37 protein-coding genes and 1 pseudogene (1 of these 38 only partly in view) are annotated in these 45650 nt (G+C 72.7%); 12 read left to right on the top strand and 26 right to left on the bottom strand.

Translation table 11 applies throughout. The annotated features are described in order from the left end of the window. Positions 1–172: 172 nt before the first annotated feature. The 5 genes from AB0M08_RS11420 (at position 173) to AB0M08_RS11400 (ending at position 5754) form a co-directional block, all read left to right on the top strand. On the top strand, positions 173–1372 hold the full coding sequence (locus AB0M08_RS11420) for an aminopeptidase (protein ID WP_364491641.1): 1200 nt from the start codon (positions 173–175) through the stop codon (positions 1370–1372). Further along, a complete protein-coding gene (locus AB0M08_RS11415; protein WP_364491639.1) occupies positions 1360–2022 on the top strand; it encodes a class I SAM-dependent methyltransferase in 663 nt (220 codons plus the stop codon). The genes AB0M08_RS11420 and AB0M08_RS11415 overlap by 13 nt, the downstream gene beginning before the upstream one ends. A gap of 173 nt (positions 2023–2195) precedes the next feature. After that, entirely contained in the window at positions 2196–3728 is a 1533-nt protein-coding gene (locus tag AB0M08_RS11410) for a phospholipase D family protein (protein WP_364491637.1), read from the top strand. Between the two features lie 122 nt (positions 3729–3850). Further along, a complete protein-coding gene (locus AB0M08_RS11405; RefSeq protein ID WP_364491635.1) occupies positions 3851–5113 on the top strand; it encodes a histidine kinase in 1263 nt (420 codons plus the stop codon). Then, entirely contained in the window at positions 5101–5754 is a 654-nt protein-coding gene (locus AB0M08_RS11400) for a response regulator transcription factor (RefSeq protein ID WP_364491633.1), read from the top strand. Before AB0M08_RS11405 ends, AB0M08_RS11400 begins: the two co-directional genes overlap by 13 nt. Positions 5755–5845: 91 nt before the next feature. Here AB0M08_RS11400 and AB0M08_RS11395 read toward each other — a convergent pair whose 3' ends face one another. The 4 genes from AB0M08_RS11395 to allB are packed head-to-tail and all read right to left on the bottom strand — an operon-like array spanning position 5846 to position 10476. Then, positions 5846–7000 (bottom strand): methyltransferase domain-containing protein, encoded by a 1155-nt coding sequence (locus tag AB0M08_RS11395; protein ID WP_364491631.1) that lies wholly within the window; start codon positions 6998–7000, stop codon positions 5846–5848. A gap of 19 nt (positions 7001–7019) precedes the next feature. Then, a complete protein-coding gene (locus AB0M08_RS11390) occupies positions 7020–8183 on the bottom strand; it encodes a phosphotransferase (RefSeq protein ID WP_364491629.1) in 1164 nt (387 codons plus the stop codon). After that, entirely contained in the window at positions 8168–9154 is a 987-nt protein-coding gene (gene alc / locus AB0M08_RS11385) for an allantoicase (RefSeq protein ID WP_364491627.1), read from the bottom strand. Before alc ends, AB0M08_RS11390 begins: the two co-directional genes overlap by 16 nt. Further along, positions 9154–10476 carry an allantoinase AllB gene (gene allB / locus AB0M08_RS11380; protein ID WP_364491625.1) on the bottom strand — a complete coding sequence of 441 codons (1323 nt, stop codon included), beginning with the start codon at positions 10474–10476 and terminating at the stop codon, positions 9154–9156. Before allB ends, alc begins: the two co-directional genes overlap by 1 nt. 92 nt (positions 10477–10568) lie before the next feature. Here allB and AB0M08_RS11375 point away from each other — a divergent pair, with 92 nt between their 5' ends. Beyond that, positions 10569–10994 (top strand): glutaredoxin domain-containing protein, encoded by a 426-nt coding sequence (locus AB0M08_RS11375; protein WP_364491622.1) that lies wholly within the window; start codon positions 10569–10571, stop codon positions 10992–10994. A 141-nt stretch (positions 10995–11135) separates the two neighbouring features. Here AB0M08_RS11375 and AB0M08_RS11370 read toward each other — a convergent pair whose 3' ends face one another. The 7 genes and pseudogenes from AB0M08_RS11370 to uraD all read right to left on the bottom strand — a co-directional run bounded on the left by AB0M08_RS11370 (position 11136) and on the right by uraD (position 17685). Continuing rightward, on the bottom strand, positions 11136–11753 hold the full coding sequence (locus AB0M08_RS11370; RefSeq protein ID WP_364491621.1) for a hypothetical protein: 618 nt from the start codon (positions 11751–11753) through the stop codon (positions 11136–11138). A 113-nt stretch (positions 11754–11866) separates the two neighbouring features. Beyond that, positions 11867–13000 carry an aldolase/citrate lyase family protein gene (locus AB0M08_RS11365; protein ID WP_364491619.1) on the bottom strand — a complete coding sequence of 378 codons (1134 nt, stop codon included), beginning with the start codon at positions 12998–13000 and terminating at the stop codon, positions 11867–11869. A 12-nt stretch (positions 13001–13012) separates the two neighbouring features. Further along, positions 13013–14551: pseudogene (gene aceB, locus AB0M08_RS11360) on the bottom strand (malate synthase A); the annotation flags it as partial. A gap of 84 nt (positions 14552–14635) precedes the next feature. Next, positions 14636–15973, bottom strand: a complete 1338-nt coding sequence (locus AB0M08_RS11355; RefSeq protein WP_364491617.1) for an 8-oxoguanine deaminase — start codon at positions 15971–15973, stop codon at positions 14636–14638. Beyond that, positions 15970–16830, bottom strand: a complete 861-nt coding sequence (gene pucL, locus AB0M08_RS11350; RefSeq protein WP_364491615.1) for a factor-independent urate hydroxylase — start codon at positions 16828–16830, stop codon at positions 15970–15972. Before pucL ends, AB0M08_RS11355 begins: the two co-directional genes overlap by 4 nt. Positions 16831–16835: 5 nt before the next feature. Then, positions 16836–17198: a hydroxyisourate hydrolase gene (uraH, locus tag AB0M08_RS11345; RefSeq protein ID WP_364491613.1), complete on the bottom strand. Its 363-nt coding sequence runs from the start codon at positions 17196–17198 to the stop codon at positions 16836–16838. After that, on the bottom strand, positions 17188–17685 hold the full coding sequence (gene uraD, locus AB0M08_RS11340) for a 2-oxo-4-hydroxy-4-carboxy-5-ureidoimidazoline decarboxylase (RefSeq protein WP_364491657.1): 498 nt from the start codon (positions 17683–17685) through the stop codon (positions 17188–17190). The genes uraH and uraD overlap by 11 nt, the downstream gene beginning before the upstream one ends. A 172-nt stretch (positions 17686–17857) precedes the next feature. Here uraD and AB0M08_RS11335 point away from each other — a divergent pair, with 172 nt between their 5' ends. Then, positions 17858–20755, top strand: a complete 2898-nt coding sequence (locus tag AB0M08_RS11335) for an ATP-dependent helicase C-terminal domain-containing protein (protein ID WP_364491611.1) — start codon at positions 17858–17860, stop codon at positions 20753–20755. Positions 20756–20931: 176 nt separating this feature from the next. On the opposite strand, the gene AB0M08_RS11330 is transcribed toward AB0M08_RS11335, so the two are convergent. The 8 genes from AB0M08_RS11330 to glgX form a co-directional block, all read right to left on the bottom strand. After that, on the bottom strand, positions 20932–23427 hold the full coding sequence (locus AB0M08_RS11330) for an EAL domain-containing protein (protein ID WP_364491609.1): 2496 nt from the start codon (positions 23425–23427) through the stop codon (positions 20932–20934). A 49-nt stretch (positions 23428–23476) separates the two neighbouring features. Further along, positions 23477–24199 carry a protein phosphatase 2C domain-containing protein gene (locus AB0M08_RS11325; protein ID WP_364491606.1) on the bottom strand — a complete coding sequence of 241 codons (723 nt, stop codon included), beginning with the start codon at positions 24197–24199 and terminating at the stop codon, positions 23477–23479. An 81-nt stretch (positions 24200–24280) separates the two neighbouring features. After that, complete coding sequence (locus AB0M08_RS11320) at positions 24281–25312, bottom strand: hypothetical protein (RefSeq protein WP_364491604.1); 1032 nt, start codon at positions 25310–25312, stop codon at positions 24281–24283. Positions 25313–25397: 85 nt separating this feature from the next. Then, a complete protein-coding gene (locus tag AB0M08_RS11315; RefSeq protein WP_364491602.1) occupies positions 25398–26525 on the bottom strand; it encodes a transporter substrate-binding domain-containing protein in 1128 nt (375 codons plus the stop codon). A 45-nt stretch (positions 26526–26570) separates the two neighbouring features. Beyond that, on the bottom strand, positions 26571–26780 hold the full coding sequence (gene yidD, locus AB0M08_RS11310) for a membrane protein insertion efficiency factor YidD (protein ID WP_364491655.1): 210 nt from the start codon (positions 26778–26780) through the stop codon (positions 26571–26573). Next, complete coding sequence (treZ, locus tag AB0M08_RS11305) at positions 26780–28513, bottom strand: malto-oligosyltrehalose trehalohydrolase (RefSeq protein WP_364491600.1); 1734 nt, start codon at positions 28511–28513, stop codon at positions 26780–26782. Before treZ ends, yidD begins: the two co-directional genes overlap by 1 nt. Further along, positions 28510–30777, bottom strand: coding sequence for a malto-oligosyltrehalose synthase (treY, locus tag AB0M08_RS11300; RefSeq protein ID WP_364491598.1), 2268 nt, complete (start codon positions 30775–30777; stop codon positions 28510–28512). Before treY ends, treZ begins: the two co-directional genes overlap by 4 nt. Continuing rightward, a complete protein-coding gene (gene glgX, locus AB0M08_RS11295; RefSeq protein WP_364491596.1) occupies positions 30777–32888 on the bottom strand; it encodes a glycogen debranching protein GlgX in 2112 nt (703 codons plus the stop codon). The genes treY and glgX overlap by 1 nt, the downstream gene beginning before the upstream one ends. A gap of 206 nt (positions 32889–33094) precedes the next feature. On the opposite strand from glgX, the gene AB0M08_RS11290 reads away from it, so the two are divergent. Together AB0M08_RS11290 and AB0M08_RS11285 are read left to right on the top strand one after the other, a co-directional pair. Next, entirely contained in the window at positions 33095–34969 is a 1875-nt protein-coding gene (locus AB0M08_RS11290) for a glycogen debranching enzyme N-terminal domain-containing protein (RefSeq protein ID WP_364491594.1), read from the top strand. A gap of 11 nt (positions 34970–34980) precedes the next feature. Then, a complete protein-coding gene (locus AB0M08_RS11285; protein WP_364491653.1) occupies positions 34981–36198 on the top strand; it encodes a glycosyltransferase family 4 protein in 1218 nt (405 codons plus the stop codon). Here AB0M08_RS11285 and AB0M08_RS11280 read toward each other — a convergent pair. The 5 genes from AB0M08_RS11280 to AB0M08_RS11260 form a co-directional block, all read right to left on the bottom strand. Beyond that, positions 36159–37067: a ketopantoate reductase family protein gene (locus tag AB0M08_RS11280; RefSeq protein WP_364491592.1), complete on the bottom strand. Its 909-nt coding sequence runs from the start codon at positions 37065–37067 to the stop codon at positions 36159–36161. The two genes, AB0M08_RS11285 and AB0M08_RS11280, sit on opposite strands and share 40 nt — an antisense overlap. After that, positions 37064–37330: a UBP-type zinc finger domain-containing protein gene (locus AB0M08_RS11275; RefSeq protein WP_364491590.1), complete on the bottom strand. Its 267-nt coding sequence runs from the start codon at positions 37328–37330 to the stop codon at positions 37064–37066. The genes AB0M08_RS11280 and AB0M08_RS11275 overlap by 4 nt, the downstream gene beginning before the upstream one ends. Further along, positions 37327–38901 (bottom strand): Na+/H+ antiporter, encoded by a 1575-nt coding sequence (locus tag AB0M08_RS11270; RefSeq protein ID WP_364491588.1) that lies wholly within the window; start codon positions 38899–38901, stop codon positions 37327–37329. The genes AB0M08_RS11275 and AB0M08_RS11270 overlap by 4 nt, the downstream gene beginning before the upstream one ends. A 34-nt stretch (positions 38902–38935) precedes the next feature. Beyond that, positions 38936–39532 carry a fibronectin type III domain-containing protein gene (locus tag AB0M08_RS11265; RefSeq protein ID WP_364491586.1) on the bottom strand — a complete coding sequence of 199 codons (597 nt, stop codon included), beginning with the start codon at positions 39530–39532 and terminating at the stop codon, positions 38936–38938. Between the two features lie 74 nt (positions 39533–39606). Then, positions 39607–40284, bottom strand: a complete 678-nt coding sequence (locus AB0M08_RS11260; protein ID WP_364491584.1) for an EcsC family protein — start codon at positions 40282–40284, stop codon at positions 39607–39609. Between the two features lie 254 nt (positions 40285–40538). Here AB0M08_RS11260 and AB0M08_RS11255 point away from each other — a divergent pair, with 254 nt between their 5' ends. Further along, complete coding sequence (locus tag AB0M08_RS11255) at positions 40539–41444, top strand: PAC2 family protein (RefSeq protein ID WP_364491651.1); 906 nt, start codon at positions 40539–40541, stop codon at positions 41442–41444. A 91-nt stretch (positions 41445–41535) separates the two neighbouring features. On the opposite strand, the gene AB0M08_RS11250 is transcribed toward AB0M08_RS11255, so the two are convergent. Then, positions 41536–42288, bottom strand: coding sequence for an alpha/beta hydrolase family protein (locus AB0M08_RS11250; RefSeq protein ID WP_364491582.1), 753 nt, complete (start codon positions 42286–42288; stop codon positions 41536–41538). A gap of 190 nt (positions 42289–42478) precedes the next feature. Between AB0M08_RS11250 and AB0M08_RS11245 the strand changes: the two genes are divergently transcribed. Together AB0M08_RS11245 and AB0M08_RS11240 are read left to right on the top strand one after the other, a co-directional pair. Next, positions 42479–43084 (top strand): hypothetical protein, encoded by a 606-nt coding sequence (locus tag AB0M08_RS11245; protein ID WP_364491649.1) that lies wholly within the window; start codon positions 42479–42481, stop codon positions 43082–43084. A 253-nt stretch (positions 43085–43337) separates the two neighbouring features. Next, positions 43338–44255, top strand: a complete 918-nt coding sequence (locus tag AB0M08_RS11240) for an EamA family transporter (RefSeq protein ID WP_364491579.1) — start codon at positions 43338–43340, stop codon at positions 44253–44255. A gap of 7 nt (positions 44256–44262) precedes the next feature. Here AB0M08_RS11240 and AB0M08_RS11235 read toward each other — a convergent pair whose 3' ends face one another. Next, positions 44263–45650, bottom strand: the 3' portion of a protein-coding gene (locus AB0M08_RS11235; protein ID WP_364491577.1) for an ATP-binding protein. The gene runs 859 nt beyond the window's last position; 1388 of the gene's 2247 nt are visible here — the last part of the coding sequence; its start codon lies beyond the right edge, outside the window — the gene reads right to left on this strand; its stop codon occupies positions 44263–44265.

Genomic DNA, 45650 nt, shown 5'->3' with positions numbered 1-45650 from the left:
CCGGGGTGTGTGGAGCGGAGCGACACACCCCGGAGCACCAGCCAGGACCGGGGGCGCGTGACGGCTGGGAGTGGGCACGGGGGTCGCGGAGCCGTGTGGCGGCCGCTTTTTGAGCGCGGGGGGTGCGGCTTGGGGGCGTACGGGAGAAGGGGGTTGAGGTTAATCTGGCGGGATGGACAGGATCGGGCGGTTCGCGGACGTCGTGGTTCGGGCCGGGGTCAACATCCAACCCGGGCAAGGGGTCGTGCTGAACACCGACACGGCTCATCTGGAGATCGCGCGGGCGGTCGTCGAGGCGGCCTACGCGGCGGGCGCCGGCTGGGTGGAGCCGATCTGGACGGACGGGGCGATGCGGCGCTCGGCGGTCGACCACTCCGGGCTGGACGAGTTGCGGGCCAGCCGGCCGTGGGCACTGCAGCGGCTCAGGGAGTGGAGCGAGCAGCGGGTCGCGTTGATCACGCTGGTCGGCGACGCGGATCCGCACGTGCTGGACGGCGCCGATCCGGTGAAGGCGTCGGCGGTGCGGACCGAGGAGTCGAACCTGCGGCGGGGGGCCGTTCTCGGTGGCGGGCTGCGCTGGACCGCGGTCGGCGCCCCGAACGCGGGATGGGCCCGGCAGGTCTTCGGCGAACCGGATGTGGAACGGCTCTGGGACGCGGTCGGCACGGCGATGCGGCTGGACGAGCCGGACCCCGCGGAGGCCTGGCGGCGGCGTTCGGCGACGCTGGGTGAACGCGGTGCGGCGCTGGACGCGCTGGAACTGACCCAGGTGCGGTACGTCGGCGACGGCACCGACCTGACCGTCGGGCTGGTGCCGAACGCGCACTGGACCGGTGGCGGGATGATAGATCCGGACGGCCTGCCGTACATGCCGAACATCCCGACCGAGGAGGTCTTCACCAGCCCGGACCGGGAGACCGCCGAGGGCACGCTGCGGGTCACCAAGCCACTGGTGCTGAACGGGCGGCTGGTGGTCGGGCTGCGGCTGACCTTCGCGAAGGGACGGATCGTCGCGGTCAGCGCCGAGCAGGGCGCGGACATCGTCGAGGCGCAGCTGGAGACCGATCCGGGCGCGCGCTACCTGGGTGAGGTGTCCCTGGTGGACCGGGAGAGCCGGATCGCCAAGGCCGGGATCGTCTTCCACAACACGCTCTTCGACGAGAACGCGGGCTGTCACGTGGCATGGGGGCAGAGCTTCCCGTTCGCGGTGCGGGGCGGGCTCGGGATGAGCGCGGCGGAGCGGACGGCGCTGGGGCTGAACAGCTCGGCCGTGCACACCGACGTGGTGGTCGGCGGCGAGGGCATCACCGTCACCGGGACCGGGCCGAAGGGGACCGTCGACATCATCCGGGACGACGCGTGGGTGCTGTAGCGGCGTACGACGCGATCGCCGACTGGTACGAGTCCGACTTCCTCGCCCGTGACGCGAAGATCGGGATTCCGCAGGCGCTCACCTCGTTGCTGGGTCCCGGTACCGGCCGCTGCCTGGAGATCGGGTGCGGGACCGGGGTCCACGCCGCGCTCCTCGGCGGGCTCGGCTGGACGCCGATCGGTGTGGATCTGTCGGCGGGCATGCTGCGGCACGCCCGCGGGCGGCTTCCGGTCGCGCTCGGAGACGCGGCTTCCCTCCCGGTACGCGATGGTTCGCTGGATGCGGTCGTGGCGGTGATGGTGCACACCGATATGCCGCAGTATCCGGATGTTTTGCGCGAAGTGGCGCGCGTCCTCCGGCCCGGCGGGCGATTCGTTCACATCGGTGGGCATCCGGCGTTCTGTGGTGGCTTCGTGGATCGGAGCGCCGGCGACGCCGTGATCATCCGGCCCGGTTATCGCGACGGGCACTGGACGCGGGCGTCCTGGACCGACCGGGGTGTGCGGGACAAGGTGGGTGCGAGTCACTGGCCGCTGCCCGAGCTGCTGCACGCGTTCGTGGACGCCGGGCTGGTCCTCGAGAGGTTCGCCGAGGGTGGCGCGCCGACGCCGACCACGCTGTCGATCAGGACATCAAGAGCATCGCGGTAGTGCCGAGCAGCACCAGCACGAGCACCGCGATCAGCAGGCCCGTCTCGGCGGAGGTGTCGGCGGTCTCGGTGACGGCCAGCGGCTCACTGCTCATGGGGGTCCTCCGGGGGTTGAGCGAGGGGCGAGCGGGGGACTAACGGGTGAGGACGTCGTCGACCTCGGGAGGGTTGCCCTTGCCACCGCAGGACTGGCTGCTCACTGCCGCTGAACGCGGCAACCCGGACACCTGCATACCCACCTGGTGCACCGGAAACACGGCCGAACCGCTTATTCACGGAAAAACGTACTTCGACCGGCTGACCGTGGAGGTGGAGAAGCTCCGATCGGGTGACCACCTCTTCTTCACCGACTGGCGTGGCGACCCGGACGAGCGGGTCCGCGACGACGGGCCGACGATCGCCCGGCTCTTCGCGGACGCGGCCCGGCGCGGGGTGATCGTGAAGGGGCTGCTCTGGCGGTCGCATATGGACCGGCTGGCGTACAGCGAGCAGGAGAACCGGAACCTCGGCGACGAGATCCGGGCGGCGGGCGGCGAGGTGCTGCTCGACCAGCGGGTCCGGCGCGGCGGGTCGCACCATCAGAAGCTGGTCGTGCTCCGGCATCCGGACCGGCCCGGGGAGGACGTCGCGTTCGCCGGCGGGATCGACCTCTGCCACAGCCGGCGCGACGACGCCGGCCACCACGGCGATCCGCAGTCGGTCCGGATGGCCTCGGTGTACGGGCCGAACCCGCCCTGGCACGACGTCCAGGTGATGCTGCGCGGGCCGGTCGTGGGCGCGCTCGACCTCTCGTTCCGGGAACGGTGGAGCGATCCGGTCGCGCTCGACCAGCACGGGCCGGTCTCCACGCTGACCGACGAGCTGAAACACGCCGATCTGCACGCCGACCGGCTTCCCCCGCGACCGGGCGATCCGCCGGAGTGCGGGCCGCTGACCGTGCAGGTGCTCCGGACGTATCCGGCGATGCGGCCGCCGTACGGCTTCGCGAAGCGGGGTGAGCGGACCGTGGCGCGCGGCTACACCAAGGCGATCCAGCGGGCCCGGCGGCTGATCTACCTGGAGGACCAGTACCTCTGGTCGACCGAGGTGGCGCGGCTCTTCGCGGAGGCCCTGCGCGCCAACCCGGAGCTGCACCTGATCGCCGTCGTGCCGCGCCATCCGGACGTGGACGGGGCGTTCGCGCTGCCGCCGAACCAGGTCGGGCGGGAGAAGGCGCTCGAACTCTGCCGCACCGCGGCCGCCGACCGGGTACACGTCTTCGACCTGCAGAACGACGCGGGGACGCCGATCTACGTACACGCGAAGGTCTGCGTGATCGACGACGTCTGGTGCAGCATCGGCAGCGACAACTTCAACCGCCGCTCGTGGACCCACGACAGCGAGCTGAGCTGCGCGATCCTCGACGACACCCGGGACGGTCGCGCGCCCGCGGATCCGGCCGGCCTGGGTGACGGGGCACGCCGCTTCGCCCGCGAGCTGCGCCTCGCGCTGATGCGCGAGCATCTGGGGCGCGAGGTGGGTGACGACGCCGACCTGGTGGATCCGATCTCCTGCGTACGGGCCGTGGACGCCGGGTCGTCGCGCCTGATCCGGCACGAGACGCAACGGTTGCCGTGGTATCAGCGAGCCTGGGCGATACCCGCCTACCGGCTCGTCTACGACCCGGACGGCCGACCCTGGCGGGACCGCCGGGCGGGTACCTGGTGATCATGGTCCGTGAAACCATTCATTCGCACAGGTTCGGGCACCTCGAGGTATAGCTGGGTATACCTCGAGGAGTAGTGCTGGCGTCATCGGCCCGGAGGTGGGCGCGTGGCTACCGTGAGCGCATGTCCCACCACATCGGATCCGTGCTCCGTACGCGGCGCTACCCGCTCTCCTCCTGGCCGTGGCGCGCGCTGGCCTCGCTAGCGGTCACCGCGCTGATCTGCGTCCCGGCGGCCGGCCCGGTCTGGCTGCTGATCCTCCCGTGGCTGGTGACCGGCCGCGAGATCCTGCACGGGCGGGCGCCCCGGCCCGCGGTGGTCGTCGTCGCCCTCCTCGCCGTGGCGTTCTTCGTCGCGCTCGGCCTGGTGCTGGTCCGGCCGCTCACCACACTGGAGCGATGGCGGCTCCCGCTGATCGACCCGCGCCCGCTGCCCACCCGGCCGGCGGAGGACCTGACCTGGCGGGCGCTGCTCTACGCGGTGCTGCTCGGATTGCTCGGGCCGCCCCTCTTCACCGGGCTGGGGCTCGCGGCCTTCACCGTCGCGCTGATGATCAGCAGTCCGCTCGGCACCGCGTTCGGCGTCGAGTCCTGGCAGTTCGGGACGGTCACCATCCACGACGGGTGGCAGGCGCTGCCGATCTGCCTGGCCGGGATCGTCCTGCTCCCGGTGCTGCTCTACGTGTTCGGCGGGCTCGCGGCCGGGCAGGCGTGGGTCGTCCGGCGGCTGCTCGGCGGCGGGGACGGCCTGCGGGACCAGCTGACCGAGGTGTCCCGGTCCCGGGCCCGGCTGGCGGACGCGTTCGAGGCGGAGCGGCGGCGGATCGAGCGGGATCTGCACGACGGGGCGCAGCACCGGCTGACCAGCCTGACCCTGCACCTCGGGATGGCACAGCTGGACCTGCCGGAGGGTTCGCCGGCCGCGGAGCCGCTCGGGCTGGCCCACACGCAGGCCAAGGAGCTGATGGTGGTGCTGCGCGACCTGGTGCACGGGATCCGGCCGCAGTCGCTGACCGACCTCGGGTTGCCGGCGGCGCTGCGGGAACTGGCGGGCGGCTCGGCGGTGCCGGTCACCGTGGACACCGCGGTGATCACCGGGCGGCTGCCGGAGCGCGTCGAGACGACGGCCTACTTCGTGGCGGCCGAGGCCCTCGCCAACGTGGCCAAGCACGCTCGGGCCGCCTCGGTCCGGCTGCGATTGACGTACGGCGGGGAGCAACTCGCCCTGGAGGTCCTGGACGACGGGCGGGGCGGCGCCGACCCCGCGCGCGGCAGCGGGCTGACCGGGCTGGCCGACCGGGTGGCGGCGGTCGACGGACGGCTGCTGCTGGCGAGCCCGGAGGGCGGGCCGACCCTGCTGCGGGTGGAGCTGCCGTGCCCGCGGTGACGCGTGTCGTGCTCGCCGAGGACGGCGTCCTGCTGCGGGAGGGGATGGCGGGGCTGCTGGCGCGGTTCGGGTTCACCGTGGTGGCAGCGGTCGGCGACGCGGCGGAACTGCTCGCGGCGGTGGCCGCGCACGAGCCCGACCTGGTGGTCACCGACATCAAGATGCCGCCGGACTTCCGCGACGAGGGCCTGCGGGCGGCGGTCCGGCTGCGGCGGGAACGGCCCGGGCTGCCCGTCGTGGTGCTGAGCCAGTACGTGCAGGATCAGTATGCCGCCGACCTGATCGGCACCGGGGACGGCGTGGGCTACCTGCTGAAGGACCGGGTCGCCGACATCGCCGAGTTCGTGGCGGCACTGCGGACCGTGCTGGCGGGCGGCACGGTGGTCGACCCGGAGGTGGTCCGTCGGCTGCTGCACCGGCCCCGGGATCCGCTGGCCGGGCTCTCCGGGCGGGAACGCGAGGTGCTGGGGTTGATCGCGGAGGGGCGCTCGAACTCGGCGATCGCGGCCGGCCTGTTCATCAGCGAGCCGGCGGTGGGCAAGCACGTGGGGAACATCCTGGCCAAGCTGGGGCTCCCCCCGACCGACGACACGAACCGGCGGGTGCTCGCGGTGCTGACATATCTCAAGGCCGACCTCTGACTCCGCGCTGACCACACGCCGACGCCCCGGCACGGCCGACCGTGCACGCCCACGGCCCCCGTACCGGGGACTTCGCTGTTCAGTGCGGGGTTCAGGGGGTGAGCGTCCACGTGTGCGGGGTCCAGATCGGGGTGGCCGGGTCGCCGTCGAGAGCCAGCTCGATGGTCCAGTCGCGCATCGACGGGCGGGCGGCGGACTGCCAGCGCGTGATCAGGGAAGCGGCGTCGCCCAGCAGCGCGGGATCGGCGACCTGGACCGAGACGTCGTCCACCCGCCGCCCCTCGGCCCGGATCGAGCCGTCGGGCGACACGACCACGATGCCGACGGCCGCCCGGAATTCGGCGGCGCCGGGGTCAGCGGCGACAGGAGCGGGGACGGGGGCGGTGGGGGTGGGGGTGGGGGTGGGGGTGGGAGCGGGGGCGGGAGGGCGGAGGGCGAGCTGGTTCTCGGCGCGGGTGGCCGCGGGGCTCCAGACGCCCGCGGCGTACCAGAGGTCGCGGTAGGACGCGGAGTCCAGCGGTGGGGAGAACCGTGGTGGCGCCGCCTCCAGCAGGTCTGCCGGGGGCTTGAACGGGGCGGGGTGGCGGTGCAGGGCCGTCAGCGGGCCCGCGGCGCTCATGAAACCGGCGGGGCAGATCACCCGTGCCCGGCGGCCGTGGACCTTCAGGACCGGGTGGGTGCCGGCGTGCTCGACCGGGGCGATCACGAAGCCGTCCGGGGTCAGCCGGCCGAACCAGTGTGGGGAGAGGCCGGCCACGCCGACGGTCACCACCACGCGGTCGAAGGGGCCGGTGACCGCGTGGTATCCGTCGGCGCACTCCACGCGTACCTCGGGGAAACCGGCACGGCCGAGAGCCGCCCGTGCCCCGGCGGCCACGTCGGGCTGGACGTCGATGGTGGTCACCACCGCGCCGAGGGATGACATCAGGGCGGCGTGGTAGCCGGTGCCGGCGCCGATCTCCAGGACGCGCACGCCGGGGTGCAGGTCCAGGGCGCCGAGCATCACGGCCATCAGCGAGGGCTGGCTGGACGAGCTGGTGGCGGTCTCGCCGGACATCTTGGTGATCAGGGCGTCGTCGGCGTACACCTCGGTCAGGAAGTTCGGATCGGTGGGCGCGACCCGGGTGCCGTCGCGGCGCCGGAAGCCGTCCGGGACGAAGAGCTCGCGGCGCACGGTGGCGAAGGCGCGGGCCAGGCGGGGGCTGAGCGGGACGTCGCGGCGGATCCGAGCGAGATAGTCGTCCATGGATCACACGGTACGAAAATCAGACGGCGCCGGAGAGCCTCGCCGCCGTCTCCAGGCAGCCCGGCACGTCGGCGGAGTGGTACGGCCACTCCGCCGGCTCGATCTCGGCCAGGAACCCGGCGTACGTGACCGCCCCGCGCAGCGCCGCCACCGGGCGCAGCAGGTCGACGGCCCGCTCCGGCTCACATCCCGGCACCGCCGCGCGCCACCGCGCCGCCCACGCCGTCACGAGCGGGCCCGGATCGTCCAGGTCCTCGGTCAGCCGGAGCACGTCGAAGACCGGGCTGCCCACCCCGCCGTCACCCCAGTCGACGATGACCAGGCCGTCCGGGGCGGTACGCACGTTCCCCGGATGCAGGTCGCCGTGGATCAGGGTGTCCGGCAGTCCGCACTCCGCCGCCGCCGCGAGCCGGGCGGGCAGCCCGTCGATCAGTTCGGGCAGCCCGGGTATCCCGTCGAGGTAGGGTCCGGCCACGCAGGCGAACCGGCCCGCGTCCAGCCGGTGATCGGGCAGACCGGACGTGAGGAGCTCCGGGATCCGGCCCGCGAAGTACTCCTGCACCGGCGCGAACGCGTGCATCACGGCGGTGCACACGTCGAGCCCGGCGCCGTACCGGTCCTCCCCCGGCGCGTGGGCCAGCAGCATCCGCCCGTCCCCGCCCGCGGCCATCACGTAGGGCACCAGCCCCGGCGCCACCTCGTCGACGAGGCTCAGGACGGCCGGCTCGTGCGCGTAGAACGACGGCACCTGTTTGAGCCACGCGACCGGTGAGCGTTCCGGGCTGAGGAAGGCCCAGATGGCCGAGAGGTTCCACGTCCGCATCTGCAGCGGCGTCAGCCCGGTCAGCCCGAGCCGGTCGAGCGCCCCGGCCGCCCAGGCCAGCGAGGCCGCCGGGCCGCCCGGCACCGCCCACGGCGCCCGCCTCGGGTGGAGCGCCGGGTCGGCCCCGAGCGGGATCAGCCCGTCCGGGTGGGCGCGGGTCTCCGCCAGATAGGTGACGTGCCCGCCGGGCGGGTGCTCGCGGTCCGCGTGCAGCAGCCGCAGCACGTCGACCTCGATCCCGGCGCCCGCGACCACCTCGGCGACCTCCTGCCACCAGGGGCTGTCGACGGTGAACGACGGTAACGCGCCGAGCAGGGCACCGTCCGGGTCGGCCAGCACCAGGGTCACTGTTCGCGGCATTGCTCCATTCTCGCCCACAGCGCGTCCCGGTCGGCCCGACCGTGCAGACGGAGCCGGGCCATCCCGCCGTCCGGGAAGATGTCCAGCCGGACGTGGGTCACGTCGCCCGCCTTGGCCAGCGGGAACCGGTGCGGGGTGTCCGGGCGCAGCGCCGTCCGGGGCAGCAGCTCCACCTCCTCGCCGTCGGCGGTGAAACCGGTCAGGGCCGCCCAGCCGGGGGCGTTGCCCTTGAAGTGGCTGGTGTCCAGGTCGGCGAAGTGCAGCCTGGCGGGGGCGGCGAGCTTGACGATCGACCAGTCGTTGGCGTCGTCGCGGCGGCGGGAGGTCTCCCAGCCGTCGCCCATGTTCTGGGCAAGACCGGGCATCAGCATCCGGCCCGGGTGGCCGTAGAACATGTTGCTGCACTCGGTGACGGTCGCGCCGTACTCGGCGGCGGCCACGTTGAAGATCTTCGGGAGCAGGTCCGGGTCGGGGACCACCTCGCCGTGCACCCGCAGCCGGGCCACCCCGCCGTCCGGGAAGATGTTGAGCCGGACGTGGGTGAAGCGGCGCCGGTCGGCGACCGCGTACAGGTTGGCGGAGTCGCCCTTGAGCGGGGAGCGGGGCAGGATCTCCACCCAGTCGGCACCGGCCAGCTCGTCCGGGCCGGGGTAGCCGGGGAGCGCGACCGCCTCGACGGACGCGTACGGCGGGAAGTTGCCGGTGAAGAACGCGGTGTCGACGTCCACCCCGTGGATCACGCCGGGGGCGCCGAGCCGGATCACCGCCCAGTCGTGCCCGGCGGACCGGCGGCGGCGGGTCTCCCAGCCGTCGTACACCTGTCCCTTGTGGTCGAAGGTCTTCGGGGCGTGACCGGGCGCGGCCGGCAGGACCAGGTGGTCGGCCGCGGCGAAGAACTCGTCGTTGGCGTGGACCACGCCTGAGCCGAAGGCCCGTGACGCCAGGTCCGGCAGTGCGGTGAACTCCCCCATCAGGATCCCTCCCGAGACGACAGCGTCAGGAAACGGCCGGTCGGCGCGGTCCCGGTGACGGGCCGGCCGCGAAGCCAGGTGGTGCGGACGACGCCGGAGAGCTTCTTTCCGGCGTACGGCGTGACGGGGTTCTTGTGGTGCAGGGCATGCGCATCCACCACGAACTCCGCGGACGGGTCGAAAGCCACCAGGTCCGCGTCGGCCCCGACGGCGATCCGGCCCTTGTTCGCCAGGCCCACCAGGTCGGCGGGGCGGCGTGCCATCCAGCTCACCACGTCGGCGAGGGAGTGTCCACGCTCCGCCGCCGAGGTCCAGATCACCGGCAGGCCCAGTTGCACCGAGGCTATCCCGCCCCACGCTGCCGCGAAGTCGCCGGTGTCCTGCCGCTTCAGCTCCGGGGTGCACGGCGAGTGGTCGCTGACCACGCAGGTGATCAGGCCGTCGGCCAGGGCCGCCCAGAGGAGATCGGCGTTCACGGCGTCCCGGATCGGCGGGCAGCACTTGAACTCGGTCGCCCCGTCCGGGATCTCGTCCGCGTTCAGCGTGAGGTAGTGCGGGCAGGTCTCGGCGGTCACGCGTACCCCCTCCGCTCTCGCCGACGCGATGAGCGGAAGCGCGGACGCGGCCGAGAGGTGCAGGATGTGCACGCGCCGCCCCGCCTCGCGGGCGGTCGCGATCGCGGTGGCGACGGCCGCGTGCTCGGCGTCGGCCGGCCGGGAGGCGAGGAAGTCCCCGTAGGCGGCCGAGCTCGCCGCGTCGTGCAGGTGATCCGGGTCCTCGGCGTGCACCACGAAGAGCGCGTCCGCCTCGGCCATCGCCGCGCCCAGCTGCGCCGCGCCGACCGGCGGGAACTCCGGCACGCCCGAGTCGGCGAGGAACGCCTTGAAGCCGAAGACCCCGGCCCGGTGCAGGTCGGCGATCTCCCCCGCGTTGCCCGGGATCGCGCCGCCCCAGAACCCGACGTCGACGTGGCACTGACCGGCGGCCGCGGCCTGCTTGATCGCCAGCGCCTCGACGCTGACCGTGGGTGGCAGGCTGTTCAGCGGCATGTCGACGATCGTGGTGACGCCGCCGGCGGCCGCGGCCCGGGTGGCGCTCGCGAAGCCCTCCCACTCGGTCCGGCCCGGCTCGTTGACGTGCACGTGCGTGTCGACCAGGCCGGGGAGCAGCGCCACGTCGCCGAGGTCCACGTCCTCGGCGGCCGGCAGCTCCGCATCGTACGGAAGCAAGGAAGCGATCTTCCCGCCCTGGACCACGACCGACGCCGGCTGCTCACCGCCGGGCAGGACCGCCCGCCGGGACCGCACTACAAGATCCACCATCAGCCGACCCTACTCACGATTTGTTACGCGGTGCAGCCTTCCGCCTCGCGTGGGATATCGAACCTCGCAACACGGGAGTAACCTCCGGCCTCATGCAGCGACGGTGGCGGCTGGCGACGGTGGTCGCGGCCTGCGGTGTGGTGCTCGCCCTGGTCAAGATCTCGGCGGACGCCCCGGTCAGCGCCGCGATCTGGCTGGCAGTCTTCCTGATCTTCGCGCTGGTCTCGTCGCCGCTCCTCTTCCCCCGGCACGAGCGGGCCGCGGCCGCCGTCGCCGACGGCCGCCCGGTGGTCTACTGGCGTCCCGGTTGCCCGTTCTGTGTGCGCCTGCGGGCCCGCCTCGGCCCGGACGCCGCCCGTCTGCACTGGGTCGACATCTGGCAGGACCCGGAGGGCGCCGCCACGGTCCGCTCCATCACCGGCGGCGACGAGACGGTCCCGACGGTCGTCCTGGCCGGCAGGGGCTACGTGAACCCGGACCCGTCATGGCTCCGCGACCAGCTACAACCCACTTCCTAAGAGCTTCTCCGGTACGCGCTCCCCGCCGCCCCCGCGCTCAAAAGGCGGCCCCGTCACGGGGCCGCGAGCTCCGTGCCCACTCCCGGCCATAGCGCGCCCGCGGGTCCTGGCTGGTGTTCAGCCAGGACCCGCGGGCGGACGTCAGACCTCGTGGTGATCGCCGTCGACGATGCGGAACCGGACGTTGTGGCGGGTACGGCGGCGGAACTCGGCCCACTGCTCCTCGGTCCACTCCTCCGGGTCGCCCTCGCCGATCTCGTCGATGTCCGGCTGGATCTCCGCGTAGACGGCGAAGACCCGGTTGTCGACGACCTCGATCCGCCACCGGTCGGACGGCTCCTCGCCCTGCGCCTCGATCACGCCGTTGAGCACGTGGTCGAAGGTGAAGTAGCGGAAGTACTCGGGGTACTCACGGCCGGGCACCGGGGCGGCCAGCTCGGCGGCGACCCGCGCACCGGGCTGCAGGAAGGTGACCACGAGGTACTCGAACCAGGCCTCGGCGTCGTAGAACTTCTCCATGCCGTTCCAGCCGATCGCGGCACCGGCCACGTCGGACTCCCAGGAGACGTAGAGGCCGGGCACCCCGGCGGGCGGCTCGTGCGGATCGGTGACGTCGTCCATCCCGGCGTCCAGCGTGTACGGACCCCGGGCCCGCTCGACGTGCCGGATGTTCGCGTACCGATGCAGGTATTCGATCTCGTACCCGTTCAGCGGCGGGCTGATCGTGACCTGCCCGGTGAAGTCGGTCGTGTATCCCACAGCTCTCCTCCCCGTCTCCTCCCCGCCGGATCCCAGCAGGAAGATCATGATGACGGAGAGGATCGCCGCGAGATAGACCGGGCGGCCAAGTCTGCACCGGACCTCAGCAAGAATTAAGCCACCAGCGTCACCAGTTCGCCGCGCGGGAAACCCGCGTCGGTCAGCGCGCCGCAGTCCAGGCCGCGCAGCAGGTACCCGGCGAGCGCGCGGGCGGTGGCCGGCTCGTCGGCGATCCCGCTCTCCTGCCGGGCCAGGTACCGGTGCAGGCGATCGGCCGCCGCGTCCCGCCCGTCCCGGAAGAACTCGTAGGTGGCCGCGTACCGGGTGGGCAGTTGCGCGGGGTGCAGGTCCCAGCCCTGGTAGAAGCCGCGTTCCAGGGAGCGGCGGACCAGCCGGTGGTGCAGTCGCCACGCCTCGAGGATCGCGGGGCGCTCGCCGACCGGGAGGATGTTGGTCGAGCCGTCCGAGAGGCGTACCCCGGTCTGCGCGGCCGCCGCCTGCATGACCGCCTTGGCGTAGTCGGCGACCGGGTGCTCCATCGACTGGTACGCGGCGGCCACCCCGGCGGCGGCGCTGTAGTCGTACGTGCCGTAGTGCAGCCCGGTGCAGCGCCCGGCGGCCGCGGTGATCAGATTCGCCACCGCCGCGGTGCCGTCCGCGGCGAGGATCGCCGACGGCAGCTCGACCTGGATCTCGAAGGTCAGCCGGTCTCTGGAAAGACCGCCTTCCAGCTTCTCGCAGAGAGTGACCATCGCCTCGACCTGGGCCGGGCCGCTGACCTTGGGCAGGGTGATCGTGACGACGTCCTGATAGGAATCCAGGAACAGGTCGAGCGTGCGCATCGCGCGGCGGCGGGTCGCCGCCTCCAGGGACTTGATCCGCAGGCCGAGGAAGGGCGGGCGGGGGCCGTCGGCGAGGATCGCGGCCGCCCGGCGTACCGCGGCGTCCTCCTGCGCGTCGTCGCGGACGCCGTACCCGTCCTCGAAGTCGACCCGCAGGTCCTCGATCGGCTCGAGCTCCAGCTTGGCCCGGATCGCCGGGTCGTCCCAGGGGAAGTCGTTCTCGTCCATGGCGGCCAGGGCGATCGCGCCCCAGTCCCGGAACCCGTCGAGCCGGTCGGCGGGCACGTAGACGGTGTGCACCGGTTGCCGGCCGGCGCGCTCCCCCGGGTACCGGTCCCGGAGGAACGCGTCGTGCGCGGCGAGGCGCCCGTCGATCTCGGTGTAGTCATGATCGGACAGGCGCATGTGTCTCTGCTTTCAGTCGATCGAGTCGTACGCGGCGCTGGTCAGGAAGTCGGCGAAGTCGTCGGCGAGGGCCACCCGCTCGAAGAGCTTGCGGGCGTCGTCGAAGCGGCCACCCTCGCCCGCGGCCTCCTTGATCTTCACGAGTTCCTCGTCCTCGATCCGGGCGACCAGCTCGGCGGTGATCGGGGTGCCGTCCGGCAGCTTCACGCTGTTGTGGATCCACTGCCAGATCTGCGAGCGGGAGATCTCCGCGGTGGCGGCGTCCTCCATCAGGTTGTGGATCGCGACCGCGCCGTTCCCGCGCAGCCAGGCCTCCAGGTACTGCAGCGCCACGTTGACGTTGTTGCGCAGCCCGGCCTCGGTGACCTGGGCGTCCAGCGCGGCCACGTCGAGCAGGTCCCGGGCGTCGACCGCGACGTCCGGGCGCAGCTTGCCGAGCTGGTTCGGCCGGTCGCCGAGCACCCGGTCGAAGATCGCCTGGCAGACCGGAACCAGGTCGGGGTGGGCCACCCAGGAGCCGTCGAAGCCGTCGCCGGCCTCGCGCTCCTTGTCCTCGTTGACCTTGGCGAGCGCCACCTCGTTGACGGCCGGGTCGCGGCGGCTCGGGATGAAGGCGGCCATCCCGCCCATCGCGAACGCGCCCCGCCGGTGGCAGGTGGCGACCAGCAGCTCGGAGTAGGCCCGCATGAACGGCGCGGTCATCGTCACCGAGGCGCGGTCCGGCAGGATCATCCGCGGGTTGTCCCGGAAGTACTTGATGATGCTGAAGAGGTAGTCCCAGCGTCCCGCGTTCAGCCCGGAGATGTGCGGGCGGAGCGCGTAGAGGATCTCCTCCATCTCGAACGCCGCCGGGATGGTCTCGATCAGCACGGTGGCGCGGATGGTGCCGACCGGGATGTTCAGCGTCTCCTGCGCGTACGTGAAGACGTCGTTCCAGAGCGCAGCCTCTTTGTGCGACTCCATCTTCGGCAGGTAGAAGTACGGCCCGCTGCCGCGTTCGAGCAGCTCCTTGGCGTTGTGGAAGAGGTAGAGCCCGAAATCGACCAGCGCGCCGACGGCCGGCTCGCCGTCCACCGGCAGGTGCCGCTCGTCGAGGTGCCAGCCGCGGGGCCGCATCACGATCGTCGGGTACGGCCCGCCCTTCAGTTCGTACTTCTTGGACGACGTCTCCAGCGTGATCGTCCGGCGGATCGCGTCGTACAGGTTCCGCTGGCCGTCGACCACGTTCTGCCAGTGCGGGGTGTTCGCGTCCTCCAGGTCGGCGAGCCAGACCTTGGCGCCGGAGTTGAGCGCGTTGATGGTCATCTTGCGCTCGGTCGGGCCGGTGATCTCGACGCGCCGGTCCTGGAGGTCGGCGGGGGCGGGCGGCGCCGACCACTCGGCGGCCCGGATGTCGGCGGTCTCGGCGAGGAAGCCGAGGGTGGCCCCCGCGGCGATCTCGGCCCGCCGGGCGGCACGCGCCTGGAGGAGCTCGTTCCGGCGCGGCCGGAACCGCCGGTTCAGGTCGGCGACGAACGCCACGGCCTCATCGGACAGGATCTCGGTCATCGTTGACGGCTCCTCTCGGTGTGGTTACTCACCCGTAACGTAGCCGAGGTAGTGTCCGCCGTCACTGGGACCGCCGAGCCAGAATGATCACACCATCAGCTTCCGGTGCACCCGGCGCGCTTCCCGGGCGAGCGTCTCCTCGTCGGCGTTGACCAGCTCACCGCGCTCGACCACCGGGTCGCCGCCGACCAGCGCCAGCTCGACCGGCGCCGTCGGGCCGAAGACCAGCGCGGCCACCTTGTCGTCCACGCCGTCGTGACCGAGCCCGTCCAGCCGCCACATCACCAGGTCGGCGAGCTTGCCCACCTCGAGCGAGCCGATGTCGTCCTCCCGGCCGAGGCAGCGGGCGCCGCCCATGGTGCCGAGGCGCAGCGCCTCCAACGCGGTCATCGCCGTCGGGCCGCCGCGGAGCCGCGCGGTGTAGAGCGCCTGCCGCAGTTCGGCGCTGATCTGCGAGACCTCCTGCGAGGCGGCGCCGTCCACGCCCAGGCCGACCGGGACACCGGCGTCGACCAGCTCGCGGACCCGGGCCATGCCGGCGCCGAGCCGGGCGTTCGAGCTCGGGCAGTGCGCCACCCCGGTACGCGTCGCGCCGAGCCGGGCGATCTCCTTGTCGCTGAAGTGCACGCCGTGCGCCAGCCAGACGTCCTCGCCGAGCCAGCCGACCCGGTCCGCGTACTCGACCGGGGTGCAGCCGAACCGCTCCAGGCAGAACTGCTCCTCGTCGTCGGTCTCGGCGAGGTGGGTGTGCAGGCGGACACCCTTGCGCCGGGCGAGGACCGCGGCCTCCTCCATCAGCCGGGTGGTGACCGAGAAGGGCGAGCAGGGCGCGACCGCGATCCGCAGCATCGAGCCGGGCGACGGGTCGTGCCAGCGGTCGATCGCGGCCTCGGTCGCGGCGAGCGCCTCGTCGGTCTCCTCGACCACGTGGTCCGGCGGAAGGCCGCCGTCCTTGCGGCTCAGGTCCATCGAGCCCCGGGTCGGGTGGAACCGGAGCCCGATCCGCCGGGCCGCCTCGATCTCGGCCTCGAGGACGTCGCCGCCGTCGCGCGGGAAGACGTAGTGGTGGTCCATGCTGGTAGTACACCCGGAGAGCGCGAGCCACCCCAGGCCGGCGGCGGCTGCGGCGCCGGTGACGTCCGCGTCGAGCCGCCCCCAGATCGGGTAGAGCGTGGTCAGCCAGCCGAAGAGCGTCTCGTCGAGGGCGAGCCCGCGGGTGGCCCACTGGTAGAGGTGGTGATGGCTGTTGACGAGTCCCGGGGTGACCAGATGGCCCTTTCCATCAACCCTTTTACCGGACATCTCGGTTTTACCCGGACCAACCGCCGCGATCCGCCCGTCATCCCCGACAACGACGTGACCGTCGGTGTGGACCGTGTCGTTCGCGTCGACCGTCGCGACCGTGACGTTCTCGATGACGATCACAGGTACCACTCCGCGCTCGCCGCGGGCACGTCGTCCCGGGTCACGGTCCCCTCGATCAGCCCGTACGGCCGGTCCCCGGCGATGAAGACCTCGTTCTCGTTCGTCAGGTCGAAGGCCGAGAGGTCCACCAGGTAGTGGTGCTTGTTCGGCAGCGCCAGCCGCACCTCGGCGATCTCCGGCCGGGTGGTCAGCACCCGGGTGCCCATCGCCAGCAGCGTCTGCTGCAGCGAGTAGCTGTACGTGCCGGCGAACGCGCTCTTCAGACCGTCCAGCGCGCCCTCGAACGACGCACCCCAGTCGGCGTCGTCGCCGAGGTGCCGCCACTTCGCGTCCACCGCGGTGGCCAGGATCCGGTCGGTCGCCTCGGGCAGCGTGGTGTACCGGTCCTTGACGAACCCGTGGAACTCCGACGCCGTGGTGTTCAGCAGCACCAGCCCGCTGACGCCGGAGACCACCTGGGCCCCGTCGGCGGTCACGGTGACCACGGTGGTCCGGGTGAAGTCGCCCCTGCGCTGGAACGAGTGCGGCCCGAGGCGCTCCCAGGCCACCGACTCGATGGTCACCTTCGCCGACGACACCTGCCCCTGGGTGGTCACGAAGTGCCGCCCCAGCAGCAGCGCGAACGCCTCCGGCTCGCCGACCGGGTGCTCCTTGGCGAACGCGTACACGGTGTTCTTCATCGTGTCGGTGGGCAGCACGCCGGAGTTGTCGCCGGTCAGGTGGGTCGCGGTCAGGTCACCGGAGAGCGCGACGCTGACGTTGAAGTCCACCAGTCCATGCGTGTCGCCGTCCCGGTGCACGCGGACCAGCCGGGTCTCCGCCTTGCCGTACCGGTTCGGTCCGAGCACGATCGCCAAGAGTTTCAGCTCCCTCGATAGGTGGTGTAGCCGTACCGGCTGAGCAGCAGCGGCACGTGGTAATGACGTTCCGGGTCGTGGACGTGGAAGGCGACCGTGATCTCCGGGAAGAAGCAGTCCCGGCCGAGATACGGCTCCACGTAGAAGAAGAGCCGATACCCACCGGCCTGCCAGTCGTGCATCGGCACGCGGTACTTCAGCCGCCCGTCGCCGTCGGTCCGCCCCTCGGCGATGGTCTGCCAGCCGTCCGCGTCCCGGCGTTCCAGCCGCACGTAGACGTCCCGCGCCGGATCACCGGTGACGGTGTCCAGGATGTGCGTCGAGATCCGGGCGTGGAACTCGGGCGCCGTACCGTCGTCAGAGGGCATCGAGCACCCGCTCCAGTCGCAGCAACGCGATCTTCCGCAGCTCATCCTGCACGATCGCCCGCTCGGCCGTCTCGTCGTTCGCCAGCCGCCCGCGCGCCGCCTCCAGGATCTCCCCTTGGCTCCGCCCACTCGCGAAGATCAAGAACACATGCCCGAACCTTTCCTCGTACGCCCGATTCGCGTCGATCAGGGCGGCCTTGGTGAGCTCGTCCGCGCTCTGGGCCGCCGCCGACTGCTCGGCCCGCGACCACGCGGCCTCCCGCGACGCCCCGGCCGCCCGCTCCCCGATCCGCGGGTGCGCGCCGAGCCCGGCCAGCACATCCGCCCAGCTCAGCGCCCGCGCCGCCGCATCCGCGCCGGCCACGATCCCGGCCACGTCGGCGTAGGGCCGCCCGGCGATGATCGCCGCACCCCAGGCCGGCGCCGCCAGACAGGCCAGCAACTGTTCCGCCAGGTCCCCGTCCGGCAGCACGTTGAACGTTTCCACCGCGCTCAACGGTCACCCCCTCTTTCGTGTTGATCAGTCAAGCAGGCGGATCCCGCCCCGGGTATTACCGAACGGAAGAATTAACACGGCCACCCTGCCACGATCCTCACTTCGAAACATGCCCGGTCGTGCCCCGGGATCCGCCCCGGAGAGCGCGCGGCAGACTGGGGCCGTGCTGATCGACGCCGACGCCCTCCCCGATCTGCCGGTCCGCGAGCTGCTGCCGGAGGTGATCCGCACGCTCGCCGACGCCGGTGCCGCCGTCCTGGTCGCACCACCCGGCACCGGCAAGACCACCCTGGTCCCGCTGGCCCTGGCCGGTTTCCCCTGGCCCGGCACCCCGTCCTCGGGCGTGCCCGGCGCCGCCTGCTCAGGCGAGCCCGGCACCGCGTCCTCGAGCGAGCCCGGCGCCGTCTCCTCGGGCGAGCCCGGCACCGCGTCCTCGAGCGAGCCCGGCACTTTCTCCTCGGGCGGGCGCGTCATCGTGGCCGAGCCCCGGCGGGTCGCCGCCCGCGCGGCCGCCCGGCGGATGGCCGACCTGCTCGGCGAGCCGGTCGGGCGACGGGTCGGCTACGCGGTCCGGGGCGACCGCAAGGTCTCCCGCGACACGGTCGTCGAGGTCGTCACGACCGGGTTGCTCGTCCGCCGCCTGCAGCACGACCCCGAACTGGCCGGTGTCGCCACCGTGATCCTCGACGAGTGCCACGAACGCCACCTCGACTCCGACCTCGCGCTCGCCTTCCTCGCCGAGGCCCGCGCCGCGCTCCGCCCCGACCTGCGCCTGCTCGCCACCTCCGCCACCGCCGACGCCGACCGCCTCGCCGCGGTCCTCGACGCCCCGATCCGCACCGCCCACGCCCGGACCTTCCCGGTGGAGACCGTCTGGACTCCCCCACCCACCCCCATCACCCCGCCTCTCGGCCTGCGCGTCGACCCCCGCCTGCTCGACCACGTGGCCGCCACGACCCGGCGGGCGCTCGCCGAGGGCGACGGCGACGTCCTGGTCTTCCTCCCCGGCGCCCGCGAGATCGACATCGTCGCCGGACGACTCCGCGGGGTGGACGCCGAGGTGATCCCGCTGCACGGCCGCCAGTCCGGTTCTGCCCAGGACGCCGCGCTGCGCCCCGGCCCGCGCCGCCGGGTGGTGCTGGCCACCGCGGTCGCCGAAAGCAGCCTGACCGTGCCCGGCGTCCGCGCGGTCGTCGACTGCGGGCTCAGCCGAGTCCCCCGGATGGACCACTCCCGCGGCCTCGGCGCCCTGGTCACGGTCCCGGTGTCCCGCTCGTCCGCGACGCAGCGCGCCGGCCGGGCCGGTCGTGAGGCGCCGGGCCGCGCCTACCGCTGCTGGTCCGAGGCACAACACGACCGCCTGCCCGCCCAGCCGGAGCCGGAGATCGCCGCCGCCGACCTGACCGGTTTTGCCCTGGACCTGGCCCTGTGGGGACATCCCGACGGCACCGGCCTAGCCCTGCCCGACCAGCCTCCCGCGGGCGCCCTCCGCGCGGCGAAGGCCACGCTGCACGACCTCGGCGCCGTCGACGACTCCGGCCGGGTGACCGAGCGGGGCCGTACGCTGGCCGCGGCCGGGCTGCACCCCCGGCTGGCCCGCGCACTGCTCGACGGCGCCCCGCTGGTCGGCGCCCGCCGCGCTGCCGAGATCATCGCGGTCTTCGACGACCCGCGATCCGCCACCGACGACCTGGTGACCGCCCTGCGACGGGCTCGTTCCTCCCGAGACCCGGCCTTCCTCGCCGAGGTACGCCGCCTGGCCTCGGTACCCGCTCTCTCCACGTCCGCTGCCGAGACATCGCCGACCCCTCCCTCCGGTGCGGGTGTTTCCGCCGTGGGGACAAGCATTCCGGGTTCCGGCGGCGCGAACCACCGGGCCGGCCATCGAAAAAACGACGGTCCGCCGGGTGGGGAGAGCCCGGCGGCGCGGGGCGTGGGCAACCCGGCAGCGCGAGGCGTAGGCAACCCGGCAGCGCGAGGCGTGGGCAGCCCGGCGGCGCAGGGCGAGGAGAGCCCGGGGGCACAGCCCGGGGACGGCCCGAGGGCACAGCGCCGGGGTGAGCCGGCCACGTCCGGGCTGGGCATGCCGGATGATCTGGCCACCGGGCTCGTGGTCGGGCTCGCCTACCCCGAGCGGGTGGCGACGGCCCGGGAGCCGGGCGGCCGGGCGTACCTGATGACGAACGGAACCGCCGCTGAGCTGCCGCCGGAGAGCGGCCTCGCCGGCACGTCCTGGCTCGCGGTGGCCGCGGCCGATCGTGCCGCCGGCGCCCGGACGGCCCGCATCCGCAGCGCCGCCCCGCTCGACGAGCCCACCGCCCTCGATGTGGCGGCGCACCTGCTCACCGAGGAGACCGAGATCGGCTGGATCGACGGTGACGTGGTCGCCCGCCGGGTACGCAGGCTCGGCGCGATCACCCTCACCAGCGTCCGCCTGACCGATCCTGATCCTGCTCGGCTGCGCGCGGCGCTGCTGACCGGACTGCGCGCGACCGGCCTCACCCTGCTGACCTGGAGCCGCTCAGCGCAGGAGTTGCGCGCCCGGCTGGCCTTCGCGCACGCCGCCCTCGGCGAACCCTGGCCGGACGTCGCCGACCCTGCCCTGCTGGAGCACGCCGAGGACTGGCTCGACCTCGGCTCCGCCCGCCGCCGCGCCGACCTGGCCCGGATCGACGTCACCGCGGGCCTGCGACGCCTCGTCCCGTGGTCGGTGGCCGGGCGTCTCGACGCGGTGGCCCCGGAGCGCCTTCCGGTGCCGAGCGGTTCGCAGATCCGGGTCGACTACTCCGACCCCGCCGCACCGGTTCTCGCGGTCAAGGTCCAGGAGGCTTTCGGCTGGCGTACGGCCCCGCGTCTCGCCGACGGCCGCATCCCGGTCCTGCTGCACCTGCTCTCCCCCGCCGGGCGCCCGGTCGCCGTGACGCGTGACCTGGCCTCCTTCTGGGTGCAGGGCTATCCCCAGGTACGGGCCGAACTGCGTGGCCGCTACCCCCGCCATCCCTGGCCCGAGGACCCGACGACCGCCGCACCCACCCGCCGTACCAACCCCCGCTCCCGTTGATCTCCCGCCCGACCGGGTGAAAAGCGCCAGAATGCGCGGCGAACAGCGCGAGGCGGAACGGGACAGCGAGCAGCACGGCGGGCACGGGCGGCGGGCACGGGCGGCGGGCACGGGCGGCGGGCACGGGCGGCGGGCACGGGCGGCGGGCACGGGCGGTGGGCACGGGCGGCGGGCGGTTACGGGGTGAGCTTGGCGAGCGGCACCGGAGGCCCGAACAGGTAGCCCTGGCCCAACGGGCAGCCCAGGCCGGCCAGGGCTGCGGCCCGATCGGTGGTCTCGATGCCCTCGGCGACGACCGTGATGCCCAGGTCGGCGCAGATGGCCAGGACCGAGCGGCAGAGCGCCCCTGCCCGCTCCGGCGCCGTGTCCACGTCGGTGAGCGTCGAGTCGAGTTTGACCGTGTCGACCGGCATGCCGTGCAGCTGGGCCAGCGCGTTGTACCCGCTGCCGAAGTCGTCCAGCGCCACCCGTACCCCCCACTCCCGGAGCCGGGCGACCACCACCGCAGCCCGGGGCATGTCCGAGATCCGCAGGGTCTCGGTGATCTCCACGACCAGCCGGGACGGTGGCAGCGAGTGCCGGGCCAGGGCCGCGGCGACCGCCGCCTCCAGGCCGTCCTGCCCGAGCCGCCCGGCGGAGACGTTGACGTGCACGGCGATCGGCCGCCCGAAGCGGCGCTCCAGCTCGTGGGCGTCGGCGCAGGCCTGGTCGAGCACGAAGTCGTCGATGGCGGCGACGAGCCCGGTGCGCTCGGCCATGGTGACGAAGACGTCGGGGTGGACCGGGCCGGCGACCGGGTCGGTCCAGCGGGCCAGCGCCTCGACGGCGACGGTCGCCTGGTCGGTGAGGCGGACGATCGGCTGGTAGTACACCTCGAAACCGGACGCCGCGGGGCTGCCGCCGGTCAGCGCCCCGGCGAGCAGCTGCGGCAGGTCGGCGTTCGGGCCGTGGACCGGGCCGGTGAAGCGGATCAGGGCGCCCTTGCCGCGGCGTTTCACGGCGTACATGGCGGCGTCGGCGCGGCGCAGCAGCAGGTCGGCGGAGAGGCCGTCGTCGGGTTCGGCGGCGACCAGGCCGATGCTGACGCCGACGCTGACCGAGCGCCCGTCGATCAGGTACGGCTCCCGCAGTGCGGCGAGCACCCGCTGCCCGATCGTCTCGGCCTCCTCCTCCCAGAGCACCGCCGGCAGATCGGCGCCGGAGACGGCGGGGGGAGCTGCGGCGACAGAGGGAGCGGCAGAGACAGGGGTAGGGGCAGGGGTAGGGGCAGGGACAGGGACGTCGGTACGGCGCCGCAACGGCGCGAGCGGCGCATCGGCCGAGATCCGGATGCCCGCCGCGGAGAGCACGTACCGCCGGGGCCGGAACGCCGGGCGCCGGCGCGGGGCGGGTACCACCGGCGCCGGCGTCTGGTCCAGCACGACCGCGAACTCGTCCCCGCCGAGCCGCGCCACCAGGTCCTGCGGGCGTACCCCGGACCGCAGCCGTTCCCCGATCGCGAGCAGTACCCGGTCGCCCATCGCGTGCCCGTACGTGTCGTTGATCAGTTTGAAGTCGTCCAGATCCGCGAAGAGCACCGCCACCGGCTGCTTCGCGTCCAGGGCGAGCACCAGCCGCTCCCGGAAGAGCGCCCGGTTCGCCAGCCCGGTCAGCGGATCGTGGTACGCCTGATGGTGCAGCCGCCGCTGGGTCTCCACGACGCGCCGGATCAGCGCCGTGTTGTCCAGGATGGTGATCATCTGACGGGTGACCACCAGGCCCAGCCCGAGCCACCCGAGGTAGGCCTGGAACGAGGTCGGCGGATGCCCCGCGAGGGTCCGCACCCCGAGCACGATCCCGCTGACCAGCACCGGCCCGTACGGCATCAGCAGCGGGAACCAGTCACGCCGGTGCTGCGGGGCCGGATCGGGCGGCGGTGGCATCGGCCGGGCCGGGCTGAGCGCCGCCAGCGCGATGAACATCGGGCCGAGAAGGTACCCGGCGGTCTGCAGCCATCCCGGTTCCGCCCCGGTCAGCCGTACCGCGTCCGCCGTGCCGAAGGCGACCAGCGCCGCGCCGATCAGCCGCAGCGGCCGCCGCCCGGCCGGCGAGTCGGGGCGGGTGGTGAGCAGCAGCACGACCATGGTGAGCAGCACCAGGTCGGCGACCGGGTAGGCGATCGCCCACCCGGCGAACGAGCCCCAGTCGGCGATCCGCCCGAGCAGTCGTTCCGGGATCACCGACCAGGTCAGCGCGAGCACCGAGCCGGTGATCAGCACGCTGTCGATGATCAGCGCGATCTGGTCCCGGCGCAGCGAGGTGGGCACCGGGCGGGGCCGGGTGCCGGCCGCGCCGAGCAGGCCGGCCAGCATGCAGGCCGGCAGCACCAGCACGCCCACGTCGAGGACCCGGTGGTGGATGTCCCGGGCCGGGTCGGCGAGGTCGAGCGCGACCCGCCAGAGCCGGTTCGCCGACCAGAGGGTGAGCCCGCCGACGGCGATCAGCCGCCAGGTCCGCTGGACGCCGGTCCGGCGGCGCGCCGCGGCCAGGCAGAGCCCGGCCGCGGCGAGGCCGGTGACGAGCTGGGCGGCGTCCTCGAAGACCCGCGGCCCGTCCAGCACGAACTCGCCGAAGGCGACCACCCCGAGGGTGAGCACCAGCGTGCCGATCAGTCGCGCCGTCGTGATCACCACCAGGGTCCGGGCCGCTCTCCGTGAGCCGCGGCCGGATGACGATAACCGGTCAGTCGCCCGCGGTCACGTCGGCGACGACCACCGTCACGTTGTCCGGGCCGCCACCCCGCAGCGCCAGGTCGACCAGGCGCTCCGCGCACGTCTTCGGATCGGGGACGGTGCGCAGCTCCTCCTCGATCGTCGCGTCGCTGACCACGCCGGTCAGACCGTCGCTGCAGAGCAGCCAGCGGTCCCCGACCTGCGGTTCGACGATGACGTACGCCGGGCTGACCGGCTCGCCCTGCAGAACCCGGGTGACCACCGCGCGCCGCGGGTGCCCGGCCGCCTCCTCGGGTTTGATCAGGCCCTGGTCGACCAGCATCTGCACGTACGTGTCGTCCTTGGTCAGCTGGTTCAGCCGCCCGTCGCGCAGCAGGTAGGCACGGGAGTCGCCGACGTGGGCCATCGCGGCCCGCTCGCCGTTGAAGAGCACCGCCGTCATCGTGGTGCCCATCCCGGCCAGCGACGGGTCGGCGGTCACCTGTTCGGCGATCCGCCCGTTCGCCATCTCCAGCGCCTTGTGCAGCGCGTCCATCTGGTTCTCGGTGTCGATCGGGACGTCCAGAGCGACCATGGCCTCGACGGCGACCCGGCTGGCCAGATCGCCCGCGGCCATGCCGCCCATACCGTCCGCGACGACGAGCAGGCGGTCACCGGCGTAGTGACAGTCCTCGTTGTTGCTCCGGACGTGTCCTTGGTCGGTGACGGCCGCCCACCGCAGGTGCAAGGTCATGGCGTGCAGCCTGCCAGGTCGATGGCGAGCTGTCTGCACGTGGTGGGCGGCGCGTCGCACATGTCGGACTGGAAAGTACACTCAGGCCGGGTCACGGGGCCGCCCCAGGCATCGAGGATCGATTTCGGTCACCTTTCGTGTGGGCGCGATCCACTCCAGCGCCGACGCCTCGACCTGCCAGCCGCGTACCGCGACGGCGCTCTCGGGTGGAGTCTCGGCTTCGGGGCAGAGTGTCTTCGAGCGTACTTCGTTGTTGGGGATGAACGTCACCTCACCACCGGGACTGAGCATGGTGGTGGAGGTGTCGTCGACGGCGATCAGCTGGCCGCGGACCACCTCGCCGACCGGCTCCCCCTCGGCGCCGACCTCGATGGCGGTGCTGGGCAGCACCGGCGCACGGAGGAAGACCACGCCGACCACGAGGGGCAGGGCCAGGGCCGCGCCGACCGCCGGCCAGTGGGTCACCAGCCGGGCCCAGCGGGCCGGGACCGCCCCGGTGAGCAGCGGGCCGAGCAGGGGTGGCACCCCGAGCAGCACCGCCGTCGCGTACTCGCCGCCGCGCAGGGCGGCCGTCACGCCGGGCCAGACGAAGGCCCAGACCAGCAGGCCGGTCAGCACCGGGACGCCGAGGGTGAGCCAGAGCATCACCCAGCGCTCGGCGCGCAGCCGCTGCACGCCGGTGAGCCCCAGCACCGCCACGATCAGCATGGCGAGCGTCGGCAGCATGCGCAGCTGCCAGGTGAAGGCGGCGATCATCACCGCGATCATGACCACCCAGTCCGGCATCCGCAATGCGAAGACCGCGAGCGGCGAGCGCCCGGCCTCGCCCGGCGTGCTGACCAGCAGGATCCCGCCGAGCACCCGGATCGTCAGGATGACCGCCGGGATCGCCCAGGTCAGCGTGATGAAGAGGGCGCTGACCATGCCGAGCGGGTTGATGTACTGCACCAGCAGCAGCATCGTCGGCAGGTCCTGCCGGCTCAGGTACCACAGGCGCAGCACCAGCAGCATCAGCGGGAACGCCGGCAGCATGGTGAGCAGCCAGTTCAGCTGCGAGCGGCGCCGGTGCGGCGAGGCGATCGGCCTGCCCTTGACGAAGATCTCGGTGGTCATGCCGGGCCACCTCGGTCATGCCCTCCCGGCCCTCGCCTGCAAGGCCGTCGTCGGCTGGCGGCTGGCTGCCGCTCGGTGCAGTCGGTCATTCCAGGAGATCTTCCCATGGCAGTTCACGTACGTCCGGGCGCGTCACCCGGGGCTGCTGCGCGATCGCTATCGGGGTCTTGCCGTTCGCGGCCGCCTCCACCTGGAGATTGCTCTGGTACGCCTCTTCCCAGCGGTCGTCCCGTGGGTCCCGGTACGACCGGTACAGCGTGATGTCGACCAGCTTCTTCAACGCCGGGTTCTCCCCCACGTTCACCCCGTACGCCTCGGTGGCGTCCAGCCCGAGGTCCCAGTGGTCGTACTTCGCGGGGAACCTGGCCTTCCACCCGGCGAGGATCGCCGCGTCCGTGCTGACCGCGTCGACCTCCCCCCGGTCCAGGGCGGTGAAACACTCACTCACCCGATTCTTCCGGACGACGTCCGCGCCCGCCTTGGACGGGGCCGCCTCGCTGGTCGCGGTGGAGAGCGTGCAGACCTTCTTGCCCTTGAACTCCTCGAGCGCGGAGACCTTCGAGTGCCCGGCCAGCGTCATCACCGACTGCTCGGTGTAGAGATACGCCTGGGAGAAGGTCACTCCGGCCATCGCCTCCCGGGCCTCGGTGATGCTGTAGCTCGCGATCACCATCTTGACCGGCACCCGGTTGCCCTCGGCGTCGGTGGCCTGCATCCGGGCCCGGTCCTCGCTCTCCATGCCGTAGAAGCGCACGTCGTCGCGGCGGAACCCCAGATCCTCGGCGATCATGTACGCGATGTCGATGTCGAAGCCGGACCAGATGCCGGTCTTCGCGTCGTAGTACGCGGTCCCGTACTGGTCGTCCTTGACCCCGACGTCGAGCACCGGCCAGCTGTCCACGCCCGCCTGGGCACGCAGCTCGGCGAGCGAGGGCGGCCCGCCGACGAAGAGCCGGACCAGGGTGAGCGCCACGGTCAGCACCAGGGCCAGTCCGAGACCGGCCAGCCGCAGCGCCTCCATGTTGAAGCGCTCCGGCGGGTCCGGCAGCGCGGCGGACTCCGGCGGGGGCAGCGCCTCGGGAACGGCGGGCAGCGGCAGCCCCTCGTCCCGCGCCTCCTGCTCGGCGATGCCACGCACCGCGATGTCCTCGACCGTCGTGCGCCTGCGCAGCGGCCACACACGGCGCGTCTGCGGCGGAAAGCCGTCCCCCATCGACCCGAACCCCCTTCCCCGGTCGGGTCATGGTGCACCATCAGGTCACGGAACGGGATCCCAGGTACCCGACGGGACACCGGGACGGCATCGCACCAGACGCCCCAGTGTCAGCCTCACCCCCCGCTTCGGTCCGTACCGTTCGACGGCCTCCAGCGCGAAGGCGCTGCATGTGGGCTGGTAGCGGCACTGGGTGGGCAGCCTCGGCGAGATTTTCCGGTACGCGCGGATGGCGCCCAGCAGGACACGGGTCATCACCGGGAAGTGCGTACCACCACAGCGCTCTCCGGGGGAAGCTCCACCCGGTCCCGCTGTAGGACGACGCCCTCGGCAGTGGCGAGCAGCACCGCGGACGGGACCGCCCGGACGCTGACCGTCCGCGGCTCGGCGGCGAGGTTGACCGCGATCGCGTACCGGCCGCGGCGGATCACCACGTGCTGGTCGCCGTGCCAGACCTCGACGTCGGCGAGCCAGGGGTCGGTGAGGTCGGGCACCGAACGGCGCAGCCGGATCAGCTTCCGGTAGAACGCCAGCATCTCGGCGTGCCCCGGCTTGCCCAGCTCGGACCAGTCCAGCTTGGAGCGCTCGAAGGTGGCCGGGTCCTGCGGGTCGGGCACCTCGCTCTCGGCCCAGCCGTGCCGGGCGAACTCGCGGCGCCGCCCGGTCTGCACGGCGGCGGCCAGCTCCGGCTCCGGGTGGCTGGTGAAGAACTGCCAGGGGCTGGTCGCCGCCCACTCCTCGCCCATGAAGAGCATCGGGGTGAACGGCGAGGTGAGCAGCAGGGTCGCGGCGACCCGGAGCAGGCCGGGCGAGAGCGTGGCGGTGAGCCGGTCGCCGATCGCCCGGTTGCCGATCTGGTCGTGGTTCTGCAGGAACGCGACGAACCGGTGGCCGGGGGTGCGCTGCCGGTCGACCGGGCGGCCGTGCCGCCGGCCCCGGAACGAGGACCAGGTGCCGGCGTGGAAGAACGCGCCCGTAAGGACCGTACGCAGGCAGTCCAGGGATCCGAAGTCGCCGTAGTAGCCCTGGCGCTCCCCGGTCAGCAGGGTGTGCAGGGCGTGGTGCACGTCGTCGTCCCACTGGGCGTGCAGGCCGTACCCGCCGCCCTCGCGCGGGGTGATCAGCTTCGAGTCGTTCAGGTCGGACTCGGCGATCAGGGTGAGCGGGCGGCGCAGCGCGGTGGAGAGCGACTCCACCTCGACGGCGAGCTGTTCCAGCAGGTGGGTGGCGCCCTCGTCGTGCAGCGCGTGCACGGCGTCCAGCCGCAGCCCGTCCACGTGGTAGTCGCGCAGCCACATCAGCACGCTGTCGGCGATGTAGCGGCGCACCTCGCCGGAGTCCGGGCCGTCCAGGTTGAGCGAGCTGCCCCAGGAGTTCTGCCCGGCGCTCAGGTAGGGCGCGAACATCGGCGCGTACGCACCGGAGGGGCCGAAGTGGTTGTAGACCACGTCGAGCACCACGCCCAGGCCCCTGCCGTGGGCGGCGTCGACGAAGCGCTTCAGGCCGTCCGGGCCGCCGTACGCCTCGTGCGGCGCGTACCAGCAGACCCCGTCGTAGCCCCAGTTGTACTCGCCGTTGAACGCGTTGACCGGCAGCAGCTCGACCAGGTCGACGCCGAGCTCGACGAGGTGGTCGAGGCGCTCGATCGCGGCGTCGAAGGTGCCCTGCGGGGTGAACGTGCCGATGTGCAGCTCGTAGAGGACCGCGCCGGGCAGGTGCCGCCCGGTCCACGCCGCGTCGGTCCACGCGAAGGCCGCGTGGTCGTAGAGCCGGCTCGGCTCGTGGACGCCGCGCGGCTGCCACGCCGACCGCGGGTCGGGCAGCGGCTTGTCCGCGCCGTCCAGGACGTAGGCGTAGTCGGTGCCGGGACCCACCGACGGCAGGTCCAGGCGCCACCAGCCGCCGTCCGCGGGCTCCATCGCGTGCTCGGTGCCGTTCACGGACAGCCGGGGCGACGTCGACGGCGCCCATACCTCGAAGGTCGTCATTCTTTCACCAGAAGCGCGACGGGATAGGTCTGCAGCAGCTCGGCCACGGCCACGTGGGTGCCACCGTAGCTGGCGTTCGTGAACAATTCCGTCCAACTGTGTCCGTCCAGTGAAAGGGTGGTGTCGTGCCACCCCCCGTGACGTGACAATCCGACCGGCAACCGGGTGGCGACCGCCACCACGCCGCCCCGGTCGAAGGCGAGGACGTGCTCGCCGACCCGGCCCTCGGCGTAGACCGGGCGGTATCCGGTGAACAGCTCGGGGCGCTGCCGCCGCAGTCGCAGGATCCGGCTGGTGACCAGGAGTTTCGCCGCGCCGGACTCGTCCACCGGCGGCAGGTGGCCGTCGTCGATCCGGCTCAGCATCGCGCGGCGGGCCGCGAAGTCGACCGGCCGCCGGTTGTCCGGGTCGACCAGCGAGTGGTCCCAGAGCTCGGTGCCCTGGTAGACGTCGGGCACGCCGGGCATGGTCAGCTGGACGAGCTTCTGGCCGAGCGAGTTCGACCAGCCGGGCGGCGTGATCGAGGCCGCGAAGTCACCGATCTCGCGGTGCAGCGCCGGGTCGTCGTAGATCTTGTCGATCATCGCGCGCAGGGCGTCCTCGAAGGGCCCGTCGGGGCGGTGCCACGAGGTGGCGGCCGCGGCCTCCCGGGCGGCCTTCACGGCGTACGCGAGAAGCCTCTCCCGGGAGATCGGCCAGGCACCGACCGCGACCTGCCAGATCAGATGGGCCAGCGAGGGATCCGGGAGCGGAGCGATCCGGACCCAGCGGCGCACCACCTCGGTCCAGTCGCCGGGCAGCTCGGAGAGGACCGCCAGGCGGGCGCGCACGTCCTCGCCGCGCTTGGTGTCGTGGGTGGCGAGCGAGGTCATCCCGGCCGGCCACTCGCGCTGCCGCTGACCGGCGCACTCGTGGAACTCGTCGGGCCGGACGCCGAAATCGGTCGGATCGTTGCCCACCTCGTTGCGGGCCACGAAGCGGGTCCACCGATAGAACGCGGTGTCCTCCACACCCTTGGCCATCACCGCGCCGGTGAACTGCTGGAACCGGATGGCCAGCTCGTCCTCCGGGTCGCGCAGCCGGTTGGTCACCTGATCGAGCGCGGGGATCAGTTGCGGTCGGCGACGGCCCGCCTCGGCACGGGCCGCCGCCAGGTGGCGCTGCCCGGCGGGCAGGTAGGAGCGGTAGACCGGGAAGCAGGCGGCCAGTTCGGCCAGGGCCCGGGGCGCGCTCTCCAGCTCGGGTACGAGGGCGGCCATCCGGCGCAGCTCGGCGGCGAGCAGCCGGGTCGCCGCCGTCGTCTTGGTCTCGTGCACGAGGTTCTGGTACGAGATCTCGTGCCCGGTCAGATGGTGGTCGAGGGTGTCGAAGAACGCCTCGGTGCCCGGGTCCACGAAGACGCCGCAGACCTCGGCCATCGCGTCGTACCCGGTGGTGCCGTCGACCGGCCAGGCGGGCAGCCGCTCGCCGGGCTCCAGGATCTTCTCCACCACCAGCCAGGCGCCCGGTGCCGCCGCGCGCAGCCGCTCGAAGTAGCCGCCCGGATCGCGCAGCCCGTCCGGGTGGTCCACCCGCAGGCCGTCAGCGATCCCCTCGCGGATCCAGCGCAGGATCTCGGCGTGCGTGGCATCGAAGACCGCCGGGTCCTCGACCCGGAGCGCGGCCAGCTCGACGATGCCGAAGAAGCGCCGGTAGTTCAGCTCGGCGTCCCCGCGGGTCCAGGCGACCAGCTCGTAGTGCTGCCGGTCGTGCACCTCGCGGGCGCTGCCGCCGCCGGTCCCCTCGGCGATCGGGAACCGCTTGTCGTAGTAGGCGAGTTCGTCGCCCTCGACGGTCAGTTGGTCGAGCGCGTCCGGGTCGTCGGCGAGCACCGGGACGAGGATCCGCTCTCGCGACCAGTCAATGTCGTAAAAGTCCTTGTATTTGGAATTTTGTCCATTTTTAAGGACATCCCACCAGGTTGGATTGGCCTTCGGAACGGCGATGCCCGCGTGGTTGGGCACGATGTCGACGACCAGGCCGAGGCCGGCGGCGGTCAACGCTTGATGCAGGGAGCGCAGCCCTTCGGCACCGCCCAGCTCCGGGCTGACCTGGGAGTGGTCGGCGACGTCGTAGCCGTGCGTGGAGCCGGGCCCGGCGGTGAGCAGCGGCGCCGAGTAGAGGTGGCTCACGCCGAGGTCGGCCAGGTAGTCGGCGAGCTCGGCGGTGGCCTTCAGCGGGAAGTCGGGGCGGACCTGGACGCGGTAGGTGCTGCTCGGAGCCATCAGACCGTCCTGTCGAGCACGATGAGGGAGCGGTCCGGCACCCAGATCTTGTGGCCGGCCTCCACGACCGACGGGCGATCCGGGGACGGCGCGGCGGTTTCGATCACTCGTTCCCACTTCTCGCCGTACTCGGCCGGCGGGGTGGCGAACTCCAGGGGCGCGTCGTGCGCGTTGAAGAAGAGCAGGAACGAGCTGTCCACGTGCCGCTGGCCGTACTGGCCACGCTCGCGGATGCCCTCGCCGTTGACGAAGAGCGCCACCGCCCGGCCGAAGTCGTTGCCCCAGTCGTCGCCGGCCATCGGGCGGCCGTCCGGGGTGAACCACTCCAGGTCGGGCAGCGGGTCGCCGCCGCCGCGCGCGGTCACCGGCAGCCCGGTGAAGAACCGGCGGCGCTGGAACACCTGGTGCCGGTGCCGGAACGCGGTCAGCGTCCGGGCGAACTCCAGCAGCTGCTCGTCCGCGTTCTCCCAGTCGATCCAGCTGATCTCGTCGTCCTGGCAGTACGCGTTGTTGTTGCCCTGCTGGGTCCGGCCCAGCTCGTCGCCGTGCGAGATCATCGGCACGCCCTGACTGAGCATCAGGGTGGCCAGGAAGTTCCGGCGCTGGCGGGCGCGCAGCTCCAGCACCTTGGGATCCTCGGTCGGGCCCTCGATGCCGCAGTTCCAGGACCGGTTGTGGCTCTCGCCGTCCCGGTTCTCCTCGCCGTTCGCCTCGTTGTGCTTGTCGTTGTAGCTGACCAGGTCGGTGAGCGTGAACCCGTCGTGCGCGGTGACGAAGTTGATCGAGTGGAACGGCTTGCGCCCGTCGTCCTGGTAGAGGTCGGCCGAGCCGGTGATCCGGCTGGCGAACTCGGCGAGGGTGGCCGGCTCGCCGCGCCAGAAGTCCCGGACGGTGTCCCGGTACTTGCCGTTCCACTCGGTCCAGTTCGGCGGGAAGTTGCCGACCTGGTACCCGCCCGGGCCGACGTCCCACGGCTCGGCGATCAGCTTCACCTGGCCGACGATCGGGTCCTGCTGCACCACCTCGAAGAACGTGGAGAGCCGGTCCACGTCGTAGAACTCCCGGGCCAGGGTGGAGGCGAGGTCGAAGCGGAAGCCGTCGACGTGCATCTCGGTGACCCAGTAGCGCAGCGAGTCCATGATCAGCTGGAGGCTCTGCGGGCTGCGGACGTTCAGGCTGTTCCCGGTGCCGGTGTAGTCCATGTAGAACTGCGGCTGGTCCTCGACGAGCCGGTAGTACGTCCGGTTGTCGATACCCTTCAGGCTCAGGGTCGGCCCGAGGTGGTTGCCCTCCGCGGTGTGGTTGTAGACCACGTCGAGGATGACCTCCATCCCCGCCGCGTGCAGCGCCTTGACCATGCCGCGGAACTCCTGGGTCTGCTGGCCGAGCGAGCCCATCGCCGAGTACCCGTGGTACGGCGCGAAGAACCCGAGCGTGTTGTAGCCCCAGTAGTTGCGCAGCCCCAGGTCGTGCAGGCGGTTGTCGTGGACGAACTGATGCACCGGCATCAGTTCGACCGCGGTCACACCGAGTCCCTTGAGGTGCTCGATGATCGCCGGATGCCCTATCGCCGAGTAGGTCCCGCGCATGTCCCGGGGGATGTCCGGGTGCCGCTGGGTCAGGCCCTTGACGTGCGTCTCGTAGATCACCGAGTGGTGGTACGGGATGTCCGGCCGCCGGTCGTTGCCCCAGTCGAAGTAGGGGTTCACCACCACGCCCTTGGCCATGTACGGCGCCGAGTCCAGGTCCGACATGCGCTCCGGGTCGCCGAAGTCGTACGCGTAGAGCGACGGGTGCCACGCGATGTCCGCGTCGACCGCGCGCGCGTACGGGTCGAGCAGCAGCTTGTGCGGGTTGCACCGGACCCCGCGGTGCGGCTCGTACGGGCCGTAGACGCGGTAGCCGTACCGCTGTCCCGGCTCGACACCCGGCAGATACGCGTGCCAGACGAACGCGTCCTGCTCGTGCAGCTGCACCTTGCGCTCGTTACCGGCGGCGTCGAAGAGGCAGAGCTCCACCGCCTCGGCCACCTCGGAGAAGATCGCGAAGTTCGTGCCCGTCCCGTCGTACGTGGCACCCAGCGGGTACCGATGACCAGGCCAAACCTGCATACCGTGCTCCTACCCCTCGGCCCTCGGTCGTCACGACCGGCCCCGCTGCTCATGCCCCGCCGCGGGATCCCCTAATCCTGTCCGGCCGCGTCTATGCCCATTCTCGCGGAGGGGCCTGATACGGTCGGCCAGACTGTCCGTTTAGGTGCATATTTATCCCCATTTTAGGGGTTTAGCATGGTCCAGAATCGAGCATACGAGGCGACGTGCCGCGCAACGATCCGCTGATCTTCGGGCCGCAGGTCTGCGGCTCCCTCGCCGAGGACGCCGGCGCCGGCCGGGAGTGGCTGGTCACGGACGGCCTGGGCGGATACGCCACCGGCACGGTGAGCGGCCTGCGGACCCGGCCCGAACACGCGCTCCTGGTGGTCGCGGACGCGTCCGGCGTACGCCGTACCGCGGTGGCCGCCCTCGATCTGACGGTGACACTCGCCACAGGCGTCAAGGTACCGCTCTACACCCATCAGTGGGAGTCGGGCGCAGTCGATCCGGCCGGTCATCGGCACCTGGAGTCCTTCGTGCTCGCCGACGGCCTGCCGCGCTGGCGCTGGCGGATCGGCGAGGTGGTGATCGAGCGCGAGCTGGCGCTGCGGCACGGCCACCCGTCGCTCGCCGTCGTGCACCGGGTGGTCAGCGCGCCCGGCCGGGTCGGCCTGGCGGTCGCCGCGATGTGCACCTGGCGTCTCGCCGGCGGCTCCCGGACCGCCCGTGAGCCGGAGCCGCGCGTCGAGCAGGTGGCGGACGGCGCGCTGGTCGAGGGGGCGTACCGGCTGGCCGGGCCGGGCTGGCAGCCGGGCGGCGGATGGCATCTGGGCGCGCGGACCGGGACGGCCGTCGAGGACCTCTGGCTGGCCGGCACGTTCTGCGAGCAGGCCGGTCCCGGCGACCGTCTGGAGATCTCCGCGTGGGCCGGCGATCCCCGGGCGAGGCCGCCGGCACCGTCGCTGGTGCTGGCCTCGGCGCGCGATCGCGCCCGTCGTCTGATCTCCACCGCCAAGGTCTCCGGGTACGGCGAGAGCCTGCTCCTCGCGGCGGACCACTTCGTGGTGAGCGGGGCCGACGGCCCGGACGTGGTCACCTGTCACCCGGACCGGGGACCGTCGCTGAGCGACACGGGAGCCGCGTACGAGGGCCTGTTCCTCGACACCGGCCGCGTCGGCGAGGGCCGTGACCTGCTGATCGCCCGGACCCGGGCGGCCCTGCGCGCCCCGGCCCCGGACATCGGCACCGGACCGCTCTGGCTGGTGCACGCGGTCGACCGGCACGTGGTCCGTACCGGCGACACCGACCTCGCGGCCACGCTCGCCCTGCCGCTCGGCCGCCTGCTCCGCGCCACGCTCTCCGGCGGCGGCCCGCTCACCGTCGACCCCGCCGACGGCCTGCTCACCCTCCTGGCCGGCCCTGACGGGTGCCTCGACGATGATCAGGCACCCCGCAGCGCCGGCCAGGACGGTGGGCGGGCCGGGAAGCTGGTGGAGGTCAACGCGCTCTGGGTGAACGGGCTCGCGGCGCTCGGGGACCTGCTCGCCGAGGCGCGCAGGGACGACGGGGAGCCCCGGGCGAAACACGCGCGGGCCCGGGAGTCGTTCCGGCGGCGCTTCCCGGCGCCCGAGGGCTGGCTCCACGACGCGATCGAGGGGCCGGCGGCGCCCTACCCGCTCGGGGCGGCGAGCCGGCACGACGATCCGACCCTGCGGCCGTACCAGCTCCTCGCCTGGTCGCTGCCGCACGCACCGATGCGGGGTGTCGGCGCGCCCCCGCCGCGTGCCGCCGGGGAGGCCCTGCTCACCCCGATGGGGCTGCGCACCCTCGCACCCGACGAGTACGGCTACCGGCCCGGCCACCCCGGGCAGGGCATGGTCCGCCCGTGGCTGATCGGGCCGTACGCGGACGCCCGGGTGGCCGCCGGGTACCCGGTCGACGGCCTGCTCACCGGGCTCGCCGCGCACCTCGCCGAGGCCGGTCTCGGCGCGATCGGCGAGCTGGCCCACGGGGACGCCCCGCACCGCGCCGCCGGCCGCCCGTTCGCCGCCCTGTCCGTCGCCGAGATGCTCCGTGTGGAACAGAGGTACGCGCCGTGACCCGCATCCTGATGCTCTCCTGGGAGTACCCGCCCCAGCTCGTCGGCGGTCTCGGGCGGCACGTGCACGCGCTGGCGACCGCGCTGACCGCCGCCGGTGACGAGGTGACCGTGGTGACCCGCAGCGCCCCCGGAGCGCTGCGGGAGGAGTACACCGAGGGGGTCCGGGTGATCCGCGCACCGGACGACCCGCGGGCCGGGCCCCCGGGCGAGGACCTGCTCGCCTGGGCGCTCGCGCTGAACCACGCGCTGACCCGGGCCGCCCTGCACGCCGTCCGCTCCTCGCCCGGCGGCTTCGACGTGGTGCACGCGCACGACTGGCTGGTCGCGCACGCGGCGATGACCGTTCGCGATCACCTGGGTGTGCCGCTGGTGGCCACCGTGCACGCCACCGAGCGCGGGCGGCACCAGGGCTTCCTCCCGGAGGAGCAGAACCGGACCATCGACGGGATCGAGCGCTGGCTGACCGCCGAGGCCGCCCACGTGATCGTCTGCTCGGGGTACATGCGCGAGGAGGTGATCCGGCACTTCTGGGTGCCCGCCGACCGGGTCGAGGTGGTGCACAACGGGGTGGACTCGCTGCGCTGGCGGGCCCGGCCCCGGGCGGTCGCCGCGGCCCGGGAGCGCTACGCGGAGCCGGGTGCGCCGCTGATCAGCTGCGCCGGGCGACTGGTCTACGAGAAGGGCGTCCAGTACCTGCTCCGCGCGTTCCCGGGTCTCCGCGAGCACCGTCCGGGTCTGCGGCTGGTGATCGCGGGCGAGGGACCGTACCGGAGGGAACTCGAAGCGATCGCCACGCCCGGGGTGACCTTCGCGGGGTTTCTGCACGGCCATGCGCTGACCGCGCTGATGGCGGCGTCGGACTGTTACCTCGTGCCGAGTCTCTACGAGCCGTTCGGGATGGTCGCGCTCGAGGCCGCGGCGGCCGGGACCCCGGTGGCCGCCGCCGACACGGGCGGTCTGGCCGAGATCGTCGAGCACGGCGTGACCGGCGTGAAGTTCCCGCCCGCGGACCCGGACGGGCTGGCCTGGGAGACCGGCGCGGTGCTGGACGACCGCGACGGGGCCCGTGAGCTGGCCCGCGCCGCCCGCGTCCGCGCCCGCGACGACTTCAACTGGCCCGCGATCGCCGCCCGCACCGCGCACGTCTACGCGGTGGCCCTCCGCTCGGCCGGCGCCGGGTGGGAGGGTTACGCCCGGGAGGCGGTGTGCACGGAGAGCGCGGTGTAGGCCGCGGCGAGCAGCGGCACCCCGACGGCGTGCTTCGCGGCCTCCGCGACCATGTCACCGACGATGCTGTCCGCCTCGATCGGGAGGCCGGCGATCAGGTCGCGGTAGAGCGACGACGTGGTCGGCTCGGTCGTCGAGATCGCGCCCTGGACCATGCCGACGGCGCGTTCGCGGGGTGCGTGGCCCGCCGCCGTCGCGACCGCGATCACCTCGGCCATCAGGGCGTGCAGGAATTCGGGGCCGCCCGGGGAGGCGTTGATCGCGCCGATCGAGCCGCGCATCAGGGTGGTGGCCGAGCCCATGGTGGCGAGCAGGACCCACTTCTCCCAGAGCTCGGCGACGATGTCCCGGGACGCGCGGGAGTCGAAGCCCGCCCCGCTCAGCGCCGCGGTGACCGCGTCCAGCCGGTCGTCCGGCCCGCCGTCGAGCGGCCCGTACGCCAGCCGGTGCAGGCCGGTCATCCGGACCACGTCGCCCCACTCGTCCAGGGTCGCGTGGATCATGCAGACGCCGCCCCAGGCCCGCTCCGGCCCGAACGCGGCGACCAGCGTGTCGAGGTGCCGTACGCCGTTGAGCAGCGGGATCACCACGGTCCGCGGGCCGATCGCGGGCCCGATGCCGGCCAGCGCCGCGTCCAGGCCGTAGCTCTTCACCGCGAGCAGGACGACGTCGTACGCGCCGTCCACCTCGGTGATCAGGCGCGGTGCGACGGTCAGCGTGCCCTCCGGCCCGTTGATCCGGAGCCCCCGCTCGGCGAGCACGGCCGCCCGCTGCGGCCGGACCAGGAACGTGACGTCCCGCCCGGCACCGGCCAGCCGCCCGCCGAAGTAGCCGCCGGTCGCCCCGGCGCCGAGTACCAGGATCCTCATCCGAGCAACTCGTCCTCGAAGCACCAGCGCCACGACTCGCCCGGCTCGAAGGAGCGCATCACCGGGTGGCCGGACTCCGCGTGGTGGGCGGACATGTGGCGGCGCGGCGACGAGTCGCAGCACGCGACCAGTCCACAGGTCAGGCAGAGGCGCACATGCACCCAGTCCTCGAAACCGCCGGCCACGCACTGCGGGCAGCCGTCGGCGTACGGGCTCTGCGGGGCCGGCTCGTCGACCGACTCCTTGAGATGCTGGCAGGTCACTCGTCACTCCGATGCAGCTGGGATTCTTCCAGGTCGAGCTCGCGCTGGGCGCGCACCAGCACCTCCTCGGGGATCCGCCCCTCGTTCCGGGCGATCTTGAAGACGTGCCGCTCGGCTTTGATCATCTCGCGTCGCAGCCGGCCGTACGCCGCCGAGGGGGTTTCCTGGCTCTGACTGCCGAGACGCTCCCAGGCGTTGTTGGATCGACTCTCCACCAAGCCGCGCAGCCGGTCCACCACCGAGGCGGGCGCGCCGTCCGCCTTCTCCTCCAGCGCCGCCAGGGCCGCCCGGCTCGCGGCGTGCTGCACCCCGGCCTCGGCGAGCGCGTCCTGGGCGCTGCTGTCCTCCCGGACGCCGAGCCGGACCGCGAGCGTGGGCAGCGTGGTGCCCTGGATCAGCAGGGTCAGCACGATCACCGCGAACGCCACGAAGACGAAGAGCTCCCGCGGGTAGTCGGGTACGCCGTCCTCGCCGGGGATCGGCAGGGTCTGCGCGGCGGCCAGGGTGACCACGCCGCGCATGCCGGCCCAGGCGATCACGGTCGGCACGGCGAGCGGCGGGCGCTCCTCCCGGTTGCGGACCCGCGGGATCAGCCGGGCCAGGTAGGTCGCCGGGTACATCCAGACGAAGCGGAGCAGGACCAGCACGCCGAAGACCAGCGAGGTGACCTGCGCGGTGTCGCTCATGCTGGTCTCGATGCTGCCCACCACGGTCCGCAGCTGCAGCCCGACCAGCAGGAAGACCACGCCCTCCAGCAGGAACGTGATCAGCTTCCAGACCGCGTCCATCTGCAGCCGTGAGGTGGCCGAGAGCAGGTACGGGATCCGGTGCCCGAGGTAGAGCCCGGCGATCACCACGGCCACCACGCTGGAGGTGTGCAGCTCCTCGGCGACGATCACCACGGCGAACGGGGTGAGCAGCGACACCGCGTCGTCCAGCAGCGGATCCTCGATCCAGCGGTGCAGCTTGGCGGCCCCGTACGCGAAGATCCCGCCGATCACCAGCCCGCCGCCCGCCTTGAGCGCGACCTCCCCCGCGATGTCGGAGAACCCCACGGCTGCCCCGGCCAGTGCCGTACCGGCCACCCGGACCAGGACCAGCGCCGACGCGTCGTTGAGCAGGCTCTCGCCCTCCAGGATGGTGACCACCCGGCGGGGCAGGCCGACCCGGCGGGCGATCGCCGTGGCGGAGACCGCGTCCGGCGGGGCGACGATGGCGCCGAGCGCGATGCAGGCGGCGAGCGGCACGTCCGGCAGCAGGAAGTGCACGGAGTACCCGACCACCAGCGAGGTCAGCACCACCAGGCCGACCGCGAGCAGCAGGATGGGCCGCAGGGCGAGCCGGAACGCGGGCACCGAGGTCTGCAGCGCGGCCACGTAGAGCAGCGGCGGCAGGATGCCGATCAGCACCAGCTCCGGCTCGAGGTGCGCCTCCGGGAACCCGGGCACGTAGGAGAGCGCGAGCCCCGCCACGAGCAGCACCAGCGGCGCCACGAACCCGAGACGGCGGGCCAGCGCCGCGCCCACCACGGAGATCGCCACCAGGACGACCGTGTCGACGATGCTCTCCATGGCCGGAAAGCTTAGAGAACGGCCGGCCCGATCATCAGGTGGTGCTCACCACGCCGGAGCGGGCGATGGTCCGGGTATAGGTGCCGCTCACGCCGTTCTTGGTGTACTGGGCGTCGACCGAGAAGACATAGTGCGTCTTCGACGTGAGGTTCTTGACCGTGCCGGTCATCCAGCCGCAGGCGGTCGGCGTGACCGTGGTGTAGCCGACGTCCTGCTGCCGGCCGGTCTTCAGGTCCTGGTTCGCGGCGGTGAGCTTGTAGCTGACCAGCGTGCTGCCGCCCGGGTTGAACCACGTGAGCACCGCGCTGGTCGTGCCCGCCGTCACGCCCAGCCCGTTGATGTTGCCGCCGACGAACGCCGCCGCGTTGCAGGCGCTGCCGCTCGGTGTGGGCGTGCTCGACCCGCTCGGCCGGGGCGAGAGGGTGGCGACGCCGGGAGTGGTGGCGCTGACCACACTCGGCACCGGCGACGGCGTCACGCTGCCGGAGGCGTACAGGATCCAGGTGCCGCCACTGGACGGTACGGCCGTCGGCGCGGTCGTCGTACCGCTGTTCCCGGAGGAGCAGGCGGTCAGCGACAGCGGCCCCGCGAGCACGGACAGGACAGCGGCGACTTTCCGAATCTCCCGCATACCTCTCGGATTCGGACGATCACGCCGATCGCTTAGCCCGTGTTCCGGCACCCGGCCGGGTGCCGGAACACGGGTTAGGTCCGGTAGTGCTCGCGGGCCCGCTTCGCCAGGTCCTTCGTCGCGGCCGAGTTGACCCACGTGCCGAGGATGACGCCGGCACCCGGCACGACCTTGGCGAACATCCGCTTCGCGGCGCGCACGCCGGCCATCTGCGCCAGCTTCAGACCGAGCTTCACGAGTACGCCACCGAGCGGAGCGTCGTCGGCCCCCGTGAAGATCCGGCTGGCCCGTTCGCGTCCCGCCGCGACGCCGAGCGCCGTCCGCGCGCTCTCCGCGACCCTGTGCACCCGCTGCAGGACGAGCAGGTCGGTGGCTCGCTCCGGGACCGCCGGGTCGGTCCCGTACGCGGCCGCGATGTGCAGGATCATCCGGCACTGGGTCCAGGCCAGCACCCCGACGTCGAGCACCGCCCCGGGCAGTCCGGTCACCCCGGAGACCGCTCCGGAGATCCGGGCCAGCGTGGTGAAGTGCTTGACCGCGCGGGCGGCCAGGTCGTCCGGGGTGATCCCGGGGTGCTCCTCGCGCATCCGGTGCGCCCAGGCGGCCGCCTCCGGGCCCAGCCGGCGGACGGCGTCCAGGGCGAGGTGCTCGGGCGCGTACTGAGGGTCGGCCTTCATCCGCGCCCAGAGCGTGCCGGGCGGGACGGCGGAGTCGTCGGTGGCGGGCGGGACCGGAACGGGGTGTTGAGTCACAGATCACTCCGAGGGGGATGTGGAAGGGATCTGACCACATAGTGGCTCCCGGGTGCACGTAGGTTGCCCGCGCGCTGCGGAAATTCGTGTCCGCCATCACAACGTCGGAAACACGCCACGTTCGTTCGCGCGAGACCGGCGGAGCCGTCGCGTACGCCATGATTTGCGTTACCGACCGGAATGAAGTCCGCCGGACGGCTGTTGGCAGCGTCAAGCCCGCGACGGCGGGCTTCGTGATCGAGGAGGTCCGCAGCGTGCTCGACCCACACGGGCTCTACGACGTGGCCGGGGAGCTCCCGGCCCTGGACGGCCCGGTGCTCATCCAGGCACTCACCGGGTTCGTCGACGCGGGCAGCGCGATCCAGCTCGCGCGGGAACACCTGCTGGAGAACCTGGAGAACGAGGTGGTCGCCACGTTCGACCTGGACCAGCTGCTCGACTACCGCTCCCGCCGGCCCCCGATGATCTTCGTGTCCGACCACTTCGAGAGCTACGAGGACCCGGTCCTCGCCCTGCACCGGGTCAAGGACCAGCTGGGCACCGAGTTCCTGCTGCTCACCGGCCCCGAGCCGGATCTGCAGTGGGAGCGGTTCATCGCCGCGGTCACCGCGCTGATCGACGAGCTCGGCGTCCGGGTCACCGTCGGGCTGAACGCCATCCCGATGGCGGTGCCGCACACCCGGCCGGTCAGCGTCACCGCGCACGCCACCGACACCGCGCTGCTCGGCGAGCACGAGTCCTGGCTGCAGCGCGTGCAGGTGCCGGCCAGCGTCGGCAACCTGCTGGAGTTCCGGCTCGGCGAGTCCGGCCACAACGCCCTCGGGTACGCCGCGCACGTGCCGCACTACCTGGCGCAGACCGGTTACCCGGCCGCCGCCGAGCTGCTGCTCGACTCGGTCTCGTCGAGCACCGGCCTGGCGTTGCCGACCGGCGGGCTGCGCGACGCGGCCAAGCTGGTCCGCGACGAGGTGGACAAGCAGATCGCCGACGACGAGCAGGCCGGCCGCCTGGTCACCTCGCTGGAGGCGCAGTACGACGCGTTCCTGCGCGGGCGCCAGGGCAACCTGCTGGCCGACACCGACACCCCGCTGCCCACCGCGGAGGAGCTCGGCGCGGAGCTGGAGCGCTTCCTCGCCGAGCAGACCAAGGACGAGAACTAGCAGATCCGCCGGGACGGCACGCGTCGTCCCGGCGTACCGCCGGCCGCACTCTGGACCGCGCCTCGCACTCGGCCGGGTTCCGCAACGCGGGCTAGACGGGTTGTCTCGCCAGCAGCCAGTCCAGGACCTGCGGCAGCTGAGCGTCCCAATAGTCCCAGCTGTGCTCGCCGGGGCCGAAGGCCGCGTCGAGATCGAGGTTCGCCGCCCGGCAGGCGGCGGTGAAGCGCCGGTTCTGCGCCATCAGATGATCCTCGGTGCCGCAGCGCAGCATCAGGCGTGGCAACCGGTCCCGGTCGGCGGTCCGGACCAGGTGCAGCAGGTCCTCGTCGCCTCCGGCGACCACCCGGTCGGCGAAGACCCGGGCGGTCAGGGCGCGCATGTGCGGCCGCAGATCGTGTTCCTGGATGTACGCGAGGTCGAGCGCCCCGGAGAGCGTCGCGGCGGCCGCGAACCGCTCCGGTTCTCGCAGCGCCCACTTGACCGCCCCGTAGCCGCCCATCGAGAGACCGGCCACGAACGTGTCCTCCCGCCGCCCGGAGACCCGGAAGAACTGCCGGGTCCGTTCGGGCAGCTCGGTGGAGAGGAAGTCCCAGAACCGCATCCCGTACGCCTCGTTGGCGTAGAAGCTCCGGTGCACCTGCGGCATGACCACGGCGAGACCGTGCGCGGCGGCGTAGCGCTCGACCGAGGTGAACCGGGTCCACGCGGTGTGATCGTCGGTGAGCCCGTGCAGCAGGTAGAGCACCGGCGGCGGATCGGCCGCCGGGATCTCGGGCAGGAGCACGGTCATCGAGGTACGTAGTTCGAGCGCCTCGGAGTCGAAGTCACACCGGATCTGAGCCACCCGCCCATTCTCCCGATCGCCTCGCGAGGGCCCGCCACACGGTTGGGAATGTCGTACCCGTCGATTAGAATGTATGTACGAAACAGGGCCTCTGAGCTGCTGATCTTCAGGAGGATCCGCCGTGAGTGTGTCCACTCTGACCACCGTCCCGACCACCTCCGCCGTGCCCGTCATCCCGCCGTACGCAACGATGCTCGGCTTCACCCGGTACGTCTCCCGCACCGGCCCCGCCAAGGCCACGTTCGTCGGCGGCCTGCGCAAGCAGCGGGAGCGCCGCAGCGGGTTCAACCCGCACGGCCAACTGGTCAAGGCGCTCAAGGCGGACATCGCGTTCCGCACCGGCGGGAGCTACCTCACCGGCGTCGTCGGCCTGGTCAAGGATCGATGGAAGCCGCTCTACGGCGCGCTGCAGTCCGGCGCCCGGGCCTACCTCACCTCGCTCGGCGACCTCGAGCAGGTCAGCCTGGCGCAGACCCGGGACGCCCTCGCCCCGGTCGGCCCACTCGTCGTGAAGATCAACCCCCACTTCGGTCTGCGGTACGAGGACGGCCGGCGCGAAGCGGTACGCCTGCACTTCGACGAGGAACCGCCGTGCCCGGAGGCGGCCACCGCGATGCTGCACCTGATGGCCCGCCACATGGACCAGATCCTGCCGAACGCCGAGCCGGTCCTGGTCGACGTGCGGCGCGGGGTGACGCTCCGGGCCGACACGGCGGCGAAGCCGGGCGACGTGGAGAGCTGGCTGGCGGGGGAGGCGGCCGCTTTCACGGCGATGTGGTCGGCGACGGCGGCGTGACACCGCCTCGCTGATCCTTCATCCGGCGCCCGCTCTCCGCATGCCGCTCCCCCGGCCCGGAGAGCGGGCGTCTCCGCTCGCCTCATCGTCGACGGCACCGCTAAGGTGGCCGCGTGACCCCGTTTCCCGGCGTTCTCCCGCCGCCGCGCTCCTGAGCGGAGCGCTTCGCCGCACCGATGAGGCCCCGCGCCCTCGGTGACGTCGCCGTGCGCTCCGCAGCCGGTTCATACCGACTCGTTCTCATGGAGCGCACATGTTCAGGTTCTTCTCGGCCGGCGCACGGCTGAGCCTTCTGCAACTCTCCGCCGCCGGGGTGCTCTGGGGCACCGCCGGCGTCGTCGTCCAGGTCGTCGCCCCGCGTACCGGGCTCGGGGCCCTCGGCATCGGCTTCTACCGGCTGCTCTCCGCGGCCGTCACCATGCTGCTGATCGGCTGGCCCCAGCGCCGGCGGATCTGGGCCGCCTTCCGCGCCGCACCCTGGGCGACCGGGGCCGCCGGGGTGGGGCTCGCCGCGTACCAGGCCCTGTACTTCCTCTCGGTCCGCCTCACCGGGGTCAGCATCGCCACCGTGGTCAGCCTCGGGCTCCCCGCGGTGCTGCTCAGCGCGTGGGAGATCATCCGGCACAGGCGGCGCCCGGCGAACGCGGAACTACTGGCGTCGGCCGCGGCGGTCGCCGGGCTGGTGCTGATCTCCTGGCACGCCGTCCGGCCGGGCGCGGCCGCGGCGGCCGGACTCGGGCTGCTGGCGGCGGTGGCGTCCGGGACGGTGTACGCGGCCTCCACCGCGCTGAGCCGGGAGACCGCCCAGGATGTCCCGCCGCTGACCCTGACCACGCTGGCCTGTGTGATCGGCGCGATCACGCTGGCACCGATCGCGGCCGTCGACGGGGTGGTGTTCCGGCCGTCCACGTCGTCCGTGCTGCTCCTGATCTACCTGGGCTCGGTGACGACGGCGCTGGCGTACGCCTGGTTCTACACCGGCCTGCGGACCACGTCCGGGAACGTGGCGGTGGTGGTCACGCTGCTGGAGCCGCTGACCGCGGCGGCCCTGGCCGTGGCGCTGATCGGCGAACCGCTGACCTGGTCGACCATCATCGGCGGGGTACTGCTGCTGGGCGCGGTGACGACGCTCTACCTGAAGGTCGAGGAGCCCGAACCGGCCCTCGCCTGATCCTCGGTCAGCGGGCCTCCAGGGGCAACCGGACCAGCACGGTTGCCCCGTCCGCTCCCCCGGTCAGCTCCACGCTGCCGTGGTGCTTCTCCACCACCGCACGGCTCAGCGTCAGGCCGAGCCCGCTCCCCGGCACCATCCGGTCGTGCCCCCGGGCCGTCCGGTAGTGCCCGGTGAAGATCTGCTCCCGCTCGTCCCGCGACACGTCGCCCGCCGCGTCCGAGACCGCCAGCTCGGCGGCCCGGCCCTCGCTGCGCAGGGTCACCGTGACGTGCCCGCCGTCCGGGCTGTACCGGACCGCGCTGCCCAGCAGGTTCTCCACGATGTGCCGGAGCCGGTCCCGGTCCCCGGGCAGGATCAGCTCCCCCGGCAGATCCGTGTCGATCACCACCGGGGCGCCCTCGATCGCCGCCCGGGTCCGCTCCACCACCTCGCGGACCACCGCCGCCAGGTCCATCGGGACGCACCGGACGTCGGCGTGCCCCGCGTCCAGCGCGGAGAGCTCCAGCAACTCGTTGATGATCTCCCGGAGCTGATGGGCGTTCCGCTCCACCACCTTGATCAGCCGGGGGCCGTCCCGGACCAGGGACTCCTCGTCCGCCTCGCGCAGCAGCTCGGTATACGCGCTGATCGAGGTCAACGGCGTACGCAGCTCGTGACCGATCAGGGCCAGGTACTCGTTCTTGCTCCGGTCCAGCTGCCGCTGCAGGTCCTCGACCCGGCTCCGCTCGACGAACTGCCCGAGGTGCGCCGCGATCCCGGACATCAGCGCGACCAGCTCGTCCTCGGGATCCTCCACCGAATCGGCGAAGACGGTCAGCACCCCGATCGCGCCGGTCCCGCCGTGCACCGGTACGGCGAGCGCCGCGTGCAGCCCGTCGATGGCGTCGATGGTCCCCGGCGAACGGGCCACGTCCCGGATCCAGAACGGCCGGTCCACCTGCCAGGCCCGCCCGGCCAGCCCCTGCCCGGGTGCCAGGTGCTCCGGTACCGGGATGCCGGTCGGCCACTCCGGGGCGCTCCACCAGGCCGCCGACCGGATCCGTCCCACCGCCGGGTCTGCCAGCCAGAGCTCGGCGTGCACCCAGTCCAGCGTGCCGACCACCGACTCCAGCACCCGCGGACCGGCCGCCTCGATGCTCGGCGCGCCGTTCAGTGCCGTGGTGACCGCCAGCTCGCAGGCCCGGAACCGTTCGGCGCGGCGCTGCCGGGTCACGTCCTGCACCGCCTGCACCGCCCCGGCCACCCGGCCGTCCGGTCCGAAGATCGGCTGGGCGTCCATCAGGTAGTGGTGCGTACGCCGGGTCCCGCCGTGCAGGGCCAGCGGCTCGTCACGGACCCGCTCGCCGCGCAGCGCCCGGAACAGCCCCAGGTCGTCGCGGGTCAGCGGCTGCC

It is taken from the genome of Actinoplanes sp. NPDC051851 (genome assembly GCF_040681165.1).
Classification (GTDB): domain Bacteria; phylum Actinomycetota; class Actinomycetes; order Mycobacteriales; family Micromonosporaceae; genus Actinoplanes.
This window is presented reverse-complemented; position numbering and strand designations above follow the sequence as displayed.

What these genes read in the sequence shown, in the direction of transcription:
- AB0M08_RS11420 (WP_364491641.1), top strand. Translation starts at nt 173, where the DNA reads ATGGACAGGATCGGGCGGTTCGCGGACGTCGTGGTTCGGGCCGGGGTC.
- AB0M08_RS11405 (WP_364491635.1), top strand. Translation starts at nt 3,851, where the DNA reads ATGTCCCACCACATCGGATCCGTGCTCCGTACGCGGCGCTACCCGCTC.
- AB0M08_RS11395 (WP_364491631.1), bottom strand. Translation starts at nt 7,000, where the DNA reads ATGGACGACTATCTCGCTCGGATCCGCCGCGACGTCCCGCTCAGCCCC.
- AB0M08_RS11390 (WP_364491629.1), bottom strand. Translation starts at nt 8,183, where the DNA reads ATGCCGCGAACAGTGACCCTGGTGCTGGCCGACCCGGACGGTGCCCTG.
- alc (WP_364491627.1), bottom strand. Translation starts at nt 9,154, where the DNA reads ATGGGGGAGTTCACCGCACTGCCGGACCTGGCGTCACGGGCCTTCGGC.
- allB (WP_364491625.1), bottom strand. Translation starts at nt 10,476, where the DNA reads ATGGTGGATCTTGTAGTGCGGTCCCGGCGGGCGGTCCTGCCCGGCGGT.
- AB0M08_RS11375 (WP_364491622.1), top strand. Translation starts at nt 10,569, where the DNA reads ATGCAGCGACGGTGGCGGCTGGCGACGGTGGTCGCGGCCTGCGGTGTG.
- AB0M08_RS11365 (WP_364491619.1), bottom strand. Translation starts at nt 13,000, where the DNA reads ATGCGCCTGTCCGATCATGACTACACCGAGATCGACGGGCGCCTCGCC.
- uraH (WP_364491613.1), bottom strand. Translation starts at nt 17,198, where the DNA reads ATGCCCTCTGACGACGGTACGGCGCCCGAGTTCCACGCCCGGATCTCG.
- AB0M08_RS11325 (WP_364491606.1), bottom strand. Translation starts at nt 24,199, where the DNA reads ATGACCTTGCACCTGCGGTGGGCGGCCGTCACCGACCAAGGACACGTC.
- AB0M08_RS11320 (WP_364491604.1), bottom strand. Translation starts at nt 25,312, where the DNA reads ATGACCACCGAGATCTTCGTCAAGGGCAGGCCGATCGCCTCGCCGCAC.
- AB0M08_RS11315 (WP_364491602.1), bottom strand. Translation starts at nt 26,525, where the DNA reads ATGGGGGACGGCTTTCCGCCGCAGACGCGCCGTGTGTGGCCGCTGCGC.
- yidD (WP_364491655.1), bottom strand. Translation starts at nt 26,780, where the DNA reads ATGACCCGTGTCCTGCTGGGCGCCATCCGCGCGTACCGGAAAATCTCG.
- treZ (WP_364491600.1), bottom strand. Translation starts at nt 28,513, where the DNA reads ATGACGACCTTCGAGGTATGGGCGCCGTCGACGTCGCCCCGGCTGTCC.
- treY (WP_364491598.1), bottom strand. Translation starts at nt 30,777, where the DNA reads ATGGCTCCGAGCAGCACCTACCGCGTCCAGGTCCGCCCCGACTTCCCG.
- glgX (WP_364491596.1), bottom strand. Translation starts at nt 32,888, where the DNA reads ATGCAGGTTTGGCCTGGTCATCGGTACCCGCTGGGTGCCACGTACGAC.
- AB0M08_RS11285 (WP_364491653.1), top strand. Translation starts at nt 34,981, where the DNA reads ATGCTCTCCTGGGAGTACCCGCCCCAGCTCGTCGGCGGTCTCGGGCGG.
- AB0M08_RS11280 (WP_364491592.1), bottom strand. Translation starts at nt 37,067, where the DNA reads ATGAGGATCCTGGTACTCGGCGCCGGGGCGACCGGCGGCTACTTCGGC.
- AB0M08_RS11270 (WP_364491588.1), bottom strand. Translation starts at nt 38,901, where the DNA reads ATGGAGAGCATCGTCGACACGGTCGTCCTGGTGGCGATCTCCGTGGTG.
- AB0M08_RS11265 (WP_364491586.1), bottom strand. Translation starts at nt 39,532, where the DNA reads ATGCGGGAGATTCGGAAAGTCGCCGCTGTCCTGTCCGTGCTCGCGGGG.
- AB0M08_RS11245 (WP_364491649.1), top strand. Translation starts at nt 42,479, where the DNA reads ATGCTCGGCTTCACCCGGTACGTCTCCCGCACCGGCCCCGCCAAGGCC.
- AB0M08_RS11240 (WP_364491579.1), top strand. Translation starts at nt 43,338, where the DNA reads ATGTTCAGGTTCTTCTCGGCCGGCGCACGGCTGAGCCTTCTGCAACTC.